Origin of the sequence: Pseudaquabacterium terrae (assembly GCF_013266755.1) — a bacterium.
GTDB classification, from domain to species: Bacteria; Pseudomonadota; Gammaproteobacteria; order Burkholderiales; family Burkholderiaceae_C; genus Pseudaquabacterium; species Pseudaquabacterium terrae.
The window spans coordinates 57672-113272 of the sequence record NZ_JABRWJ010000012.1 but is presented as its reverse complement, the minus strand read 5'-3'; the positions used below and the strand labels follow the sequence as shown (position 1 = coordinate 113272).

The following is a 55601-nucleotide window of genomic DNA, read 5'->3' as shown; positions in this document are numbered from 1 at the left end:
TGCGGCCGGGTGATGCCTTCATCGCCTGGCCCGGTTATGCCACCGACGGCCGCAAGTTCGTGCGCGCGGCGCTCGACGCTGGTGCCGCGACCTGCCTGGTCGAGGACGAGGGCATCGCGGCCTTCGGCTTCGACACCGATGGCCACGAAGGCTTCATCCACGGCAATGCCCGCATCGGCACGCTGCCCAAGCTGAAGGCCGCGACCGGGCCGATCGCCGCCGCGTATTTCGGCCGGCCGACCGAAGCGCTGCAGGTGGTTGCCGTCACCGGCACCAACGGCAAGAGCTCCACCGCCTGGTGGACCGCGCAGGCGCTGTCGCTGCTGGGCCAGCGCTGCGGCGTGGTCGGCACGCTGGGCATCGGCCAGCCGCCGCTGCCGGCCGGCGGCGTGCTCGGCGGCGCGATGCCGGCGGCCGGCTCGGTCGGCAGCGTGCAGTTCACCGGGCTGACGACGCCCGACCCGGTGATGCTGCAGGCTGCGTTCCGGCGCATGGCCGACGAGGCTTACGCCGCCTGCGCGATCGAGGCCTCGTCGATCGGCATCGCCGAGCACCGCCTCGCCGGCACGCGCATCCGCGTCGCGCAGTTCACCAACTTCACGCGCGACCACCTCGACTACCACGGTGACATGGCGGCCTACTGGGCGACCAAGCGCGCGCTGTTCGCGTGGGCCGAGCTCGAAGCCGCGGTGGTCAACATCGACGACGCCCAGGGAGCGGCGCTGGCCGCCGAATTGCAAGGCGGCACGCTCGATCTGTGGACGCTGTCGACCACCGGCCCGGCGCGCCTGGCCGCACAGAACGTGCGTTATGTCGACGGCGGCCTGGCCTTCGAACTGACCGAAGCGGGCACCAGCGTGCCGGTGCGCAGCACGCTGATCGGCGACTACAACGCCCACAACCTGCTCGGCGTGATCGGCGCGCTGCGCTCGCGCGGCATCACGCTGCAAGACGCGGTGCGCATCGTGCCGGCGTTGACGCCGGTGCCCGGCCGCATGCAGCGTGTCGCGCTCGCTGCCGCCGGCGTGCCGGAGCTGGTCGTCGACTATGCCCACACGCCCGATGCACTGGAAAAGGCGATCGCTGCGCTGCGCCCGCTGGCCGAGGCGCGCGGCGGCCGGCTGTGGTGCGCGTTCGGCTGCGGCGGCAACCGCGATGCGACCAAGCGCCCGTTGATGGGCGGCATCGCGCGGCGCCTGGCGGACCGCGTCATCGTCACCAGCGACAACCCGCGCCATGAAGACCCGGCGCAGATCCTGGCGCAGATCGTTGCCGGCATTGCCGATCAGACCGGCATCGAGGTCATCGAGGACCGCCGCGCTGCCATCGACCATGCGGTCGCGGAGGCCGATGCGCGTGATGTCGTGCTGATTGCCGGCAAGGGCCACGAGGACTACCAGGAGATAGCCGGCATCAAGCATGCGTTCTCCGATGTCGAGGTCGCCGCGGCGGCGCTGCTCGCGAGGAGCGGTTCGTGAGCGCGGACATGCTGATGACCCTCGGCGACGCGCACGCGCTGTTGCCCGGCTCGACGCTGGTCGGCGACCCGGCGACGCCGATCGCGCGCGTGCACACCGATACGCGCACGCTGCAGCCCGGCGACCTGTTCGTCGCGCTGCGTGGCGAGCGCTTCGATGCGCATGACTTCCTGCCGCAGGCGAAAGCCGCCGGCGCGGCGGCCGTGCTGGCCGAGCGCGGACTGAACGAGGCCGGCCTCGCCGGGCTGTTGGTCACTGACGCGCTGGCTGCATTGCAGCAGCTGGCCACCGCCTGGCGCGCCCGCTTCACGCTGCCGCTGATCGTCGTCGCCGGCAGCAACGGCAAGACGACGGTGACGCAGATGATCGGCTCGATCCTGCGCCGCTGGCATCGCGACGCAGCGCTGATCACCGCCGGCAACCTGAACAACCACATCGGCGTGCCGCTGACGCTGCTGCGCTTGCGGCCGGAGCACCAGGTCGCGGTGGTCGAGCTCGGCATGAACCACCCGGGCGAGATCGCGCAGCTGGCGCGTTTCGCGCAGCCGACGGTGGCCATCGTCACCAACGCGCAGCGCGAGCACCAGGAATTCATGAGCTCGGTCGAAGCGGTGGCGCGCGAGAACGGCGCGGCGATCGAGGCGCTGCCGGCGCATGGCGTCGCCGTCTACCCGGCCGACGATGCGCAGGCCCCCGTGTGGCACGACCTGGCCGGCGCGCGCGGGCACCTGACCTTCGCGCTGCACGGCCAGGCCGATGTGGTCGACGAAGCGATCTGGGTCGACGACCACTGGGTGCTGCGGATCGCGACACCCGCGGGCCGCACCGAGTTCCTGCTCTACGCCGCCGGCGAGCACAACGTGCGTAACGCGCTCGCCGCCACCGCCGCGGCGCTGGCCGCCGGTGCGCCGCTGGAAGCGGTGATGCGCGGGCTCGAAGCCTTCCGGCCGGTGTCGGGGCGTTCGCAGGTCGGCCGCATTCAGCTCGGCGGCCAGAGCGTCACGCTGGTCAACGACAGCTACAACGCGAATCCCGATTCGGTGCGCGCGGCCATTGCCCTGCTGGCGTCGTTGCCGGCGCCGCACTGGCTGCTGCTCGGCGACATGGGCGAGGTCGGCGACCAGGGCCCGGCATTCCACGCCGAGGTCGGCGGATTTGCGCGCGAACGCGGCATCGCGAATTTCTGGTGCGCCGGTGCATTGATGGCGCATGCGGCGGCGGCCTATGGTGCCGGCGCGCGCCACCTGCCGAACACCGAGGCGCTGATCGCCGCGCTGCCGCTGGCGCCCGAATGCCGGTCGGTGCTGGTCAAAGGCTCGCGCTTCATGGCAATGGAACGCGTCGTCAAGGCCTTGCAAGGCACGAACCCGACGGGAGGCTCGCATGCTGCTTAGCCTGTCGCAATGGTTGCTCGGCCTCTATCCCGAGTGGGGTTTCCTGCGCGTCTTCCAGTACCTGACCTTCCGCGCGGTGATGTCGGCGATGACGGCGATGACCATCGGCCTGACCTTCGGCCCGTGGGTCATCCGCAAGCTGACCCAATTGAAGATCGGCCAGCCGGTGCGCGCCTATGGCGTCGAATCGCACCTGAAGAAACACGGCACGCCGACGATGGGCGGCGTCCTGATCCTGATCGGCATCGGCACCGCCACGCTGCTGTGGTTCGACTGGAGCAACCGCTTCGTCTGGGTCGTGATGCTGGTGACCTTTGGTTTCGGCGCAATCGGCTGGGTCGACGACTGGCGCAAGGTCGTGCACAAGAACCCCGAGGGCATGAGCTCGAAGGAAAAGTTCTTCTGGCAGTCGGTGATCGGCCTGGTGGCGGCGCTGTACCTCGCGTTCAGCGTGTCCGAGACGACGAACCTGCGCGTGCTGGAGCTCTTCATCCGCTGGGTGCAGAGCGGCTTCTCGAACGACCTGCCGCCGAAGGCCGACCTGATGCTGCCGTTCTTCAAGACGGTGAGTTATCCGCTCGGTGTCTTCGGCTTCATCGTGTCGACCTACTTCGTGATCGTCGGCGCGAGCAATGCCGTCAATTTCACCGACGGGCTCGACGGCCTGGCGATCATGCCGGTGGTGCTGGTCGGCTCGGCGCTGGGCATCTTCGCCTACATCGTCGGCAGCTCGGTGTATTCGAAATACCTGCTGTTCCCGTACATCCCGGGCGCCGGCGAATTGCTGATCTTCTGCGGCGCCTTGGCCGGTGCCGGCCTGGCGTTCCTGTGGTTCAACGCACATCCGGCGCATGTCTTCATGGGCGACGTCGGCGCGCTGTCATTGGGCGGCGCGCTCGGCACGATCGCGGTGATCACGCGCCAGGAAATCGTGCTCGGCATCATGGGCGGCGTGTTCGTCGCCGAGGTGCTGTCGGTGATGCTGCAGGTGGCCTGGTTCAAGTACACGAAGAAGAAGACCGGCGAGGGCCGGCGCATCTTCAAGATGGCGCCGCTGCACCACCACTTCGAGAAATCCGGCTGGACCGAAACGCAGGTCGTGATCCGCTTCTGGATCATCACGATGCTGCTGTGCCTGGTCGGCCTGGCGAGCCTGAAGCTGCGATGAAGTTCCTCAAAGGCCGCTCCGTCCTCGTGCTGGGCCTCGGTGAATCGGGGCTGGCGATGGCGCGCTGGTGCGCGCGCTGCGGCGCGGACGTGGCGGTGTGGGATTCGCGCGAAGCGCCGCCGCAATTGGCGGCATTGCAATCGCAATTGCCGGCAGTGCGTTTCTTCAGTGGTGAATTGCCGCCGGAGCAGTTGCGCGACGTGCACCTGGTCTTGAAGAGCCCCGGCCTCGCGCCGGGCGATGCACGCATCGCGCCACTGCTCGCTGCGGCGCGCGCGACCGGTGTGCGCATCGCCGGCGAGCTGGACTTGTTCGCCCACGCGCTCGCCGACCTGAAGGAAGAACGCGGCTATGCACCGAAGGTGCTGGCGATCACCGGCACCAATGGCAAGACGACGACGACGGCGATGACCGCGCTGCTGGTCGAGCGCGCCGGCAAGCGGGTCGGCATGGCCGGCAACATCGGGCCGACGATGCTCGATACGCTGGCCGGGGCGCTGGACCAGGAGCCGTTGCCCGCAACCGACGAGCCCGTTGCGCTGGTGGTCGAGCCCGAGCCGTCAATCGCCGCAGAGGACGCGCTTGCAGCCGAAGAGCCTGTCGACGGCGACGTGCCCAGCGAACCCATCCCGCTCGCCGACGACGACGCGCCGCTGCAGCTCGCGCCGCCGCCGCCGTCGGCACCTGTCTTCGAACACCTGCCGGACGTCTGGGTGCTGGAGCTGTCGAGCTTCCAGCTCGATGGCGTGCAGGGGTTCGAGCCCAGCGCCGCCGCGGTGCTGAACCTCACGCAGGACCACCTCGACTGGCATGGTTCGATGGCCGCCTATGGCGCGGCCAAGGCGCGCATCTTCGGCCCGGCACCGGACAGCAAGACGGTGATGGTCATCAACCGCGACGACGTCGCCGTCGAGGCGATGATCCCGCCGCCGTTGGTGATCAAGGGCGCACGCGGTCGCGCAGCGAAGCCCCAGCATCGCAAGGTACTGCGCTTCGGGCTCGACGCGCCGCAGCGCCCGGGAGACTTCGGCCTGGTGATCGAGAACGGCATGGCCTGGCTGGTGCGCGCGCTCGAGGCCGACGAAACCATCAAGCGCCGCAAGGACGAGGCCGAAGAGATCCATCTGCAGCGCCTGATGCCGGCCGATGCGCTGCGCGTGCGCGGCCGCCACAACGCCGCGAACGCGCTGGCCGCGCTGGCGCTGGCGACGGCGATCGGCTGCCCGCTGGCGCCGATGCTGCATGGCCTGCGCGAATACACCGGCGAGCCGCACCGCGTCGAGTTCATCGCCACGGTCGGCGGCATCGAGGCCTTCGACGACAGCAAGGGCACGAATGTCGGCGCGACCGTCGCCGCGCTCGATGGCCTGGGGGCCGACAAGGCGCCGGGCAAGCTGGTCGTGATCCTCGGCGGCGACGGCAAGGGCCAGGACTTCGCGCCGCTGGCCGCTCCGATCGTGCGTCATGCGCGGGCGGTGGCGCTGATCGGCCGCGATGCGGGCGTCATCGAAGCGGCGCTCGCCGCCGGCGGCGTGCCGATGCAGCGCCATCAGACGCTCGAAGGCGCGGTCGAGTGGTGCTTCGCCCAGGCGTTAGCCGGTGACGCGGTGCTGCTGAGCCCCGCCTGCGCGAGCCTGGACATGTTCCGCAACTACGCGCACCGCTCCGAGGTGTTCGTTCAGGCGGTGCAGGCGCGCGCGCATGAGCTGGGGGAGGCCCTGTGAGCGCGGTGTTCGCCCAGGTCTTCAGCCCGGATGCATGGCGCCAGCGTTTCGCCGCCTGGCGTGGCGGCGAGCCCGAAGGCAACGTGCCGATCCGCGACTGGACCGGCGCGATCGGCGGCCAGCCGACCCGCATCGCCGGATTCGACCAGACGCTGGTCTGGCTGGTGATCGGCCTGCTCGCACTCGGCCTGGTGATGGTCTATTCGGCCAGCGTCGCGCTGCCGGACAACCCGAAGTTCGCGCGCTATTCGGCAACGCACTTCCTGTCGCGCCATGCGATGTTCATCGGCATCTCGATGATCGCTGCACTCGCGGCAGTGCAGGTGCCGGTCAACGTCTGGGAGAAGTGCGCACCGTGGCTCTTCGTTGCCGCGCTGCTGCTGCTGGCGATCGTGCTGCTGCCGCAGGTCGGAAAGGGCGTCAACGGCGCGCGCCGCTGGCTGCCGCTGGGCGTCATGAACTTCCAGCCGAGCGAGTTCGCCAAGCTGGCGATGGCGATGTACGCCGCTAGCTACATGGTGCGCAAGATGGAGGTCAAGGAGCGCTTCTTCCAGGCGATGTGGCCGATGGCCGTGTCGCTGGCGGTGATCGGCCTGCTGCTGCTGGCCGAGCCCGACATGGGCGCCTTCATCGTCATCGCGGCGGTCGCGCTCGGCATCCTGTTCCTGGGCGGCGTCAACGGCCGCATGTTCTTCCTGAGCGTCGCGGTGCTGCTGGGCGCCTTCGGCCTGATGATCGCGTCCAGCCCGTGGCGGCGCGAGCGCATCTTCGCCTTCCTCAATCCCTGGGACCCGGTGTATTCGCAGGGCAAGGGCTATCAATTGACGCATTCGCTGATCGCCTTCGGCCGCGGCGAATGGACCGGGCAGGGCCTGGGCGGCAGCGTCGAGAAACTGCACTATTTGCCCGAGGCGCACACCGATTTCCTGATGGCGGTGATCGGCGAAGAGCTCGGCTTCATCGGCGTCGCGCTGGTGATCGTCGCCTTCTTCTGGCTGACGCGCCGCATCTTCGTGATCGGCCGCCAGGCGGTGATGCTCGACCGCGTGTTCGCCGGCCTGATGGTGCAAGGCATCGGCATCTGGATCGGCGGGCAGACGCTGATCAACCTGGGCGTCAACCTCGGGGCCTTGCCGACGAAGGGGCTGACCTTGCCGCTGCTCAGTTATGGCGGGTCGGCGATCCTGATGAACATGATTGCGCTGGCGATCGTCGTTCGCGTTGACGTGGAAAACAGGCAACTCATGCGCGGGGGGCGAACGTGATGCCGCACCTCGTGATCATGGCCGCCGGCACCGGCGGTCACATCATTCCCGGCCTGGCGGTGGCGCGCGAACTGCAGCGCCGTGGTTGGACTGTCAGCTGGCTCGGCACGCGCACCGGCATGGAGAACAAGCTGGTGCCGCCGACGCAGATCCCGCTCGATGCGATCGGCTTCTCGGGCCTGCGCGGCAAGGGCCTGCTGCACACGATGACCGGGGGGTTGAGGCTGCTGAAGGCGTTCTGGGACTGCATCGGTATCCTGCGCCGCCGCAGCGCGGATGCAGTGCTCGGCATGGGCGGTTATGTCTGCTTCCCCGGCGGCATGATGGCCTCGCTGCTGAACAAGCCGCTGATGCTGGTCAATGCCGACGCGGCGCTGCTGCTGTCGAACAAGGCGCTGCTGCCGGTGGCCGACCGCGTTGCCTTCGGCTTCGACGGGCCGGCGTCGGCCGTCAAGCGGGGCGTCGTCACCGGCAATCCGGTGCGTGCCGAGATCGAGGCGCTGGCCGCGCCCGTCGAGCGTTATGCCGGCCGCAGCGGGCCGCTGAAGCTGCTGGTGGTCGGCGGCAGCCTGGGTGCGCAGGTGCTGAACCAGACCGTGCCGGCAGCCATCGCGCTGATGCCGGCCGCCGCGCGCCCGCGCATCACGCACCAGACCGGCACCGCGCAGCTCGATGCCGTGAAGGCCGCTTATGCCGATGCCGGCATCGCGGCCGAGGTGCTGCCTTTCATCGACGACATGGCGCAGCGCCTGGCCGAATGCGACCTGATCGTCTGCCGCGCCGGCGCGGTGACGGTCAGCGAGCTGTGCGCCGGCGGCGTCGCCAGCATCCTCGTGCCGCTGGTCATCCGCACGACCTCTCACCAGCGCGACAACGCCGAGCACATGGCGCGGCATGGCGCCGCGCTGCACCTGCCGCAGACCGAATTGAGCGCGCAATCGCTGGCCGATCGGCTGCAGGCGCTGGACCGCGCGCAATTGCAGCGCATGGCGACGGCTGCCCGCGCGCTCGCCAGGCCGCAGGCGGCGGCCCGCGTCGCCGACGAGCTGGAAAGCCTGGTGAAGCGGCCATGAAGCACGCCATCCGCCACATCCATTTCGTCGGCGTCGGCGGCGCCGGCATGAGCGGCATCGCCGAGATCCTGCACAACCTCGGCTACATCGTCTCGGGCAGCGACATCGCCGACAGCGCCCCCTTGCGCCGGCTGTCAACGCTCGGCATCCGCACCTTCGTCGGCCACGACGCCGCGCACATCGAAGGCGCCGGCGCGGTCGTCACCAGCACCGCGGTCAAGCCCGACAACCCCGAGGTCGCCGCCGCCCGCGCGAAGCGCATTCCGGTGGTGCCACGCGCGGTGATGCTGGCCGAGCTGATGCGCATGAAGCAGGGCATCGCGATTGCCGGCACGCATGGCAAGACGACGACGACGTCGCTGGTCACCAGCGTGCTCGCCGAAGCGGGCGTCGACCCGACCTTCGTGATCGGCGGCAAGCTCAATGCGGCCGGCGCCAATTCGCGCCTCGGCTCGGGCGACTACATCGTCGTCGAGGCCGACGAGAGCGACGCGTCGTTCCTGAACCTGCTGCCGGTGATGAGCGTCGTGACCAACATCGACGCCGACCACATGGACACCTACGGCCACGACTTCGAGAAGCTGAAGGCCGCGTTCGTCGAATTCCTGCACCGCATGCCGTTCTACGGCGCCGCGATCGTCTGCACCGACGATCCCGGCGTGCAGTCCATCGTGTCGATGCTCGAGCGCCCGGTGATCGCCTATGGTTTCAACGACGACGCGCAGGTGCGCGCGCTGAACGTGCAGGCGCTGCCCGGCGGGCAGATGCGCTTCACCTGCCGGCGCCACAACCACGCGCCGATGCCGGACCTGGACGTCACGCTGAACCTGCCCGGCGAGCACAACGTGCGCAATGCGCTGGCGGCCATTGCCGTCGCGACCGAATTGCAATTGCCCGACGATGCGATCGTGCGCGCACTGGCAGCCTTCAGCGGCGTCGGCCGGCGCTTCCAGCGTTATGGGGACTGGCCGGTGAGTGCGGCCCATGGCGGCGGCACCTTCACGCTCATCGACGATTACGGCCACCACCCGGTCGAAATGGCGGCGGTGATCGCGGCCGCGCGCGGGGCTTTTCCGGGCCGACGCCTGGTGCTCGCTTTCCAGCCGCACCGCTACACGCGCACGCGCGACTGCTTCGAGGATTTCGTCAAGGTGATGGGCAGTGCCGACGCCGTGCTGCTGACCGAGGTGTATGCCGCCGGCGAAGCACCGGTCGTCGCGGCCGACGGCCGTGCGCTGGCGCGGGCGGTGCGCGTGGCCGGCAAGGTCGATCCGCTGTTCGTCGATCAGATCGACGCGCTGCCGGCGGCGATCGTCGAGCAGGCGCGTGGCGGCGACGTCGTGATCGCGATGGGCGCCGGCTCGATCGGTGCAGTGCCGGGCAAGGTGGTCGAGATGATGCAAGGAGCGGGCACATGAGCCCGCACGGCCGCCCGAAGGGCGAATTCCCCCTCGGGGGGAGGGCGCGTAGCGCCAAGGGGGTCAATTGAGCGCCGCGACGATTGATACGAAGGCCCTCGGCAAGACCGCGGTGCTGATGGGCGGTACCAGTGCCGAGCGCGAGGTCTCGCTGATGTCCGGCTCGGGCGTATTGCACGCGCTGAAGTCGCAGGGTGTCGACGCCTATGCGTTCGACCCGTCGACGCGCGACCTGGCTGATCTGAAGCGCGAGGGTTTCGCGCGCGTCTTCATCGCGCTGCATGGCCGCCATGGCGAAGACGGCTGCGTGCAGGGCGCGCTCGAACTGCTCGGCGTGCCCTACACCGGCTCCGGCGTGCTGTCGTCGGCGCTCTGCATGGACAAGACGATGAGCAAGCGGATCTTCGTCGCCGAGGGCCTGCCGACGCCGCGCTGGCTGTGGCTGGGCGCGACCGAGCAGTCGCGCGAGCGCATCCGCACGATTCCCGATGACCTGGGCCTGCCGCTGATCGTCAAGCCGCCGCGAGAAGGCTCGTCGATCGGCATCACCAAGGTCGCCGGCTATTCGGAAATGGCCGCAGCGGTGACGTTGGCGACGCAATACGACCCGGATCTCTTGTGCGAGGAATTCATCGAAGGCGAGGAAGTCACCTGCCCGGTGATTGGCACCGGTGACGGCGCGACCGCGCTGCCGGTGATCCGCATCGTGGCGCCGGAAGGCAATTACGACTACCAGCACAAGTACTTCACCGACGACACGCGTTATCTCTGCCCGAGCGGCCTGCCGGAAGACGAGGAGCGAGAGATCCAGCGCATCGTGGTCGCCGCGTATCGCGCGCTCGGCTGCCGCGGCTGGGGCCGGGCCGACCTGATGATCCGCGCCGCGGACCGCAAGCCCTTCCTGCTGGAGATGAACACCTCGCCCGGCATGACCGGCCATTCGCTGGTGCCGAAATCGGCGCAGGCGGTGGGCATCAGCTACGAGCAGCTGTGCGTGCAACTGCTGGCTGCGGCCACGCTCGATTCCGAAGCCCAGCAGGTGCAGGGAAGCTGAACCCCATGGCCCGCGCAAAAGCCTCCGCCACGATGATGCCGCCGCCCATGCCGGTGGACGTACGCCTGATGCAGACGGCCGCGCAGGCGCTGGCCGTGCTCGGCGCCATCGCGATCGGCGCCGCGCTGCTGCTGTGGTTCGTGCGGCTGCCGGTGTTCGCGCTGCGCAGCATCTCGGTCGACGGCGAGGTCGCGCGCAACAGCGCGAGCACGATCCGCGCGAACGCCGCGCCCAAGCTCGCCGGCAACTTCTTCACGATGGACCTGCAGCGCGCGCGCGCCGCCTTCGAGGCCGTGCCCTGGGTGCGCCACGCGGTGGTGCGCCGCATCTGGCCGAATCGCCTGGCCGTGACGCTGGAAGAGCACCGCGCTGCCGCGCTGTGGGCCGCCGACGACGGCAACGACAAGCTGGTGAATCACCACGGCGAGATCTTCGAAGCCAATATCGGCGACGTCGAGGACGACGCGCTGCCGCGCTTCACCGGCCCCGAGGACAGCGCACTGCAGATGCTGGCGCTGTACCGGCGCCTGCAGCCGGCGCTGCAGCCGCTGGACGAAGGCGACATCGAGCAGTTGAAGCTGTCGGGCCGCGGCTCCTGGCGCGCCGAGCTCGAAGGCGGCGCCGCGATCGAGCTCGGCCGCGGCAGCGACGACGAGGTGATCACGCGCGCCGAGCGCTTCGTGCGCACGCTGCGCCAGGTCACCGATCACTACCAGCGCCCGCTGCAATACGCCGACCTGCGGCATCCGGACGGTTATGCGGTGCGCCTCAAAGGCGTCACCACCGTGATTCCCAAAGAACCGACCCGCAAGAGATAACACACGATCACCATGGCCAAGGAATACAAGGATCTCGTCGTCGGGTTGGACATCGGCACCGCCAAGGTGATGGTGGTCGCTGCCGAAGTCATGCCGGGCGGCGAATTGCGCCTGGCGGGCCTGGGCGTCGCACCGACGCATGGCCTGAAGCGCGGCGTCGTCGTCAACATCGATGCCACCGTGCAAAGCATCCAGCAGGCGCTGAAGGAGGCCGAGATGATGGCCGCCTGCAAGATCGAGCGCGTCTACACCGGCATCACCGGCAGCCACATCCGTGGCCAGAACTCGACCGGCATGGTGATCGTGCGCGACAACCGCGAGGTCAGCACGACCGACGTCAACCGCGTCGTCGAGACCGCCAAGGCGATCAACATTCCGAACGACCAGCGGCTGCTGCTGGTCGAGCCGCAGGAATTCATCATCGACGGCCACGAGGTCAAGGAGCCGATCGGCATGAGCGGTAGCCGGCTCGAGGTCAAGGTGCACATCGTCACCGGCGCGCAGAGCGCGGCCGAGAACATCCTGAAGTGCGTGCGCCGCTGCGGTCTCGAAGTCGAGCGCCTGGTGCTGAACCCGAGCGCGTCCGCGGCAGCAGTGTTGACCGAGGACGAGAAGGACCTCGGCGTCGCGGTGGTCGACATCGGCGCCGGCACCACCGACGTCTCGATCTACACCGACGGCTCGGTGCGCCACACCGCCGTCATTCCGATCGCCGGCGACCTGATCACCAGCGACATCGCGATGGCGCTGCGCACGCCGACCAAGGATGCCGAGGAGATCAAGGTCGAATACGGCGTCGCCAAGCAATTGCTGGCCGACCCGAGCGAGAACCTCGAAGTGCCGGGCCTGGGTGACCGGGCACCCCGCATGCTCAGCCGCCAGGCGCTCTCGGGCGTGATCGAGCCGCGCGTCGAGGAGATCTATTCGCTGGTGCACCAGGTGATCCGCGAATCGGGCTACGAGGAATTGTTGTCCTCGGGCATCGTGATCACCGGCGGCTCGGCGGTGATGCCGGGCATGGTGGAGCTCGGCGAAGACATTTTCCTGAAGCCCGTGCGCAAAGGTCTGCCGACCTACAACGGGCCGCTGTTCGACATGGTGGCGAACCCGCGTTCGGCCACCGTGATGGGCTTGCTGGAGGAAGCCCGCATGGCGCGTGCACGAGGGATCAAGGCTGCTGCGCAAGCCGGCTCGGTGCAAACCTTCTTCGGCCGCGCGAAGGACTGGTTTCTTGGGAATTTCTAACAGGGACGGTCAACGTCCTGTGCTCTTTAGACGTGGTACTCATTCATTGGCAACTGCTTGACGAAGACTAGGAGGTTCAAATGCCTATCGAGATGATCGAAGAATTCGACCAGGGCACCCGCATCAAGGTGGTCGGCGTCGGCGGCGGTGGTGGCAATGCCGTCGAACACATGATCACGCAAGGCGTGCAGGGCGTTGAGTTTGTCTGCGCGAATACCGACGCGCAGGCGCTGAACCGCTCGAGCGCGCACACGCTGATCCAGCTCGGCGACAACGGCCTCGGCGCCGGCGGCAAGCCCGAGAAGGGCAAGGCCGCGGCCGAGGAAGCCGAAGGCCGCGTGCGCCAGGCGCTGGAAGGCGCGCACATGGTCTTCATCACCGCCGGCATGGGCGGCGGCACCGGCACCGGCGCGGCGCCGATCGTCGCGCGCACCGCGAAGGAGATGGGCATCCTGACCGTCGGCGTGGTCACCAAGCCGTTCGAGTTCGAAGGCCCGCGCCGCATGAAGCAGGCCGACATCGGCACCACCGAGCTCGAATGCAACGTCGACAGCCTGATCGTCGTGTTGAACGAGAAGCTGCTGGAAGTGCTGGGCGACGACGTCACGCAGGACCAGGCTTTCGCGCATGCGAACGACGTGCTGAAGAACGCCGTCGGCGGCATCAGCGACATCATCCACATGCACGGCCTCGTCAACGTCGACTTCGAAGACGTCAAGACGGTGATGAGCGAGCCGGGCAAGGCGATGATGGGCACGGCGATCGCCGGCGGCCCGGACCGCGCGCACAAGGCGGCCGAAGCGGCGGTGGCTTGCCCGCTGCTCGAGGGCATCGACCTCTCGGGCGCGCGCGGCGTGCTGGTGCTGATCGCGGCGAACAAGAACAACTTCAAGTTGAACGAGAGCAAGGCGGCGATGAACACCATCCGCCGCTACGCCGCCGAGGACGCGCACATCATCTACGGCGCCGCCTACGACGACACGCTGGGCGACCAGCTGCGCGTCACGGTGATCGCCACCGGGCTGTCGCGCTCGAGCTCCAAGCCGCAAGCCGCGCCGCTGACGGTGGTGCAGCCGACCACCGCGCATGCGCTGCGCACGGGAACGGACAACCTGCCGATCCTGAACAACGTGGCGCAGCCGGGGCCGGGGCAGCAGGTGCAGCAACACGACTACTCGGGCCTGTCGACGCCGAGCGTGTGGCGCAGCGCGCGCACCCAGGCCGCGGCCAAGGTCGAGGCACTGAGCTCGAACGGCATGGACGAGATCGAGATTCCCGCATTCCTGCGCAAGCAGGCGGATTGAGGGGCGCGGGGCGGTCCAAGCGGTCCGCCCTGGTCGTCTCACCGGTGGAGTTCGAGGGGCCGGCGAGGCGCAGCGCGTCACGGGGAGAGTGGATATGGACACCTCGACGCATGTGTGCGCCGAATGCCGGTTCGAGCTGCGCTTTGCCGCGGCCTGCCCCGGCGGGCATGACTACGCGTTTCCGTGCGACCAGCACGGGCGCGTGGATCTGGATGCGCTGCCGGAGCGGGAGCGCACGGAGTACTTCTTTGCGCGCGCGCTGATCGGGCGCGATGTGGCGCGGCCGGTGGTGGTGATGCTGGAGGTGCTGGCGGCGAATGGGGGGAAGCGGGCGGCGTAGCGCGCGTTCCTAACTCACAAGTGGCCCGTGCACGGGATCACGGGCACCAGCGCAACCTCAGGGCACCGCGCGATGGTCGAGGCTTAGCACACGTGCAAGCCGCCAACGCCCGTCCTGGAAACGCCACAAACTAACGAACTTTGCCAACGTACTGGTAGTCGCGCCGCGCTCATCGAAGCGATGGAACCCGACCTGCACGGCTCCATAGCCCGCGATCGGGTACACCCGCAAGCTGCCTGGAACGATGGTCCGTTTGATGCCGCGGTCGCGCGGACACGACGCGGTGAGCCGGCGGGTGTTCTCGCGCACTTGCTCGCCCGCGGCGAAGCCAGTTTGGTCGTGGTAGAACTCAACGTCGTCGGTAAAGATCGCGTTGGCTTTGGTGGAATCGCACGACACGAACGATGCATCGAACAGGATGCTGTCCATCTCCGCCAGCGCATCGAACAGCGCGCCCGAGCGCAAGCCGTCGGTGCTGTCCGAGGAGGGCGGCGCCTCTGTAGGGCGATCCGGCTGAGTGGAGCAGCCCATTGACGTGATCACCGTGATCACCGCAATGACGAAGATTCTCACCACTACCTCCCTTGACGCACTGGCCCAACATTTGAGCATGCGACCAGACTGTCCGCTGGGTCGTCGAAGCAGCTGGAAGCGGACGCTGACCAACGGAAGTTCTGGACGAAATCGGAGGGTGGAACTTCGGCTGCAGGCTTCATTGGCCTCATCAAGTTTGTTGATGGTGTCTTCCCGAGTCTAGCCAACCGGCACGAAGGCAGAGAACTCGTGCAGCCGCATTGCAGCGGTTGGAGCCGATCGCTGGCGGCGGGTGTACTTGCGCTGACCGGCACCAAGCAGTCGTTCGACTGGGCAGCAGCGCCGCGCGGCGCCAAACCTTCGCGAGGCGCACGCCCGATCAGTGCACTCCAACGGTCGATTCAACGCTTGGTCCAACGGACCAGGGCGACAGTGACACCCGCCCGGCCCTCACCCGAGATCCCCTCCGGCGAGCCGGTGCGACCTTCATCAGGAGCTCGTCATGCGCGCCGGAGACGCGGTCGAAAGCGTCGCCGCGCGCGGCGGTCCGCACGAGTACCGACCGTTCGTCTGTCGTGCGATGCGTGCCGTGACCTGCATTCCCGACTCGCGCGGCGATCGCTTCGTCTTCTCGATCCGCTTCGATCCCGAAGCCTCCCGAAGCGCCTCAGCGCGTCGCGCGTCTGGTCGGGCGGTGACCAACGCCGAGCGCCGCACGGAGCGCGTCTTCGCGCGCATGACGGTGGCTTCGGCCGACATGCGCGTGCTCCTTACTTCGAAGGGCACTGTAAGCATCGCGCCCTGCCGAGGCAACCCGTGATGCACACAGCGATGTAGCGTGACCTGACACGGCGCGCAGGCGATGGGCATGCGCGTGAGCGCGTGCAGTCCGTCACCGATTCGGCGCATCCACGCCTTTCTGCACCATCGATCACCGCCTCCGGCTCGTAGGTGCCGCCGACCGCCCACCTTTCCGGCGGATCCGAGCGAACCCCAACAACCTGGAGCCGATCGATGAACACCGTGCACCCGAAGTCGCCGACCGCTGTCGCGCTGGCCGCCGCCACGCTGCTGACTCTGACGCTCGCGGCGCCCGCCGCGAGCGCCGTGCCCGTCAGCATGACGCTGAAGGAGCTGCCGCCGGGACTGGCCATCACGGCGATGGTGTTCCGCTCGACCTGCCCGAATGGCGGCCAGCATGCGCGGCAGTTCGCTGCAAGCTTCCCGCTCACCGAGTCGTCGAGCGTGGTGTTCGAGACGGTGACCGGGCTCGACGGGCGGCCGACCTTGCGGTCGCGCGTCGTGACGATCTACAGCGGCCAGCTCGCGGAAGTGTCGGCTGCGGTGCCGCCGCAGAATCGCTGCTCGTTCGGCCAGGCGCTGACCTTCGACGCCGGCGTGATGGGCGCCGGCGCCAACGGCCAGCCCGCGCAGCGCGTGCTCGAGCGGCTGGGCAGTGCCGCCAATCCGACGACCGCGCAGAACGTCGTGCGCAGCATCAACGGCAGCTCTTCCGGCCTGCCGGCGGCGCGCGACCTGTCGCGCAACCAGCTGGTGAGCTTCACGATCAGCCACGAGAACCCGTTCGGCGATGCCTTCACGCAGGCGCCGGTGATGGAGTTCTCGCGACCCGGGCCGATCATCGGCGGCGGCCTGCGGCTGGCGCAGGTGACTCGCCTGTTCATCGACGCGTCGGGCGCGCGCTGCATCCGCGCCGCGGGCGTCACGCGCTGCAGCAACACCACGCCGCTGCAGAACGGCCGCCTGATCCACGGCGGCGTCGAGCTGGTGGTCGCCACTACGCGGCACCAGAACTTCCAGAGCACGTTCCAGTTCGAGCTGAACAACGACTTCGTCGCCGGCAGCTACAGCGTGCGCGCATTCGCCGACGACAACGACACGATCGACTACCTGGTCGACGGCGTGCCGACCGAGCTGGACCTGATCAAGTGGGCGCCCAGCACGTCGGCGATGACGGTGCTGTGATGGCTTGGGCAGCGGCCCGACTGACGACGCGCCGCCCGCCCGCATTCACACCGGCTGCTTCGTGATCCGCAGATACGGCTTCGGCGCCTTCCACCCATTCGGAAACAGCTTCTTCGCGTCCTCATCCGACACCGAGCCGGCGATGATCACGTCCTCCCCTTGCTTCCAGTTCACCGGCGTCGCGACCTTGTGCTTGGCGGTGAGTTGCATCGAGTCCAGCACGCGCAGGATCTCGTCGAAATTGCGGCCGGTGGTCATCGGGTAGGTCAGCATCAGCTTGATGCGCTTGTCCGGGCCGATGATGAACACCGCGCGCACGGTGGCGTTGGTCGCCGCGGTGCGGCCTTCGGAGCTGCCTTCGGTGTCCGCGGGCAGCATGTTGTAGAGCTTGGCCACGGCCAGGTCGTGGTCGCCGATCATCGGGTACTTGGGCAGGTAGCCTTGGGTCTCCTCGATGTCGGCCGCCCACTTGTGGTGGTTGTCCACCGGGTCGACGCTCAGGCCGATCAACTTGGCGCCGCGCCTGGTGAACTCGGGCTCGATGCGCGCCATGTAGCCCAGCTCGGTGGTGCACACCGGCGTGAAGTCCTTCGGGTGCGAGAACAGGATGGCCCAGCTGTCGCCGATCCAGTCGTGGAACTGGATCGTTCCCTGGGTGGTCTGGGCGCTGAAGTCGGGGGCGATGTCGTTGATGCGCAGGGACATGGTGCTTCCTTCGGGGTTGGGGTGGTGGGGGTGGGTGAGGTTCAGGCGGCCATCGCGGCCGCGGTGTCGAGACTGGGCACTTCGGCGAGCACGGCGGCCCAGACCTGCGGCGGCGCCGCGCCGCGCGCGATCGGCAGGTAGTGCGCCCATTGCGCCGGAGTGCACACGGCATTCAGCGCATGCACGAACACGCGCGTGGCGCCGGCTGGCGAGTTCTTGGCGCTGCCGAACGTGGCCAGCGATTCGACGCCGTGCGCCACGAAGTGGTCGAAGCTGCCGTGGGCGATGCCGGCCGAGACGCACCATTCGGCGAACAGCGGCGCCCTCGGCGACGGCAGGCGCGCGACCAGCGGCATCATCACGTCCTCCTCGTGCACGAGGTGCGCTTCGGCACAGGCGCGGTAGGCCGTGAAGGCCCTGCGCACGGCGGCGGGGCCGTGGGCAATGGCATCGCTCACGGCGGCCTGCAGCGCGTGCTCATGCACGTGCTCGGCCTTGAACATCGCCGCGCCGGCGGCGCCGTCGAAGAAGAGGTCCAGCATCGCGGTGATGCCGCGGCCGGCGCCGGGCACGCCGTCTTCCATCGCCGCGTGCACCGCGATCGCTGCGGTGTAGGCCTGCCACGCGGCGTTGAAGGCGGGCACGTCGCCCGCGTCGGTCAGCGGGGCCAGCACCTTGGCCAGGTCGTTGCGCAGCACCTCGTGGTAGTTGCGCATCACGGCCGGAACGGAGGCTTCGGGTTCGGTCATGTCTCGCTCCTCTTGAATGCGTGCAGTGGGGATGGAAGCAGTGTGCGAATGCTGGCCGCAGAAGTCGTTCAGCGGGTGTTCAAGCTTGTTAAACATGCGGCTCACGCCGGCGCGCGGCTGCCGTAAGCTCCACGCCCGGAGCGGCCGCCGGGGCCGCTGGAGGAGCCGACTTGCCAGCCCATGAACGCAGCACCGACGCGCTGGCCCGGCCACTGCGCTTCGGCCCGGGTGGCCGCTTCGAGCTGCGGCCCGCCGAGTACCGGCTGCTGGTGGATGGCCAGCCCGCCACGCTGGGCGGCCGCGCGCTGGACCTGCTGATGGCGCTGGCCGCGCGGCCGTCGGAGCTGCACACCAAGAGCGCGCTGCTCGACAGCGTCTGGGCGGGCCTGGTGGTCGAGGAGGGGAACCTGCGCGTGCAGATCAATGCGCTGCGCCGGCTGCTGGGCGAAGACGCCATCGCCACCGTGCCCGGGCGCGGCTACCGCTTCAGTGCGCCCCTGCATCCCGATCCGCATCCCGATCCGCATGCTGTGCCCGATGCCACCGCGCCCACGTTGACCCCCGCGCTGGCCCCGGCCGCCACGCCGACTCACCCACCGCTGTTCGGCCGCGACGCCGACCTCGCCCACCTGCAGCACGCGCTGCGTGACGGCAGCGGCTGCGTCACGCTGGTCGGCACCCCCGGTGTCGGCAAGAGCAGCCTCGCGCGCGCGGCGATGGCGCGCTGGCCGGCCCGCAGCGCCTGGGTCGACCTGGCGCCGCTGACGCAGCCCGGCCAGGTGGCCGGTGCCATCGCCCGCGCGCTCGGCGGGCAGCTCGGCGCCGGCGACCCCGCGCCGCAGGTGCTGTGCCTGCTGCCCGAGGGCGAAGCGCTGCTGCTGGTGCTGGACAACGCCGAGCACCTCATCGCTCCCTGCGCCGAATGGGTCGTGCACCTGAGGGGCGCACCTTCGCTGCAGTTGCTGGTGACCAGCCAGCTGCCGCTGGCCGTGGACGGCGAACGCGTGCTGCGCCTGGAGCCCTTGCACGTGGCCGAGGGCGTGGAAGGGCCCGATGCCCACGAAGGCGCGCTGGCGCTGCTGATCCACCGCATTCGCGCGGCGGACAGCCGCTTCGACGTGACGCCGAAGTCGCTGCCGCTGCTGGCCGCGTTGTGCCGGCAGCTCGACGGCCTGCCGCTGGCGCTGGAGATGGCCGCCGCCCGCGTGCCGCTGATGGGGCTGCAGGCGGTGCACGACGCGCTGGCCGAGCGCTTCGCGCTGCTGTCGCGCGGCCGCCGCGATTCCGCGGCGCGCCACCGCAGCCTGCTGGCCGCGCTCGATTGGAGTTATCAGCTGCTGGAGGCACCGGAGCAGCGCCTCTTCCGCGCGCTGGGCGTGTTTGCCGGCGGCTTCACGCTCGACCTGGCGGTCACGCTGACCAGCGACGAACACGTCGGGCGCTGGGACATCGTCGACGGCCTGGCGACGCTGGTGGAGCGCTCGCTCGTCAGCGTCAACGGCGAGGACCCGCCGCGCTACCGGCTGCTGGAGACGATGCGCGCCTACGCGCTCGGCAAGCTGGCCTCACCCGACCCCGGCGCCGCGGACGGCGCGGATGAAGCGCGCTCTTTGCGCCGGCGCCATGCGGCCGCGGTGCTGGCGCTGATCGCCGGCAGCGACGCCCAGCCGCTGTGGCTGGCCGACATGGAAAACGTGCGCGAGGCCTTCCTGTGGGCCCGCGAGCACGACCTGGCGGCCGCCGCGCAGCTGGGTGCGCGCGCGGCCCGCGTGATGGTCTTCAGCGTCTGGCGCCAGGAGATCACCGACTGGATGGTCTCGCTACAGCCCGCGATGCAGCAGGCGGCCGGGCAGGCCCTGGCGGCGCCGACGCAGGCGCTGTGGTGGTCGATGCTGGGCTACCTGCTGGGCATCCGGCTGCACCCGCAGGCGCGACCCGCCGCGCGGCATGCCGTCGCGCTGTGGCGGCCGTTGGGCAACCCCACCGAGCTGCAGATCGCCATCGCGAACTGGATCCGCGCCTTCATCGAGCCGGTGGGCGAGCTGCGCGATGAGCTCGACGAAGCCTGCGCCGCGCTGCGCGAGGTGTCGGCGGGCGACGACACGCCGCTGACCCGCCTGCGCGTCAACGGTGCGCTGGCCGTGGCGGCCCGCCTGCGCTACGACACCCTCGCGCTGCTGGCCTGCAACGAGCAGGAGCTGCTGGCCGCGCGTGAGCTCGGCTTGCACGCCAAGGCGCAGGCCGCAGAGAACAACATCTGCGTGTCGCTGGTGCGCCTGGGCCGCCATGCCGAGGCCGCCGTGCGCGCCCAGGCGCTGCTGCAGCGTGTCGATGCCGACGGCGGCGACGGCAACGGCAACCTGCCGTGGGTGCTGAACGTGCTGGTCGAGGCGCTGGTCGGGCTCGGGCGGCTGCCCGAGGCGGCGGCGCTGGTGCCGCGCTCGCTCGCCACGGGCCGGCGCTTCGGCACCAGCGTGGCCTGGCTCGGCATCCTGCTGCTGGTGGCCGCTCAGCACCGCGCCGAAGCGGCCGGCCGGCTGGCGGGCCATGTGCGCCGGCAGTGGACCGCGAACGGCGCCACGCTGGACCCCGTGGAACTGCATTGCCTGGCGCAAGCGACCGCCGCCGCCGAAGCCCGGCTGGGCGCCGAGGCCACCGCTGCGCTGGCGGCGGAAGGCCATGCCTTGAGCGACGAAGCCGCCGCGGCGCTGGCGGTGGGTGACGCAGGCTGAGTCTTGCCCGGCGTCAGTCGGCCTAACGTGCAATGAGCACGTCTTCGCTCTCCGCGTCTCGGCTACCGGCCGCGGTGCACGAACGCCTCGCGCCACGGCAGCGTCACGCCGGGTACGGGATCACTGCAATGATGGGCCCGATGACTGCAACCTTGAAGCCGACGGCGCGCTTGGGCGACAGCGCTGCACACACGATGATGGCTGCGGTCGCTGCGATCATCGCCAGTGCCAGCGGCACGATGACTTCGGGGGCCACCCCCGCGAGCTTCAGCAGGTTCTCGACGGCACCCCTGCCCAGACCCAGCGCCACGATGAGCGCTGCCGTCTCGTTGGCGGTCAGCTCGATCGTCACGCCCGGCGGAAAGATCTGGCCGTTGACGACGGCCAGATACTCGGGGACGCTGCCACCGAGCGCGGCGGTTCGGATCGCCTCGCCGAACGGCCCCGGCACCAAGGCGTCGAGCGCCGCCTTCTGATTGGCGATTCGCGCCGAACTGAGGCCGGGCTTGATTTCGATGTCGCCGTTGCGAATCGCTCGGTTCACGGCCTCCATCCGGTCGCGCACGAGGCTGATCTCGCCCTGGGAAAGGGCACTCAGGCCGTCGTTGAGCGGCTCGATGCGCATCTGCGGCCCGGCGCTGCTGTCCACCAGCGAGACGTGGGGGCGGAGCACGTCGAGGATCGCCGTGACGCGGCGCGCCGCGTGCAGCAGCAGATCGTCCAACTGTGCCGGCGGCAGCGCGGGTGAAGCGCTGGGTGCGGGCTCACCGCTCGCGGCGGTGCATGCAAGTGTGTCCATCAAGGAATCTCCTGAGAATGAGTCGAAGACGAGTGCGGATCCATGCATCGGCGCCGCCCGTCGCACTCACGTCGAGCCTTGCCGCTGCATGAGGCCGGGATACGCCCGGGTACTCAGCGCAGATGCTGGTGCCGCTGCGGGCCATGACTTCAGTCATGCCGGAAGAAGCGCCGTGACGCGGGGCACCGGCGTCTAATTCGGTCACCGTGCAGCCGCGCAGCGCCCGGGGAATGCGACCGGGCGGCAGTCGCGGTCGCCCTCGGGGGAATCGCATGCAGCTACGCCGCCGTCTCCTGGTCTCGGCGGGCCTTCTGGCTGGGTCGCCGTGGTGCGCCGCCCAGGCTCGACGGCGCGTGCCGATCATTGGACTGCTCACGCCCGCGTCGATGCCGTCGCCGGAGCGATGGGCTGCCAGCCCGTACAAGCAGCGCCTGGCGGAACTGGGCTGGAACGAAGGCGCGAACGTCGTGATACGCCAGGCCCGTGCCGAGGGTCATGAAGAACGATTGCCGGCGCTGGCGGCCGAACTCGTTCGCGAGCAGGTCGACCTCATCCTGACGCAGGGGCCGGAGGCCGCGGTGGCTGCCGCCCGTGCGACGAAGACGATCCCGATCGTTTTCTGGGGCGTGACCTTGCCGGCCGAATTGGGCTTGGTCGCATCGCTTGCGCGGCCTGGCGGCAACGTGACCGGTGTCGCCTGGAACGCCGGCGGCGAAGTGCAGGCTGCCAAGACGCTCGAGCTCCTGCGCCAGATGGCGCCGGCGGCCCGGCGCGTGGCCACGATCTTTCACCGGGCCAGCACCACGACGGTGACGGGCCCGGCCTACACCTATCCGGCGTTCGGCAAGGCGGCCGAATCGCTGGGCCTGATCCTCGACCCCCACGGCGTGCGCGACGACAGCGAGCTCGACGCGGTGTTCGCGGCGATCACCGCCGCACACGCCGATGCGCTGGCCGTGATCACCTCGCCGCTCACAGCCCGCAACCGCCAGCGCATCGCCGAGTTCGCGAGCCGGCAGCGGCTGCCGAGCGCGTTCGACCACCGAGCGTTCGTCGAGGCCGGCGGCCTGGTGTCGTACGGTCCCGACGGGCTGGCGATCGTGCGCCGGTCGATCGACTACGTCGACCGTATCCTTCGCGGCGCACGGCCCCGCGACCTGCCGGTCGAGCTGCCGACGCGCTTCGAGCTCGTCGTGAATGCGAAGACCGCCAGGGCGCTCGGCCTGACCGTGCCGCGTGGGCTTCTGCTTCAGGCCGACGAGGTGATCGACTGACGAGGCGGCAGCCTGGACACGCCCGCGTCGCTGACGGCGCCATCGACATCACGAGTTATGGAGTCACGCAGGCAGCCGTCGCGCCAGAGCCATTGGGCCAGTTCCGTCGCATCCCGACCATCGGCCGCCGTGCATCCCACATTCGGATGACTCGCCGCGATCAATCGGGATTGACGGCTCGCGATCCGTCGGCTAACTTCTCGCCACTGCTCGCGCAATGCCGCGAGCGCAGCGGGGCCTCAGCCCTTTGTCCGAACTGCAACGCCAAGGAGGTACCGACATGAACTGCCGCATTACCGCCATCGGCGCACGCACTTCCAGCGTGATGTGCACGTTCGTCGACGATCACGCGCTGAGCCGCGTGGCGCTGCAGCACCGTCCGGGAGAGGGTTCCGGCGCACCGTCCTAGACGGTCGCTCCCCTCGAGCCAAGGCTCTACGAGGCCCGGACACCGAAAGGTTCCGGGCCTCGTTCATTTCCGGTGTGCTGCAGGCAAGTCCAACGGCGTCTGCTCGCAAAGACTGATTCGAAGCATGCAACCGCAACTCCTCGCACGGTGGAGTCGGCGGCGGCAGGGGTGTCGCTTTGACACTCGATTCCTCAATCACCGTGCGCACAACTCTTTCAGGAAATCATCATGCAATCGTCCAAGTTCTCTTTGCTCTCCTCGAGAGCCCGGCTGGCGGGTGCGGCCTTCGGCCTGGTCTCCGGCCTCTCGGTTTTCGCCGTGGTCGTCGGTGCCTTCGCATCGGCATCCGGTGAGCTCGAGCCGGCATTGGCCAAGCTGAAGGCGGCGCCGTCGGCCAGTGCGGCTGTCGCCAAGGCGGCCAGCCGACCCCGGCCCGGGTGACGGTGCGTCGTGAGCGCCTTCATCACGTGCCGCCACCGCTCCGGCGGTGGCGGCACGTTCCTCCAACCGACCCGTCCGCCCAGGTCGTGCAGTTCAGGTGCACCGCGCCAATGTCGTCACGCCGGCGTGTCGTCGGGCACGCGCTGCGTGAGCCGGCGCGCGGCGTCAATGGCCGACAGGGGTTTGCTCGCCAGGAAGCCCTGGTACTGGTCGCAACCCAGTGCGCGAAGGAATTCGAGCTGGTACGGTGTTTCAACGCCCTCGGCAATGACCTTCAGCTTCAGGCTGCGCGCCATCGAGATGACCGCGCCGACGATCGCCGCATCCTCGGCGTCGCTGCGAATGTCCATCACGAAGGAGCGATCGATCTTCAGCGTGTCGACCGGCAGGCGCTTCAGGTAGCTCAGGCTCGAGTAGCCGGTGCCGAAGTCGTCGATGGCCAGGCGCACACCCAGCCCGCAGAGCCGGCGCAGCGTCGAGACCACCTCGTCGGTCTTGTTCATCAGGCTGCCTTCGGTGATCTCGAACTCCAGCGCGCCGGCCCCCACCTCCATCTCGCGCAGGATGGCCGCGATGCGCTCGACCAGCGTCTTGTGATGCACCTGGATGGCCGAGAGGTTGATGGCCAGCGGGGGCACCTGCAACCCGGCCGCCCGCCAGGCGCGGATCTGCGCGCAGGCGGCCCGGATCACCCACTCGCCGATCGGCACGATCAAGCCCGAGGTCTCGGCCAGCGGGATGAACTGCATCGGCGGCACCAGCCCGCGCTGCGGGTGCTGCCAGCGCAGCAGCACCTCCATCGCTTCGATCCTGCCGCTGGCCATGCCGATGATGGGCTGGAAGTTGAGCAGGAACTCGTCGCGCTCCGCGGCGCCGCGCAGTTCCGAGACCATCGCGTAGCGGTCGGCCGCGAGCTGGTTCATGTGCGGCGCGAAATACGTGTAGTGATTGCGCCCGGCGTCCTTCACCTGGTACATCGCCGAGTCGCTGTTCTTCAGCAGGGTGTCCGCGTCCTGGCCGTCTTCGGGGAACAGCGCGATGCCGACGCTGGAGCCCACGATCATCTCGCGGCCATCGATCACGAACGGCAGGGACAGGCGGCTCTGGATCCGCTCGGCCATCACGCCCGCACCGTGTGCGTCCGGCAGGTGTGGCAGGAAGACGATGAACTCGTCGCCGCCTTGTCGCGCCACCGTGTCTTCGGCGCGCACGCAGGCCTGCAGGCGCCGGGCCACCTCGACCAGCACGCTGTCGCCGGTTTCATGGCCCAGCGAGTCGTTGATCGCCTTGAACTGATCCAGGTCGATGAACAACACGGCCGCCAGTGACTGGGTGCGCTTGTCGCACTCCAGGGCCTGGTGAATGCGGTCGCGCAGCAAGGCGCGGTTGACCAGGCCCGTCAGGCTGTCGTGCGTGGCCATGCGCAGCATGTCCTGCTCGGCGCGCTTGCGTTCGGTGATGTCGATGCAGATCGAGAGGTATCGATCGACGCTGCCCGATGCATCCTTCAACGGCACGATGGCCGAGTCCACCCAGTACAGCCCACCCGCCTTGGCGCGGTTGCAGATCGTGCCGCGCCAGGTTTCACCGCGCTCGAGCGTGTCCCACATCTGCGCGAAGAACTCGCGCCCGTGCGCCTTCGAGCCGAACAAGCGATGATCCTGGCCGATCAGCTCTTCGCGGCTGAAGCCGCTGATCTCGAGCAGCTTGTCGTTGACCTGCACGATGCGGCCACGCCGATCGGTCACCGAGACGATCGCATGCTGGTCGATTCCGCGCATGTACGTGGAAAGCTCCGCGAAGGCCCGCTCGACACCCTGCTTGGCCTGCAGCAGCGCGTTCGCCGAGCGCGTCTCGAGCTCCGAGCTCTTCAGCTGGTTCTCGGTCTCGCGCAGGCTGCGCTCCTGGCGCGACAACCGCCAGTTGAACCAGAACATCGCCGAGAAGCTGGCCACGAGGATGCCGAAGATGAAGACCGCCGTCTCGTTGACCTGGCCGCCGGCGAGCTGCTGCGCCTTGTCCAGCGGAATGCTGATCGCCACGGCGCCCAGCAGCTGATGCTGCTGCCACTGCTTGCCGGCGGGTACGCCATCGGACAGGCGCCGGGCCAGGATCTCCGGTTTCTTCTCGTAGGCGTTGTGGCACGCTGCACACGACTGCTGCGACGCGGCGTCGGCCGACAGGTAGCGCAGCACGCGCTGCCCCTGCACGGTCTCGATCCGCGAGACGGCTCTCCATTCGATGGGTGCTGCGGGCGCGGAGCGATCCTGGGCCTCGAGCTGCGGCCAGGCCCAGCGCAAGAAATCGTCGGTCAGGCCTTGTGTGGGTTCCAGGTTCCAGCGGCTGACCGGCCGGTATTCGTACAGCCGATGGGACTGTTCCGACGAGGCGCGCCCGACCATCTTCAGGAACTGCGCCGGAATCGGCACATGGCCGGGCAGGCGGGCTGAATCGACATTCGGCCCGAAACCATCCCGGGTCAGCTTGTCCGCGATTTCGCGCGCATACACCGAGCGTGCCGTGGTCGCCTGGCTGGCGACGATCTCGGCCACCGTCAGTGCCTGGCGCTCGATGGTGCTGTTGACCGCATGCCTGACCACCAGGTAGCCGCATCCGCAGGCAAGCGCGAACACACCGATCAGTACGGCGATCGTGTGCACTCCATAAAACCGGTTGGTCGCGCTCACAAGACATCCCAAGCATGCCAGCCCTCTCCGTTATCGGCGATGGCGGGCCGCACTTGAGCGTCGATCGACCCGGGATGGCCGGCCGGCTGGTGCGCCGGTGCTTCCTAGACGCCAGGGATCGAATCCCAGACTTTCAACTGCTCGACCTTCGGCACCGCACCGATCACTTCCGCAGCCGTGCCGCCTTCACCCCAGCGCACCGAGCTGGCGCCGCCCGGCTGGTACAGCGGCCAGGCCCGGCCGGACGCCAGGCGAGGCTCGGCATCCCTGGCGAACGAGACGATGCTGCCGATCACTTCATCTGATAGCATCGACTGCGTCGGCCCGGCGCCGACCTTGCCCTTGTAGTAGTCCAGCGCGTAGGTGCTGAAGACCAGCGGCAGCTCCGCGCAGTGCGGCACGCCGCGGCCGGGCGACATCACCGGGTGCATGAACGTGCCAAAGCGCACCGGGGCGCCGGCCTTGGCGATCGTCGCCGCGTAGCGCGTGCCGTGAACGCGCAGCAGGCGGTCGCCGAAGATGTCGATCCACACGTCGCCCGGGGCGGTCGAGCGGCCTTCGGCCAGCGCGGCCTGGGTGTAGGCGTCGATCACGGCAGCGGCGGCGCCCGGTGAGCCCACCTGCGGCAGCACCGCGCCGGTGAGTGCTGCCGTGCTGCCGGGCAGCGCCTGCGTCAGCAGCTTGCCCGAGAGCGGGTCGTACAGGTCGAGCCAGAACGCGCCTTCATCCAGCGTGTAGGTGATGGCCACGGGCAGGTCCGCCGGCCACGGCGTGCGGGTCCAGTCCGCCAGATAGGTCTTGCCGTCGATCACCGGCGCCAGCTTCCAGGCCTTGCCGGAGGTGAAGCCGGCCGGCAGCGGCTGCGCATTGAGCGCCAGCTCGGCCGCGTGCAGCGCCTGGGCCGGGATGTCGCGCAGGCCGCGCGGCGTGGTGCCCAGGCGGCTGGCCAGCAGCTCGGTGTAGGCGTTGGCATCGGCGAGCGTCATCGACACCGGCGGCTGCAGCGTCGGTGGGCTCAGCAGCACGGCGCGCTGGAAGCAGGCGCGATAGGCGGGCGTCTGCGCCAGCAGCGCGGTGTGCATCGCCCCGCCCGACTGACCCATCACCGTGACCTGGTTCGGGTCGCCCCCGAACTCGGCGATGTTCTGCCGCACCCATTGCAGCGCGGCGCCCATGTCCTGCAGTTGCCAGTTGGTGATGCTGCCGTTGCCGGGGTCGGTGAAATCGGGATGCGACAGCAGACCGAAAGCGCCCAGCCGGTAGTTCACCGTCACGACCACCACGCCGCGCTCTGCGAGCGCGCGGCCGTTCATCAGTGGCATGCGCGTGGCCCCGGTGCGAAAGCCGCCGCCGTGCAGCCAGACGATGACTGGCCGCTTGCCGGTGGTCTGCGCCGTCCACACGTTGAGCGTCAGGCAGTCTTCGCTCTGCTGGTCCTGGACCGGATAGATCCACGCCACGCCGCTGCCGATCGACTGGATGCTGGCGGGGCCGAAGCGGGTGGCATCGACGATGCCGCTCGCCGGCTGAACCGGTTGCGGTGAGCGAAACCGCAGGGCGCCGACCGGCGGCTGCGCATACGGCACGCCGCGCCAGGCGGTGACGCTGCCCTCCGCCTGTCCGCGGAAGCGGCCGGAGCTGGTGCTGACGACCGCCTCGTCATCGCCACTGCTGCCGCCGCCGCATCCCCACAGCGCGAGGGGGGCCAGCGCCGCGCCCCCCAGCAGCAGGCGGCGGCGCGTCAGGACCCCGTGCGCGGCGGGCTGGGTGTCGATTTTCATGCGGGGCTCCCCGTGGATGTGGAGCCGATGCTAGTAACGAGGCTTCGAACGCGGAAGCGCCAGCGGCGCAACGCAGCATCCCAGGAATGCAACGCACGCTAGCACCGTAGAGGAGCGTCCGTCGAGAGCCGGTGCGTGCTTGCAGGCGGGCGCCGGCCCGAGCGAACCGTCGCGCCAGGAGCTTCAAGACGTTCTTGCCTGACGGCCCCCACTACTTCGGCGCACCCAGGTACTTGTCCATCCACTCCAGGCTGGCGTTCATTGTGGCCAGAGACATCTTGGGCTCGACGGGGCCGTGCGGTTGGCGCGGCAGGACGAGCAGGCGCGTCGGCACGTTGAGCTGCTTGAGCGCGCGGTAGAACTCGACCCCCTGGCTCATCGGCACACGCACGTCGGCCTCGCCGTGAATCACCAGCACGGGTGTGGACACACTCTTCACGTGGGAGATGGGCGAGTGCTTCTGGTAGGTCGCGCGTCGTCCCAGTGCTGCGCGTCGAAGTAGCCCGGAATGAAGCCGCTGACGTCGCTGGTCGTCGTGAAGCTGACCAGGTTGGTGAGAGGAGCAATGGCCACGGCGGCCTTGAAGCGCTGCGTCTGGGTCACGATCCAACTGGTCATGTAGCCGCCGTAGCTCCAGCCGGTGACGCCCAGACGGTCGGGATCGGCGACACCGAGTCTGACAAGGTGATCGACGCCGCTCATCAGATCGTCATAGTCGCCCACCCCGAAGCCCTTGACGACGTCACGGCGGAAAGCCGTCCCGTAGCCCGTCGATCCGCGCGGGTTGGGGCGCAGCACCGCATAGCCGCGTGCGGCATAGGTCGCGATGGGAAGGAAGAAGCGGCCGGCGGTGTAGGTTTGTTGGAAAACGCCGGCGGGGCCGCCGTGGATCATCAGGATGGTCGGAACCCGGGTACCCGCGCGGTAGCCGACCGGGTAGGTGACGAGGCCCTCGATGTCGCGGCCGTCCTTGCTGCTCCAGCGGATCAGCTCGGTCCTGCCCAATGGGTGGCCCGGTTGTTCGACGTTGGCCTGGCTCAGCCTGACCGGCGCGAATGTCCCGGCGTCCGAGGCGTACACCTCGGGTGCCCCGTCGCTGGTCTGCATCACGAAGACGAGCCTCGTTCCATCTGCGCTCACGTCCAGTGCGTTGATCACCGCGGGCAGCCGTTGCAGCGACACCACCTCGTTGGCGATCAGGTCGAAGTAGTTCGTGTCGGTGCGGGTGCCGTTCGCTTCCGTGAAGTAGATGCGGCGGCCATCCGCGGACCAGCGGACGATGTCAGGCAGTGAATCGTTCGTGGCCGCCAGCCGCGTGACGCGCTTGTCCGCCAGCGTGATGACGTTGATGACGGCTGTCTGCGCCCAGCGCGGCGGCGCATCGCTGACCCGCACTGCGATCGACTTGCCATCGGGCGAAAAGATCGGTGCGGACTCGGCCGCAGCGCTTTCGAGGAATGGAGCGACCACACCGGTTGCCACGTCGACCAGTGAGACGTCCGTATTCGGCCACTCGTTGGCCGAGGGGGAGGGTCGGTGGGCAAACGCGATCAGCCGGCCGTCCGGCGAAAAGTCGAATTCGCCAGTGACGTGGAAGTTGTTCGCAGTCAATCGCTTCGGCGCGGCGCGCGGCGCGCCCGCTGCAGCCACATCGACGATGTACAGGCGCGCCATCTTCCAGTCTTCATCGAGCCAGCGCGCATCGTTTCTGCCCTTGGCATTCCGTTCGTCCTCGTCGCTCCTCGGGTCGGCCATGACGAACGCAATCGACTTGCCGTCGGGCGACCACCGGAACTCACCCAGCGGCGCCTTCATGTCGGTCAACGGCTCTGCCTCGCCGCCGGCGAGGCTGAGCAGATAGAGGGCATTGCGGTTGTCCTTGCGGGCGGAAAGGAAGGCGATGTGCCTGCCATCCGGAGACCAGCGCGGGCTTGACGACGACTTGTCGCCCCACGTGAGTTGCAGCTTGTCTTTGCCGTCCACACCAACCAGGTGCAGGTGCGTCAGGAACTCGCTCTTGTCGGCAGTCATGACGTCGCGCGACACGACGTAGACGACCCGTTTGCCGTCCGGAGAAAGCCGCGGTGTGCCCACGCCCTTGGTGGCGATCTGAAGCTCGGCCGTCCAGGCCGCAGGTGCGGGCCCATCCGGTGCGGCAACAACACCGGCGGCGCAGGCCGACCCCAGCGTCAGCGCCAGCGCAAGGTGGCGCCGCGACCGGTACCCCGCGGTGAAGCGATCGGTCATGGCGAGCCCTCCTGCGCCGGGCGGCGCCGGCGTCCAGGCACGCTAGGGGGCTCCTCCATCGCAGTCTATGCGCCAGCGCACAGACCGGGCTGGACACAGGGCCCGTCAGCGCGTCGCGCCGCTCCCGCGCTCAGCGCCCCCGGACTTCCTTCTGAATCGCCCGCACGATGCGCCCCCGCGCCATCGCATGCGCGGCCAGCGGCTCGTCCTGGCTCGACCGGTCCAGCCAATCGAACAAGCGCTGAACCGCATAACGCGTCGTCGCCTGGTCGCGGCAATTGGCCAGCATCACCAATTGGATGCGCTGCACCGGGTCGACCAGGTAGATGCCGAAACCGGTCGAGACGACGGTGGCGTCGGGAAAGCCGAGCAGGTCGGTGGCCTGCTTCTCGGTGGCGCCGCGGTGGCAGGCGATCACGTGCACCGGCCCGTGGGCCTTCGGCGCCGTGCCGAGGTGGTGGTGGTCCGCCAGGAACGGCCTGCCGACCATTTCACGTGCGGCCGCGAGCGAGGTGGCCGCGGGAATGCCATGCACGCAGAACAGCACCTCGGTGCCGGCGATCGGCAGCGTGGTGGCACCGCCGGTGATGCGCGCCGGCGTGCCCGGCGCGTGGTCGGCCAGCGCGGCGATGCAGGCGTCTTCCATCGTCTTCTTGCGCTCGGCGTAGGCGAGGCGGCTCCAGTCGAGCGCTTCGCCGAGCGAGTAGCTTTCCTTGCGCAGTTGCGTGGCCCCGCCGCGCACGAGGTTCGCGGTGGCCTCGGCCAGGGTCTGCAGCACGAGGGCCTCGGCATCGGCGACGGTGGCGGTCGGCGAGCCGGTGAAGTGCAGCTCGCGCTCGAAGCGCGCGCGGAAGCGCTTGTCACGCGCCGTGGGTGTCTTGGTGGTGAGCGGCAGCTGCACGATGAACGTGCGGCTGCGGCCCGAATAGAGGGCCTCGTTGAGCTCGGCGTGGCAGATGCCGTCATCGGCCTCTTCGCCCGACCAGCCGGCGTCGCCGTTGTACAGCGCGATGACGATGTGCGAGCGGCGGATCTCCTGCAGGCACTCATCCCACAGGTCGCGCGAGGCGGCCTTGGCCGGTTCGTGCTCGTTGGTGAAGCACTGGAAGGGCGTCTGGCCGAAGAGCGCCTCCGACTCGATGCGCGCCTTCAGCTGCTTGCGCAGGCTGGCCAGTGCGAACGGGCCGCCGGCCTGCGCCGCATAGTCCTTGCAGCGGCTGGAGATCATCACCCGGACCTTTTCAATCGGCATGCGGCCCCCCTGATCCACGCCCGGTCAGGGTGCCGATTGAATCACGCTCGGTCGCTCCGAGCGATGGTCACGTGGCTCAGGTGGCGCCGACGACCACTGCGCCCATCTGCTTGGCCATCGCCAGGAAGTGGTTGAGCAGCGCGCCCGACGGCAAGGGTTTCGGGAAATCGCTCATGACGAAGGTCTCGTTGCCCTTGCGTGCTTCGAAGCTGTAGCCGTTGGCGCCGGAAGCGCGACCGGTGATCACGACGTCGGTGGTGTCGGAGATCAGCACGCGATTGCCGACCTGCGAATCCGGCTCATAGTGCCGGCTGCCTTTGACGACGGATACGAGAAACCACATGACAGTCTTTCGGGAGTGTGGACCAGCATACGCCGCTGCCTCGGCAGCGCGGTGCCGTTCGGTGGCACTAATCGTCGCTTTCCTTGGTGTACCGCAGCAGGCGGCCGCGATAGCCGTCCGTTCCCGTCGCGCCGGTCCCCAGCCGCGTCTCCTGCAGCACGAAGCCGGCCTGCCGCATGCGCCGGTTGAACGCCACCCGATTGCCGCGGTTGGGGTCGACGATCAGCACTTCCGCGCTGGCCGACGCGTGGCGATCGATGAAGTCCGGCAGGTGGCCGGCCTCGTCGCGCTCGTACAGCACGTCGCTGCCGATGATCAGGTCGAAGCGGCCCTGCACGGCCGGCGCAGCGCCGTGCGGCAGCGCACCTGCCTGCGCCTGCCAGTCGCCATGGCGGTAGCGCAAGGGCAGCAGGCCGTTGAGCCCGACATTGCGGCTCAGGAAGAACGATGCCAGCGGATGGCAATCGGAGGCGGTCACGTCGGCGCCGCGCCGGTGCGACACCAGGCTCGCCAGCGCCAGGCCGCAGCCGACTTCGAGGATGCGTTCGCTCGCCACCATCGGCCGCCGCGCCATGCGCGCGGCCAGTTCAAACGCGGAGGGCCACAGCACGCCGAACAGCGGCCACGCCGCGCTCGAGATGCCGAGCGCGGCCGCCTCGCCGCGCGGGTCCGCGTACTGCTGCCGATCGAGCAGCGAGCAGATCAGCAAGCTCTCCGCGCCGTCGATCGGGACCTGCGCTTGGGTGGTCTGGTAGCCCGGCATCCGGCGGCCCGTGTGGGCTGCCCGTGCCGTGAAAAGTCGGGCAGGGCAGCGTGAAGTGGCGCAATGCGCCGGGGCCGACAAGGGCACTCCACGCGGGGCACGACGGGGAAGGTCGACGAGGGCCGGGCCTTCGTCGACCGCGCAGGCAGTGTAGCCGCCGTGCGCTCGTCCTACACCTCGTCGACCCAGTAATCCACACCGGCGTCCGAGCGCGTCATGTGCCGCAATTCACCGCCATAGGCGCCGATCTTCTTCGAGTCCGGGTACTCGCAGATCTCGACCGGCATCATCGTGCTGATCGACAGGTAGGCCAGCTCGTCGTCCGAGTCATTGATGATCTGGTGCGCCGTTTCCGCACCGCCCGTCGGGCAGCAGATGACGTCGCCGGCGCGGATCGGGCGTGTCTCGCTGCCATAGCGCAGCGTGCCGCGGCCGCGGACGATGAAGAACATCTCCTCTTCGGCGCGATGGCTGTGGAAGGGGCACGAGCGCTTGCCCGGCGGCACGATGTCGAAGGAATAACCCAGCTCCTTGGCGCCCAGCAGCGGGCCGATGCGGGCGCTGCGGCTTTCGAATTGCGCGCCCTTGCTGGAGGGCTCGAGCTTCAGGTCCTCGATGTTCACGACTCGGGAATGAATCACGCTCACGTTGTGTCTCCGCTCAGGAAGGGGGTGGAGGTTCAGCCAGCCAGGCCGCGGTAGCGCGCCGCGGCCTGGCCGCGCGACTCGACGCCCAGCTTGCCGAGGATGTTGGCGACGTGCCGCTTCACGGTGTGCGGGCTCAAGTCCAGGCGACGCGCGATCAGCTTGTTGCTGTCGCCGGCGGTGATCAGCGCCAGCACTTCCAGCTCGCGCGGGCTCATCGGCTCGATGCCGCCGAGGTCGACCGGCGATGCGCTCGGCGCCGCCGGCGCCACCGGTCGCGCGGCCACGGGTGCCGCGGCCACGCGCGCCGGCACGATCGAGTGAAGCGTCGCCTGCTGCGCTGCATCGAGCGCAGCGGTCGCGGAACTGTCGGCCAGCCGCCGCAGCAAGTCCGCGCCGGCGAAGCGCGCCGACATTGCGTAGCCGCGCAGCCGGATGCCGTCGAGCGCCGCTTGCAGTGCACGCGTCGATGCTGCGTTATCACCCAGCTCCGCGCAGAGCGCCGCGCGCTGCAGGTTCAGCGTCGTGACGATGCCGACCGCGTCGTGCTGGCCGTAGTGCGCCTGGGCCTCGTGCATGCGCCGCTGCGCGTCGGCCAAGTCGCCGGCCAGCCAGGCCGCGTAGGCGTCGATGACGCGCACGACGCCAGTGTGCGTCGACGTCACGCTGGCCGGCATCGTGCGCCGCAGCGTGTCGAGCGCGCTGCGTGCCCGGTCGGCGCTTTCGGCCATCAGCGCGCAGCGCAGCTCGAACCAGTGGAAGTACCAGCCCGGCCCGCGGCCGTCATCGCCGAACAGGTCGGTCACGCGCGGCAGCTCGTCGTGGTAAGCCTCAAGCGCCGGCTCGAACTCGCCCTGCACGGTGCGGCACACCAGGCGGCCGGTCAGCGCGTAGAGGCTCAGGCCCTGCGGATGGTTGACCCAGGCGCACAGCGAAGCCGCTTCGTCGAGCTGCGCGCGCGCGTCGGCAATCTCGCCGCGCCACAGCGCCGCGCAGCCGCGCACGGCCAGTGCGATCGCACGCAGCGCGGGATAGTCCTCGCCTGCGGCGCGCAGCGCGCCGGCGCCATAGCGCAGCAGCAGCGGCTCCAGCGCGCGCACGCCGAAGTACGCGACGCCCGGCGTGACCTGATACCACAAGGCCACGTCGCGGTCCTTCGCCAGGTGGTCGAGCAGCTCGGCATAGTGCCGGTTCGTGCCCTCGAAGTCGGCCAGGTCGAAGGCATGCCAGGCGCGGTGCAGCGCCGCGATCACGCGCGTGCGCGGTGGCGTCCGCTCGGTGATCGTGACCTCGTTGGCCGGGTCGAGCCGCGGGTCGCCGATGGGGCTCAGGCCGTTGATCGCCAGCGCCGCGTAGGCGCGTGCCAGGTCGTTGCCGGCGCTGTCGTTGCGCGCGGCGAACTCGCGCGCGGCGTGCTGCATGTGGTCGAGCATCGCCTGCAGGTCCATGCTGACCTCCCAGGCGATCATGCCGCGCAGCAGTCCGACCTCGGGCGAGTGCGCGAGCAGCTCGGGCGGCAGCTTGGCCAGCATGTCCTGCGCGGCACCGAACATGCCGGCCGCGCCGAGTGCCGGCGCAGCCTGCGCCAGCGCCTGGATCGCCGCCTCGTGCTCGCGCGCCTGCAGCAGGTAGGCGAAGCGGCGCGTCAGGTCGGGCTCGCTGTCGGCGGCGCGGCGCCACAGCGCGTCCTGCTCGGCCTGCGGCAGGCGCTGGCGCTCGACCTCGAGCGCGTCGCGGAACAGGTCGTGCAGGCGCAGCGTGCGCTCGGCGCTGTCGACCTCCTGGTAGAAGAGCCCGCGGCGCTCGATCTGGTCGAGGCAGGCCGCGGCATCCGCGCGACCGCTGACGGCCGCCGCGCGCGCCGCGGTGAGCTCCGGCAGCACCGAGCTTTGAACGAGGAAAACGCGCAGCTCGGCCGGCAGGTGATCGAGCACCTCGCTGCGCAGGTAGTCGATCGCATGGCGCGCGCTGCGCACCGGCGACGCCGCGCGCGGGCTGGCGATCGCCAGCGTCACGCCGACCGGCCAGCCCTCGGTGCGTGCCAGCAGCGACTGCGCTTCGTCCATCACCTGGCCGGCCTGGCGGGCCAGCGATTGGATCTCGTCGACCTTGAAGCGCAGCTCGTCCTGGCGGATCTCGCTCAGCTCGCCCGCGGCGCGCAGGCGCGCCAGCGGCCAGGGCGGGTCCAAACGCGTCACCAGCGCCAGGCCCCAGTGCTCGGGCAGCGCCTGCGGCAGCGTGCCGAGGAGCTCGACCAGGCGCGCATCGGCCAGGCGATGGAAGTCGTCGAGCACGATCACCGCGCGCGGGCCTTCGGTGGCGGCCAGCGCATTGATCAGCGCATCGCGAAAGGCCCGCGTGCCGTCGGGCCGCTCGAGCGCGGTGATCAGCGCCTCCGGCGCCAGCCGCCACGGCAGGTCGAAGGGCTCCAGCGCGGCGACCAGCGCGGTGCACAGCCGCGCCAGCGTGTCGCCCTCGTCGCAGGCGATCCATGCGCAGCGCAGTGGCGGCGCGCCGAACTGCAGCGCCTGCGCCATCGCGCAGCTCTTGCCGAAGCCGCCGGGCGCGCAGAGCAGCGTCAGGCGGGCATGCTGAAGCCCATCGGCGATCGCGGCGGCGAGCGCTTCGCGCGCCAGCAGGCCGCTGCGCAGGCGCGGCGGCTGGATCTTGGTGCGTGCGAAGCTGAGCGCGTCCGGTCCCATCAGCGTCTCTCGGCGGGCGAGGCATCGTAGCGCAGCGCCTCCCACGGCGCGCCCGGCGCGTGATGGCCGCGCGCGGACAATGCCCACCGGCGCCGACGCGCCGCGGAGACCCGAGATGAAGACCCTGTTCCTCGTTCGCCATGCCCATGCCGCGCCGGGCGGAACCGCGCGCTCGGACCGCGAGCGCGCCCTGGACGACCGCGGCCTCGGCGAAGCGGCGCAGGCCGGCCGCCGGCTCGCAGCGCGCGGCGTGAAGCCGGCGCTGATGATCGCGAGCCCGGCGCTGCGGGCATTGACGACGGCGCAGCTCGTCGCCGACCAGCTCGGCATTGCGCGCGGGCGCATCGTCGTCGACGAGCGAATCTATGCCAGCAGCGTCGCCACGCTGCTGGAAATCGTGCATGCGCTCGACGGCGCGGCCGTGGACAGCGTGATGCTGTTCGGCCACAACCCCGAGTTCACCGAGCTCGCGCAACGGCTGTCGCCGGCGATCGGCGCGATGCCGACGTGCGCGGTGGCCGAGTTTCGCTACGACGGCGATGCGTGGGCGGAGGTCGGCGAGTGTGCGCCGGTGCAGGCGTCGCTCGACGTGTAAGCTCATGCGCACCCCCCGTGACCGGAGCGCTGCGATGACTTCGTCACCTGATCCCGACCCGCGCCGCCTGCCGGTCAAGCTCGACAGCACCTCCAACGGCGAATTCCAACCGGTGCCGCTCGATGCCGCCGCGCGCCACGCGCGAGGCTTGGCGCACGAAGCGTTGACCGATGCCGCGCGCCGCGTCGGCCAGTCGCGTCGCCACTACCTGGCCTCGCTGCTCGGTGCCGCGGCGACCTTGGGTGCCTTCGATCGCGCGTTCGCCGCCGCCGGCCGTCGCGGCGGTGGTTTCGAGCTGCCCGCGGAGGCGCCGTTCGAGCTGGCCGCGGCCGAGCAGGCGCTGGCCGGCGACGAGTTCATCTTCGACGTGCAACTGCACCACGTGAACCCGAAAGGCGCCTGGCGCCAGCGCGCCGGACCGAACGCCTTCCGCAGCATGCTCAACAGCAACTGCGGCCAGGCCGACCACATCGAATGCTTCTCCAGCGGTGCGCTGCTGAAGGACGTGTTCCTCGACAGCGATACCGCGATGGGCGTGCTGTCGCACGTGCCGGGCGGCGCCGACACCAACCCGCTGGACTTCGAGGCCGCCGGCGCGACGCGCGACACGGCGCGCGCGCTCGATGGCAGCGAGCGCCTGCTGCTGCACGGCCGCTGCATGCCGACCCTGCGCGGCGAGCTCGAAGGCATGGCCGCTCAGACTGAGCGCTATCGCATTCACGCCTTCAAGACCTACACGCAGTTCGGTCCCGCTGACGGCCCCGCCGGCTTCTTCCTCGACGACGAACGTTTCGGCACACCGTTCATCGAGCAGGCACGCAAGCTCGGCGTGCGCAACATTGCGGTCCACAAGGGCCTGCCGTTCGGTGCGCGTGGCCACGAGTTCTCGACCGCGCGCGACATCGGCGCGGCGGCGAAGCGCCATCCCGACATGCGCTTCCTCGTCTACCACGCCGGCTTCGATCCGGGCGTCAAGGAGGGCCCCTACGACCCGCAGGCGCGCGCCGGCGTCGACGTGCTGATCCGCTCGCTGCAGGAGGCCGGCTCGCCGCGCAATGTGTATGCCGAGCTCGGCAGCACCTGGCGCTACGTGATGCGCGATCCCGAGCAGGCGGCGCACCTGCTCGGCAAGCTGCTGAAGGCCTTCGGCGAGCAGCGCGTGCTGTGGGGCACCGACTCGATCTGGTACGGCAGCCCGCAGGACCAGATCCAGGCCTTTCGCGCCTTCCAGATCAGCGAGGAGTTCCAGCAGAAGTACGGCTACCCCGCGCTGACGCCGGCGCTCAAGCGCCGGATCTTCGGCCTCAATGCGGCCGAGGTCTACGGCCTGCAACCGGACGCCATGCGCATGAAGCTGCGCAAGGACGGCGTGGGCCAGCGCAAGGCCGAGTACCTGAACGATCCGCAGCCGAGCTTCGCGACCTACGGGCCGCGCACGCGGGGTGAGTTCCTTGCGCTGCGGCAGCTGCAGGGCGGGTTGCCCTGAGGCCTGTCAGTACCCCGCCTTCTTCGCCTGGTCGAGGAACTGCTGCAGCGCGCCGACGTCGGCCGGCGCCGGGATCGCCCCCGGCTTGAAGTAGTACACCTTGCCGTCCTTCACGCCGACGTATTCGTCGGTCGCACTGTAGTAGCGGTAGGTGTAGCCGGCGGCCGTGGCGGTGGCCGGGTTCTTCGGCAGGAAGTTGTCCGGGTAGATGCGCTCGGCCCAGTTGAACACCCGGTCCTCGTTGGGCAGCGTCAGGCCGGCCTTGTACAGCCGCAGCAGTCGCCGCAGGCCCTCGGGCGGGTTCTGCGGTTCGCCGCCGCCGGCCTGCGAGGCCTGGTTGACGCCATGGCACGACGCGCAGACGCGGATTTCGCCCTTCTGGAACGTGATCCAGTAGCGCTCGCGCACGACAGGCGTCTCGCCGTTGGTCAGCTGCCAGCTCATCGCCCGCTGCGCCGGCACCAGCGCGGCCACCGAGCCATCCGGCGCCAGCGCGACGGCGCCCTTGACACCCTGGAACGGGTTGGCGGCCTTGGGCTCGTGCATCACCTGCGCCAGCACGCGGCGGCCCGGGCTCGGGTTGGCCGTGCCGCCGATGCCGCGTACCTGGTCGCCCTGCACGAGCTGCAGGTGGCTGACGTCGTAGACCCTGCCGCTCGCGCCGGCGGCACTGGCACCGCCCCTGACGCGCAGGTTGAACGGCTGCTGCCGATCGGCCTTGTCGCGCAGCGTGACGTTGCGGCTGACCATCAGCGCCAAGTCGTTCTGGCGCAGGTAATCCTGGAACGCGGTGACGTTGACGCCTTCCTCCGCGAAGACCTGCTGCTCCGGCGCCGGCAGCGCGCTGCTGCGGCGCGGCGGCCGCGCACGGGCTTTCAGCTCGACGGCATTGAGCTCCCACAGCGGCCCGGTGTGGGTGATGAGGTTGTCGGGGTCGTACCAGCTGACGGTCTTGCTGATGCCGCCGGTCAGCGGCTCGCCGGCGCGATGGCTGCCTCCGGCGTCGGCGCTGACCAGCTTGAGCCGGAATTCATAACGCGAACGTGGCGCGTCATTGCTGCCCTCGTTGCGGTCGGTGCGCGTCTCGCTGGTGTGCGAGGCGATCAGCCGGCCGTCCGACAGCGGCAGCGGGTCGCGGTAGAGGCCGGAGTGGGCGGGGTCGGGCGTGCTGCCTTCCTCGGTCGCGAAGGCGGTGGCCTGCGCCGTCAGCCAGGTCAGCGCCATCTGGTCGGGGTTGACGCTGGGCGCGCCGTTGATGCTGACCAGCTGCCCCGCCGCATGCGTGCCGAACTCCTGCGGGCTGGTGCCGACGAAGCGGCCCGGCCGGCTCGGGTCTTCCTTCAGGTGCAGCAGGTTGTCGTTGTTCAGCCGGAAGCGGTTGAAGCGGGTGTCGATGTCGCAGCATTCGCGCAGGTTCGCATCGTCGAGAAAGCTCTGCGTGCCGTAGCCCGCCAGCTCCTGGCGGCCGACGTGGTTCAGCGTCTCCTCCTCGGTGCCGTCCTCGTTGATCTGCCACGGGAAGAACTGGTTGAAGCGGTGCTCGCTGACGTTGCCCACCGTCTGCCGCGGCTCGGGAAAGACCTCGCTGCGGTCGTTCAGGCGCGCGGCGCTTGCGCTTTCGCTGGCGTAGTTGAAGGTGCCGTAGTCGCTGTTGCCGGCGCGGTCGCCGTCGGCCTGCTGGTCGCGCTGCAGGTGGTCCCAGCGCGTGAAGATCACGCGGCCGAAGCTGTCGATGCTCGGCGTGAAGGCGCCCGAGGGCGAATGGTTCAGCAGCAGCAGGTGGCCGGTCTTCGCGTCCAGGCTCCACAGGCCGCTGACGGTCGGCGCTTCCTCGTATTCGTCGAGCTGCGGCCAGAGGTGGCGCTCGCCGTTGCGCGGGCGGTCGCTGGCGAAGATGATGCGGTCGTCGCTGCCGTAGATCGGGTTGACGTTGTTGTAGTTCGCCGGCTGGTTCGGCACCTTGGTGATCACCGGCGTCTGGTTCGCTGCGAGACCGCTGATCTCGTACAGCTGCCAGTAGGTCGCGGGCTCTTCGTAGCGCACCGTCGGCGCGCCGATCACCGCGCTGAAGAGTATCTTCTGGCCGTCCCAGTGCGGCGAGGGGTCGCGCACGGCGATCGCGTTGGCGCCGAGCAGGCCGCTCGCGCTGATGCCGGCCGCTGCCGTCAGGTTGCGCAGCGTGCCGTCGGTGTAGCGGATCCACAGGTCGCCGCCGCGCGGCACCGCCTGCTGGCGCGACAGGTGGTGGCCGAAGGTCGACCCGATGTTGGTGAAGTCGCCGGTCACCGGGACCTGCGTGACGAAGACGATCGGGTGCGGGGTCAGTACCGCGGCGTGCGCGGCGATGCCCGGTGCGGCGAGCAGGGCGCTCAGGATCGCGGCTGCGGTACGGCGTTGCATGGCGGGACCTCGGTAGGCGCGGGATGCGGCGAAGGCAGTCTTGCGCCGGCCGCCCCAGGCGCGCATGTGACCTTGGTCCGCGCCGCTGAAGCGAATGACGCGCCGGCGTGATGCAGTTCTCCGTTTTGGGTGCACCATGGCAACAATGACACCCCCCAGCTCACTTCGTTCGCGGCCCCCTGGGATCCGAAGGATCCCCTGCGGGATCCTTGGGGCGCTGTGCCCTTCGGGCGGCCGGGCGGGCACATGACCACCGTCCTCGAACTGATCGCCCGCATCGAGCGCCAGGTGCCCGAGGGTGCACCGTTCGGCACGCGTGAACGGGGGACGCTGACGGTGCGGGCCCCCGTCGGCCCGCTGGTGGTGGCAGTGGCGGCGCGCATCGACCACAAGGGCCGCCGGCGCCTGCAGTACTGGTGCAACGGCATCCGCGTCGAGCGGCACGTGCTGCTGCGGCTGACCTGCCCGGAAGGCGAGTGTCCGCAGGCGCGCGCGATCCGCATGCAGTGGCTCGAGTGGCGGCGCGAAACGCCGCTCAAGCCGGTGCATGAAGCGCCGGTGGCGCGGCCGCTGATCGAGGACGTGCCGATCAAGGCCGGCCGCTCGCAGTGCACCGCGCGCCCGGCGAGCTTCCGCTGCTTCACGCCGTGTCCGAACCGCGCGCATCCGCCGATGCTGATCGACAAGACCGGCTACGACCTGTTCGAGGACGGCGCCTGCGTCGGCGGCGGCCTGGTCGAGCGCGACGGTGTCAAGCGCCCGCGGCTGCCGACGCTGCAGGCGGCCGAGGCCTTCCTGTTTGCGCGGCAGCTCGAGGCGCTGGCGGCCGTGGCCGAGGCGCGCGGACCGGCGGAGTCGGGCGAGCTCTGATCTGGCTCAGCCAGGCCGATGGCGTGGCTTCAGCGCAGCTGGCCCTCGTCGCCACGCCGCACGCCGCTGCGTCGATTCTTCGTTAGGCCGCCAGTGTCGGACCGGCGCACCGAATGTCGGATTCCTTTACAGGCGCCCGTGACAAGCTACCTGGAACTCTCGTAGATCCTTGAATCCGCTTGCCCGCAGGCTACTGGCCTACTTGTTGCTAACTGTGTCGGTTTCAACTTCGACAAGTTCTCTCCCATGAATCTCAAAAAGTGGCTCACCGCGGCTGGCGTCGCGGCGCTTTCGATCTTCTGTTCCACCGGGGCGCACGCGTGGGCCGTCACGCAGAGTTGCGGCGGCTGCGGGCCCACGGCAACCGCCGAGTTCTTCATCACCGGCGACACCGGCGCGGGTCCTTTCGACGCCTTGGGCATCACGACGCTGCCTGCCGGCTGGACGGCGACACTCGTCAACCCCCACTACGTGATCGCCACCGGACCGTCGGTGAACCTGTCCGGCTGGACCGAAAACTTTGCCGGCGACATCGCCGACTCGGTCGAACTCGATCTCTTCTTCTGGTCGGGCGGCGCGCTTACCAGCACCATTTCGTTTGCAGCCGACTACACGCGCTCGCTGAACGGCGGCTTGTCGCTGCATTGCCAAAGCTTCGGTGCGGGTTGCTCGGCGATGAATGATCCGACCGGAGTCGACTACGACCGCTCCCCGGCCGGCGTTCCGGAGCCCGCGACGCTCGCCCTGGTGGGCTTCGCACTCGCCGGCCTGGCGGGTGCACGCCGCCGCCGCTGATCCGGATCTCCTCGCTGCAGGGCCCGCCGTGAGGCGGGTTTTCTTGTTTTACGCGGCGCCATCCCGGCGCCGCTGCCGGTCCCACGCCTGCAGCGTCGTGTGCCAGTCCCGCGCCGCCTCGGCCGGCGCCGCCGCGGCGGCCTCGGCCAGCTGCTCCAGCAAGGCCCGCTGGCGCGGGCTCGGTGCCTCGGCGAACACCGGCGCGATGGTCACCACATAGTCGCCGCGTTCGCCGTCGCCCCGCTCGAGCGGCAGGCCCTGGCCGCGCAGCCGGTAGACGTGGCGGCCGCGCCGCAGGCGGATCTGCTGCAGGCCTTCGAGCGTCGGCACGTCGACCCAGGTCTCGGCGATCCACGCGAAGCCGTCGACCGGCATCTCGCAGCGCAGCGTGCCGTCGTCGCCGACGACGAAGAAGGGATGCGCGCTGACCTCGACGTGCAGCTCCAGCGTGCCGTCGAAGCCGCCCTGCTGGCCGGCTGCACCTTCGGCGTTCAGCACGTCGCCCTGGCGCAGGCCGGCGGGAAAGCGCACCGTGCGGCGATAGCGGCTGGCGCGCCGGCCCGCGCCGGCGCAGGCCGGGCAGGGCGGGTTCAGGTGGCCGCTGCCGTCGCAGGCACTGCACCGGGCCTGCGCCGACAGCCAGCCGAACCACAGGCTCTCGCGCACCTGGCCGGAGCCCGCACAGGTGGTGCAGGGCATGCGTTGGACTAACGTGCCAAGGCCGCGGCAGTCGCTGCAGTCATCGACCAGCCGGCCGCGCAGCACGCGCGTGCAGCCGAGTGCCGCGTCCTCCAGCGACAAGCGCACGCGCTGGCGCACCGTGCGGCCGGAGCCTGCCGCGCCGGTGTCCGCCGGTGCATCGATGCCGACAGCGAGCCGGATGCGTTCATAAGCGCCGTTGACGCGCTGCATGCGTGCCGCCGCATCGGGTGAGCGATTGCGGTCGGGATGCCAGCGCGACACCAGGCGGCGCCACGCAGCCTTGACTTCGCTCTCGCTGGCGCCCGGCGCCAGGCCGAGCTCGACGTACGCGTCATCGGTGCTCAATTCAATCCTCCGCTGCAAGCCTTGGCGCCGCATGCTACCGGGCATGGATGTCGGTGCGTGTAAGGACTCGGCCTGCCGGACGACAGACGGGGGCAGGTCGATCAACGGCCAGCGTCACAGGCAGCCGCGCGAGCGGCGTCGTTTTGCAACCTCCGATCCTTACAGAAAGCATTCACATGACCCTCAAGACCCAAGCCGGTTCGCTGGCCGCCGCCGCCGCCCTGTTCGCCCTCGGCGCCGCCGCCTTCGCCGCCCAGCCGCCGGCCGGCAGCTCGGGTGCCGCCATTGCCGCCAGCGACAAGGTGCATTGCTACGGCGTGCACGAGTGCAAGGGCAACAGCGACTGCAAGACCGCCGAGAACAGCTGCAAGGGCCAGAACGGCTGCAAGGGCCACGGCTTCAAGGCGCTCGGCGCGAAGGTCTGCCTGGACCAGGGCGGCACCATCGGCGACATCGTCGCGAAGAAGTAAGTCGACCTCTCTCACCGCTCCCACGGCTGCGTACGAAAGGGGTTATCGATGCTCGGCTTCGGTCTCGGTGCACGCACCGCGCACTACACCGCATTGCTCGATTCGGCGCAGCCGCTGGACTGGCTGGAGGTCATCAGCGAGAACTACATGGTGCCCGGCGGCAAGCCGCTGCAGATGCTCGACCGGCTGCGCGAACGTTATCCGCTGGTGATGCACGGCGTGTCGCTGTCGCTCGGCGCGGTGGCCGGGCCGGACCCGCAGTACTTGAAGTCGCTGCAGGCGCTGGAGCGCCGCGTGCGGCCGCTGTGGCTGTCGGACCACCTCTGCTGGACAGGCGTGCACGACCGCCAGATGCACGACCTGCTGCCGCTGCCGTACACCGACGAGGCCTTGCGCGTCGTCGTGAACAACATCCGAAAGGTGCAGGACGTGCTCGGCCGCCAACTGTTGATCGAGAACGTCTCCAGCTACCTCGAATTCACGAGCTCGGCGATGAGCGAATGGGAATTCGTCGCCCGCGTCTGCGACGAGGCCGATTGCCTGCTGCTGCTCGACCTGAACAACATCCACGTCAGCAGCGTCAACCACGGCTTCGATGCGCAGGCCTACCTGGACGCGATGCCGGCGCAGCGCGTGCGGCAGATCCACCTGGCCGGCCACACCGACCATGGCGACCACCTGGTCGATACGCACGACCATCCGGTGGCCGACCCGGTGTGGGCGCTGTACCGGCGCGCGCTCGAACGCTTCGGCCCGGTGGCGACGATGATCGAGCGCGACGACCGCATCCCGCCGCTGCCCGAGCTGATTGCCGAGCTTCACATCGCGCGCGGCATCGCTGCCGAGGTGCTCGACAGCCGCTGCGAGCTCGCGTGATGCAGACGCTGGAAACATTGCAGGCCGCGTTCCAGTCGCACCTGCTCGACGCGCCGAGCGATATCGCCGCTGCGGTGCGTCCCGGCGGACGCATCGGCGTCGAGCGGCGGTTGGGCGTCTACCACCACGCCTACCGCGCGCGCCTGGTCGAGGCGCTGAAGGACAGTTTCGGCCACACCGCGTTGTACCTGGGGGACGAGCAGTTCGATGCCGCCGCTCGCGTCTTCCTCGCCGCCCATCCGTCGATGCATCCGAACCTGCGCTGGTTCGGCGGCGCGTTCGCCGGCTGGCTCGCCGAGGCCTGGCCCGGCGATCCGGAAGTGGCCGAGCTGGCGCAGCTCGACGCTGCGCTGCGGCGCGCCTTCGATGGCCAGGACGAGGCGCCGCTCGGCCTGGAGGCCTTGGCCGCGTTGCCGCCCGACGCCTGGGACAGTGCGGTGCTGCGCTGGCACCCCAGCTGCGAGCGGCTGCACCTGCACTGCAATACGCTGTCGATCTGGCATGCGCTGGATTGCGACGAGGCACCGCCCGCGCCACTGCGCCTGGACGTGCCGACGGAAGTGCTGGTCTGGCGCTTCGGCTTCCAGCCGCACTTCCGCAGCCTCGGCGCCTTCGAGGCGCAGGCGATCGGCCTGATGTGGAACGGCCGGCCGTTTGCCGCGGCCTGCGCGGCGTTGGCGGCGAAGTTTCCGGATGCCGAGGTGATTGCCGAGGTCGGGGTGCTGCTGCGGCGCTGGATCGACGAAGGGCTGCTGGTGGCGATCGACGCGTGAAAACCCGGCGCCGGGCCGCCGTCCGTGAAGCAGCGGACAATCACGCCCATGCTGAAGCAACGCACCCTGAAGTCGCTGACCCGCGCGGTCGGCGTCGGCATGCACAGCGGGCAGAAGGTCGAGCTGACGCTGCGGCCGGCGGCGGTCGATACCGGCATCGTGTTCCGCCGCGTCGATCTGACGCATCCGGTCGACATTCCCGTGCGCCCCGACTCGGTCAGCGATACGCGCATGGCCTCGACGATCTCGGCCGGTGGCGACCCGGGCGCGCCGAAGGTGCAGACGATCGAGCACCTGATGTCGGCCTGCTGCGGGTTGGGGCTGGACAACCTGATCGTCGACATCAATGCCGACGAGGTGCCGATCCTCGACGGCTCGGCCGCCAGCTTCGTCTTCCTGCTGCAAAGCGCCGGCATCGCGCTGCAGGATGCGCCCAAGCGTTTCCTGCGCGTGCTGAAGACCGTCGAGGTGCGCCAGGGCGACGGGCCGAAGCTGATGTGGGCGCGGCTGGAGCCCTACCACGGCTTCAAGCTGAGCTTCGAGATCGACTTCGGCCATCCGGCGGTCGACGCCACCGGCCAGCGCACGACCTTCGACATGGGCTCCGGGCGCTACAAGCGCGACATCGCGCGCGCCCGCACCTTCGGCTTCACCAAGGACTTCGATGCGATGCGCGCGCGCGGGCTGACGCTCGGCGGCAGCATGGACAACGCCATCGTCGTCGACGATTCGCGCGTGCTCAATGCCGAAGGCCTGCGCTACGACGATGAGTTCGCGAAGCACAAGATCCTCGATGCGATCGGCGACCTGTACAACGCCGGCCGGCCGATGCTCGCCGCCTACACGGCGTTCAAGAGCGGCCACGCGCTGAACAACCTGCTGCTGCGCAAGCTGCTCGACGACCGCAGCGCCTGGGACATCGTCGCCTTCGACGACGAGTCGCAGGCGCCGGCGGGCTTCGCCGAGCTCGCGCCGGCCTGGTGATGCTGCTCTTCCGGCTCGTCTTCGGCCTGCTGCTCGTCGCCAGCGTGCTGTGCTTCGCGATGTTCGTCGGCACCAACGAGCCGGTGTGGAAGCGCCGCGGCGTCGTGGTGCTGAAGTGGACGCTGATCGCGGCGGCCTGCTTCTTCGCGGTGCTGATCCTCGAACGGCTCGCGCCGCTGCTGTAGCGCCGGTGCGGTAGAGTCCCGCCCCAGATGACTGTCCTCTACTGGCTCTGCGGCATCGTGTTCACGCTGACGGCGGGGTCAGCGATCGTGTTCTTCGGCCTGCACATCGCCACCGGCGAGCACGTGCCGCGCGAGCGGGCAGTGGCGCTGTACCGCTGGGCCGTCGTCACGGGGCTGGGAACCTTCAACCTCTGGATCTTCAAGCGCGTTTTCGACGGCATCCGCGTGCTGATCCACTGACCTGCATCAGAACAGCGCCTGCGCCAGGAACTGCAGGCTGCGCCCGTGCGCCAGCGCCGCGCTCGGCGCGTGGTAGGAGGCGCGCGCCCAGCAGTTGAAGCCGTGCATCGCGCCGGCGTACACATGCAGCTCGTGCGGCTTGCCGGCCATCGCCGCGCGCACCTTGTCGATCGCCGCCGGCGGAATGTGGTCGTCGCGCTCGGCGTAGTGGAACTGCACCGGGCAGCCGATCCGCTCGGCGAGCTCCAGCTGGTTGTGGATGCCGCCGCCGTAGTAGGCCACCGCCGCATCGACGCCCGCCAGCGCCGCCGCGGTGTAGGCCAGCCGCCCGCCCATGCAGTAGCCGATCGCGCCGATCTTCTGGCCGGCGATCTCGGCGCGGCCGCGCAGCGCGGTCGCCGCGGCCTGCAGGTCGGCCACCAGCTCCGCCGGCTGCAGCTTGGCCGCGAGCTCGATGCCGCGCTGGCGATCGGCGCCCTCGTAGCCGAGCTCGACGCGCGGCGCCTGGCGCCAGAACACGTCCGGCGCCAGCACGACGAAGCCATCCATCGCGTACTGCCGCGCGACCGCGCGGATGTGGTCGTTGACGCCGAAGATCTCCTGCAGCACCAGCAGCCCGGGGCCGCTGCCCGAAGGCGGCAGCGTCAGGTGCGCGGCGAAGCCGCCAGAGATTTCGATCCATTCGCTGTGTACCGGCAGGCTCATCGAAGTCATCTCCTTCACGACGTGGTCGTGTCTGTCCCAGCGAACACCGCGGATCCGGCTCTGCCGGGCCGCTGGTGTTGCCCCCTCGAGGGGGAGGCGGCCGAAGGCCGCTCCGGGGGTGGGCACATCAATAGGTCCGACCGCGTTTGTACTGCGCATGGGCACGCGGCGCGAGCGAAGCGCCCTTGGCCAGCGCGGCGAAGCTGCGCGCCGCATGGGCATGGGTGATCGCCAGGCCGAGCGCATCGGCGGCATCCTTGCCCGGCAGGCCGGGCAGCTTCAACAGGCGCATCACCATCTCCTGCACCTGGCTCTTGGTCGCCAGGCCGTGGCCGACGATCGCCTTCTTCATCTGCAGCGCGGTGTACTCGGCCACCGGCAGGTCGCCGTGCACCAGCGCGGCCAGCGCCGCGCCGCGCGCCTGGCCGAGCAGCAGCGTGCTCTGCGGGTTGACGTTGACGAAGACGATCTCGACCGAGGCCGCCTCGGGCTGGTAGCGCTGCATCACCTCGGCGACGCCGGAGAAGATCAGCTTCAGCCGGCCCGGCAGGTTGCCCTTCGCGGCCTCGCCGGTCGAGATCGTGCCGCTGGCCACATAGGCCAGCTGCGCGCCCTGCACGTCGACGACGCCGAAGCCGGTGCGCTGCAGGCCGGGGTCGATGCCGAGGATCCTCATCGGCACGCCATCACGGCCCGCCCGGCCGCCCGAAGGGCCGTGTGGGCCCCTCGGGGGCCGCGAACGCAGTGAGCTGGGGGCACCATCTATGGCCGGTACTGGAAATACCAGCGCACCGAGTGGAAGAAGACCGGCGCCGCGAAGCAGATCGGCGCCACGCGGTCGAGCAGTCCGACCGCGCCGGTCACCGATACCGCGTTGCCCCAGTGGCTGACGCCGGCGTCCTTCTTCAGCGCCCGCATCACGAATTCGCCCAGCGTGCCCGAGGCCGCGGCGATCGCCGCCATCACCAGCGCCTGGCCGGCCTTGAACGGCGTGATCCAGTACAGCGCGGTGCCGACGACCGCCGCCGCCAGCACGCCGATGCCGAACGCACGGTACGAGAACGAGCGGTCGATCTGCCGCGCCACCGGCCGCCGCCGCAGCTGGCGGCTGGCGAGCTCCTGCGCGATCTGCGCGGTCGTCGCGACGATCACCAGGAAGAACACCAGGAACGCGCCGCGCCCCTGCAGCCGCGGAAAGTCCAGCAGCAGCAGCGCCGGCGCATGCGACAGGCCGTAGACACAGACCATGATGCCCCACTGGATCTTCGCGTTGCGTTCGAGGAAACGCTCCGGATCGCCGGCCAGCGCGCTGACGACCGGGATCGCGAGGAACACGTAGACCGGGATGAAAACCGAGAACAGGTCGAAGTTGCGGTTGCCGACCAGCGCGAACTGCAGCGGCAGCACGATGAAGAAGGCGAGGATCAGGCTGCGGTGGTCGCTCGGCCGCGTCTTCAGCAGCGTCACGTACTCGCGGAAGGCGAGGAACGAGACGATGACGAACAGCAGCGTCGCGCCCGGCGCACCGGAGACCCACGCCAGCCAGAACAGCACCGCGCTGACCCACAGCGCCCGCAGCTCGCGGCGAAAGCGCTGGTAGCGCACCTGCGCCTGGCCTTCCAGCTCGCGCAGCGTGCGCAGCGCGGCGATGCCGGTGACGATCAGCAGCAGGCCGAACAGGATCACGAACAGCAGGGCGACCTGCTGGTTGGCGTCGAGGTCGCGTAGCGCGCTCATCAGTTCACCTGCGGGCGCAGCGCGATCACGGCCTCGCGGGCGCGTTCGAGGAAGCCGCGCTTTTCTTCTCCGGCCTGCAGCTGCAGCGGCGCGCCGAAGGTCACTGTGCACAGGATCGGCACCGGCACGACCTCGCCCTTGGGCATCACGCGCTGCACGTTGTCGATCCACGCCGGGATCAGCTGCACGCCGGGAAACTGTTCGGCCAGGTGATACAGCCCGCTCTTGAAGGCCTGCGGCAGCCCCTTGTTGCTGCGCGTGCCCTCGGGAAAGATCACCAGCGAGTCACCGTTCTTCAGCGCTTCGGCCAGCGGCTCCAGCGGGTCCTGGTCATCGGTGCGCTGGCGCGCGACGTACACGGCATTGAAGACCTCGCGCGTCAGCCAGTGTTTGAATTTCCCCGTGGTCCAGTAGTCCTTCGCGGCGATCGGGCGTGTCACCGCGCGCAGGTCGTGCGGCAACGAGGCCCAGATCAGCACCCAGTCGAGGTGGCTCTGGTGATTGGCGAAGTAGATGCGCTGCTCGGCCATCGGCGGGCAGCCCTTCCAGTGACCTTGCGCGCCGGTGATCAGCCGGGCGACGGTCGACAGCAACAGGCCCATGGCCTCGGCACGCGTCATGGGCGGCGATCTTAGTTCGGCAATTCGTACAGCCAGCGCACCGCGCGTTCGAATTCCTGGCGCCATGCCGCTTCGTTGTGCTCGGCCTTGGGAACGATGCGCAGGGTCAGTGCCGGCGCGTAGGGTCGCGACGCCAGCTGCGCATGCATGCGCTGCACGTCGTCGACCATGCCGCGGCCCTCGCGGCCACCCATGTACAGGTACAGCCGCGCGGTCGGCGGCGGGGTGTGGCGCTCGGCGTGCGCGAACACCAGCGGCGCGGTCCAGTAGGCGGGCGAGAAGATGCCCGCCTTGCCGAAGACCTGCGGATGACGCTGGATCGCGTAGTGCGAGATCAGCCCGCCCATCGAGCTGCCGAGGATCGCCGTGTGCCGTGCTTCGGGCAGCGTGCGCAAGCGTCGGTCGATCATCGGCTTGACCACCTCGACGATGAAGTTGAGATAGGCGTCTCCTTCGCCGGCGCCGTGCTCGGGATGCGGCCAGGGGTTCAGCTCGTTCATCCGCTTGTCGAGTCCGTTGTCGATGCCGACGACGATGGCCTCGAAGCCGCTCGTGCGCGCCAGCTGGTTCAAAGTCTCGTCGACGCCCCATTCGCCGGCGTACGAGGTCGCGTCGTCGAACAGGTTCTGGCCATCGTGCATGTAGATGACGGGGTAGCGCCGCTCACTTTGAGCGTAAGACGGCGGCAGGTACAGGCGCAGCGTGCGCTGGCGCTCGAGGCCGGGGATCACGAGCGGTGGATTCAGCACCTGCACGTTCGGCAGGGCCGACGGCGGGCGCGGCGCGGGGGCAGGGGTAGGCGCGCAGGCGGCGAGCAGCCAGGCCAGCGCAAGGACAAGCATCGGGGACGGGGACATTTTGCCGATGCTAGCTGCCCCGGATGCAGAATCGCCCGATGGGTCAGACCGCGCCGCTCAGCGTGCTGGTGACCGGTGCCAGCGGGCGCATCGGTCGGGCGATCGTCGTCCGGCTGGCGCTGACGCACCGCGTGAGCGGCCTCGACCGCACGCCGTCGTCGACGGCGGAATTCGTCGGCGACGTCTGCGACCGGCGCCTGCTCGAACGTGCGCTCGACGGCATCGATGCGGTCGTGCACGTGGCCGCGCTGCATGCACCGCATGTCGGCTTGGTCGGCGATGCCGAGTTCCAGCGCATCAATGTCGACGGCACGCGCACGCTGCTGCTGGCCGCGCGCCGCGCGGGCGTGCGGCACCTCGTCTTCACCAGCACGACCGCGCTGTACGGCGCGGCCGCCGATCCGCAGCACCGCCACGCCGCCTGGATCGACGAAGAGACGCCGCCTGCGCCGCGCACCGTCTACCACCGCAGCAAGCTCGCCGCCGAGGCGCTGCTGGCCGACGCGGCGCTCGCCGACGGGCCGGCGGTGACGCTGCTGCGCATGTCGCGTTGCTTTCCGGAGCCGGCACCGCTGATGGCCGCCTATCGGTTGCACCGCGGCATCGATGCGCGTGACGTGGCCGAGGCGCATGCGCTGGCCTTGCTGCATCCGCCGTCGACGTCGCGCTGCCTGGTCGTGTCGGGCGCGACGCCGTTCGAGCCCGATGATGCGGCGCAGCTGCTGAACGACGCGCCCGCGGTGATCCGCCGCCGCGCGCCGGCGCTGGCCGAGGCGTTCGAGCGCCGCGGCTGGCCGCTGCCGACGTCGATCGACCGGGTTTACTCGTCGCAGCTTGCGCAACAGGTGCTGGGCTGGCAACCCCGCTTCGGTTTCGACGAGGTGCTGCGCGAGTTCGATGCCTGCTCGCCCGAGGTGCTGCCGCCGCGCACCGACTGGAACGCCGTCGAATGACGCCAGCCGCGCCGGCCTTGAAGATCCAGCGGCTGACGCCGAAGCGCTTCGCCGACCTCGAGACGCTGTTCGCCGCGCGCGGCTGCTCGGTGGCGCGCAACTGCTGGTGCATGTACTACCGCTGGAGCGGCGCGCCGCCGAAGCGGCCGGCAGGGGTCTCCTATGCCACGGTGAGCCGGGCTGCGTTCAAGGACTTGCTCGACGACGGCCGCTTCATGGGCCTGATCGCCTACGCCGGCAAGGAGCCCGTCGGCTGGCTCTCGGTCGGCCCGCGCGAGGACTACGCCAAGCTGCAGCGCTCGCCGGTGATGAAGCCGGTGGACGCGCAGAAGGTCTGGTCGGTGATCTGCTTCGTCGTCGCCGGGCCGTGGCGCGGGCAGGGCGTTGCGAAGGCCTTGCTCGATGCAGCGGTGGAAGTCGCGCGCAAGCGTGGCGTGACGCTGGAGGCCTATCCGGTCGACAAGCCCGGCCACACGGCGGACGACAACCTGTGGTTCGGGCCGAAGTCGATGTTCGATGCCTGCGGCTTCGACGAGGTCGCGCGGCGCAAGCCGACGCGGCCGGTGGTGCGATTGACGCCGGTTTGACTCACGCCAGCGGATCGAGGCTCGGCCGCGGCAACGCCGGCACCGGCTCGCGCGGCGCCGCGCGGCCGGCGTCGATCGCCGCGGCGAACGGCGGCACCTGCTGCGCCGGATCGTCGCCGAGGCCGCGCACGATGCAGACGCCCGAAGCGCCGCAGCGCGCGGCGGCGGCGGCCTGCGCGGGTTCGAGGATGCCGCCGATCGCCACCACCGGCGCGGGGGCCACGGCGCACCACCAGGCCAGGTTGTGCAGGCTTTGCGGGCGCCACGGCATGCGCTTGGTGGTCGTCGCCCACACGGGGCCGCAGGCGACGTAGGCCGGCTGCCACGCCGCCGCGCGGGCCAGCTCCCACAGGCTGTGCGAGCTCAGGCCGAGCGCGAGGCCGGCCTGCTGCGCGGCGCGCAGCTCGGCGCGCTCGCTGGCATCGAGTGCCAGCAGGTCTTCCTGGCCGAGGTGCACGCCGGCGGCGCCGAGCTCGAGCGCCAGCGCCCAGTGGTCGTTGATGAAGAGCTGGGCACCGGCTTGCCGCGTCGCGGCGATCGCATGGGTCAGTGCGGCGTGCAGCGCGGAATCAGCCCGCGGCGCCTTGATGCGCAGCTGCACCGTGCGCACGCCCGCGGCCAGCACCGCGTCGATGCGTTCGGCGCGGTCGACGATCGCATAGAGGCCGATCGGCGCGCCGCTGCCCGCGGAGCGCGCAACGGGGGCGTTCGGCAGGTCGTCGTCGACGAGCCGGGGCAACAGCTGCGGGTCCGTTGCGAAGCCCGGCCGCAAGCGGACCGGCCCCGGCCCGGCGCCCGGCGTCGGCAGCGCCGCATCGGCGCGCAACGCGAAGGCCACCGCCATCTTCGCCAGCACGGCGGCATCGGCCGCGACGAAGCCCAGCGCCAGCGCCGCGGCCAGCGCGCTGGCGAAGCTGCAGCCGGTGCCGTGCGTGTGCGGGGTGTCGACACGCGGCAGGCTGAGCCAGCCGGTGGCCTGCGGGCTGAGCAGCCAGTCGTGCGCGCCGTGGTTGTCGGCGTCGTCGCCGCCGGTGATGCAGACGGTCGCCGGTCCTAGCGACTGAAGAGCGCGTGCAGCGGACGGCAGCTCGTGGCGTGCGAAACGCGGCTCACCCAGCAGCAGAGCCACCTCGCGCCGGTTCGGCGTGATCACGTTGGCGCGTGGCAAAAGCTCGCCGCGGAGCGCTGCCCACAGTTCACGATCGGCCAGCGCCGCGCCGCTGGACGCGCGCAGCACCGGATCGATCACCAGCGCCAGCGGGCCGCGTCGACGCAGCCGGTCGATGCGCCGCGCCAGCCGCTCGACGTTCTGCCGGCTGCCGAGCACCCCTGTCTTGATGACCCGCGGCGGCAGGTCGTCGGCCAGCGCGTCGAGCTGCGCGTCGAGCAGTGCGGGATCGACGGCGTCGACCCGCAGCACCGCCTGCGAGTGCTGCGCGGTGACCGCGGCGACCACCGGGCACGTGTGCACGCCGAAGGCATCGGCCGCACGCTGGTCGGCCGCGAGCCCGGCGCCGCCGCCGCTGTCGGTGCCGGCGATGCTCCAGAGGATAGGTGGACCGCTCATGGAAGGACGAAGGGCCGGCCGTCGACCGGTGTGCTGGCGCTGGCCAGGTCCTGCGTCGCGATCAAGCCCGCTTCCCAGCCGAGCCGCCCCGCCGCCACCGCCTGCGCCATCGCCGCCGCCATGCGCACCGGATCGCCGGCCTTCGCGACGGCCGAGTTCAACAGCACCGCGTCGAAGCCCAGCTCCAGCGCCTGCACCGCATGCGACGGCGCGCCGATGCCGGCATCGACGATCAAGGGCACGTCCGGCAGCCTGGCACGCAAAGTACGCAGCGCCCACGGATTGATCAGCCCCTGGCCCGAGCCGATCGGCGCGCCCCAGGGCATCAGCACCCGGCAGCCGACGTCGAGCAGGCGGCGGCAGCTGACCAGGTCCTCGGTGCAGTACGGGAACACTTCGAAGCCGTCGCGCACCAGCGCTTCGGCGGCGGTGAGCGTCTCCCACGGGTCGGGTTGCAGCGTGAGCTCGTCGCCGATCACCTCGAGCTTGATCCAGCGCGTGTCGTAGAGCTCGCGCGCCAGCTGCGCCAGCGTGATCGCTTCGCGCGCGCTGCGGCAGCCGGCGGTGTTGGGCAGCAGCCGCGCGCCGTGGTCTCGAACGGCGGCGCGCACGCCGGCGATGAAGCCGTTGTCGGCAGCGCCGGCGCCGAGGCTGCGCTTCAGCCCGACGGTGACCACCTGCGTGCCGGAGGCGGCGATGGCCTGACCGAGTACTTCTGGTGATGGGTAACCTGCCGTGCCGAGCAGCAGCCGGCTGCGCAGCGGGTGGTCGTAGGCCGACCAGGGGGTGGGAGTCATCGTGTCAGCCTCCGACGATGGCTTGGAAGACGGTGAGTTGATCGCCGGGTTGCAGCGGCGTGTGATCGCGCGCGCTGCGGGCGACGAATTCGCCGTTCAGGGCGGTCGCGGCGGCGTCGGGCGCGACGCCGCGCTCGTGCAGCAGCGCGGCGACGGTCAAGTTGGGCGACCAATCGCGCGGCGTGCCGTTGACGGTGATGGTGGGTGTGTTCTCAGGCATGCGTGACCTCCTCGGCCGGTGCCACGATCCGCAACGCCGCCAGCGCGTCCTCGACCAGCGCCGGCGCGACCAGCCAGCCGTGGCGGTACAGCCCGTTGATGCGCAGCAGGCCGGGTTCGTGATGGGTCAGCGGCAGGTTGTCGGGCAGGGCAGGGCGCAGGTTCGTTTCCAGGTGCACGATGCGGGCTTCGGCCAGCTCCGGCAGCACGCTGTGCGCCGCGGCCATCAACTCGACGGCGCTGCGCAGGCTGACGGGCGAGCGGTCCTCGCTCTCGATCTCGGTGGCGCCGAGCACGACGATGTCGCCGGGCCGCGGCACCAGGTACACCGGGTGGCGCGGGTGCACGAGCCGTTGCGGGCGCTGCAGCGCAAGCCCCGGCGCATGCAGCCAGATCAGCTCGCCACGCACGCCACGCAGCGGCAGCGGCGGCCGCGCGCCGAGGCCGCGCACGTCGATCGCCAGATCGCAGGCCAGCAGGTCGCCGTCGTCGAGCACCAGGCGGCCGGG

54 protein-coding genes (2 of these 54 cut by a window edge) are annotated in these 55601 nt (G+C 69.8%); 30 read left to right on the top strand and 24 right to left on the bottom strand.

The annotated features are described in order from the left end of the window. The 12 genes from HLB44_RS31495 to HLB44_RS31440 all read left to right on the top strand — a co-directional run. A protein-coding gene (locus HLB44_RS31495) for a Mur ligase family protein (RefSeq protein ID WP_173132866.1) crosses the window boundary here: on the top strand, positions 1-1478 show its 3' portion. It extends 88 nt beyond the left edge of the window; the window shows 1478 of its 1566 coding nt (coding positions 89-1566); its start codon lies beyond the left edge, outside the window; the stop codon is at positions 1476-1478. 8 nt (positions 1479-1486) lie between these two features. Continuing rightward, positions 1487-2872: a UDP-N-acetylmuramoyl-tripeptide--D-alanyl-D-alanine ligase gene (locus HLB44_RS31490; protein ID WP_246312584.1), complete on the top strand. Its 1386-nt coding sequence runs from the start codon at positions 1487-1489 to the stop codon at positions 2870-2872. Beyond that, on the top strand, positions 2862-4040 hold the full coding sequence (mraY, locus tag HLB44_RS31485; protein ID WP_173132864.1) for a phospho-N-acetylmuramoyl-pentapeptide-transferase: 1179 nt from the start codon (positions 2862-2864) through the stop codon (positions 4038-4040). The genes HLB44_RS31490 and mraY overlap by 11 nt, the downstream gene beginning before the upstream one ends. Beyond that, positions 4037-5764, top strand: a complete 1728-nt coding sequence (gene murD, locus HLB44_RS31480; RefSeq protein ID WP_173132862.1) for a UDP-N-acetylmuramoyl-L-alanine--D-glutamate ligase — start codon at positions 4037-4039, stop codon at positions 5762-5764. Before mraY ends, murD begins: the two co-directional genes overlap by 4 nt. Before the next feature lie 83 nt (positions 5765-5847). Next, entirely contained in the window at positions 5848-7029 is a 1182-nt protein-coding gene (gene ftsW, locus HLB44_RS31475) for a putative lipid II flippase FtsW (RefSeq protein WP_425500887.1), read from the top strand. Beyond that, complete coding sequence (gene murG, locus HLB44_RS31470; RefSeq protein ID WP_173132856.1) at positions 7029-8102, top strand: undecaprenyldiphospho-muramoylpentapeptide beta-N-acetylglucosaminyltransferase; 1074 nt, start codon at positions 7029-7031, stop codon at positions 8100-8102. The genes ftsW and murG overlap by 1 nt, the downstream gene beginning before the upstream one ends. Further along, a complete protein-coding gene (gene murC, locus HLB44_RS31465) occupies positions 8099-9520 on the top strand; it encodes a UDP-N-acetylmuramate--L-alanine ligase (protein WP_173132853.1) in 1422 nt (473 codons plus the stop codon). The genes murG and murC overlap by 4 nt, the downstream gene beginning before the upstream one ends. Before the next feature lie 67 nt (positions 9521-9587). Continuing rightward, entirely contained in the window at positions 9588-10574 is a 987-nt protein-coding gene (locus HLB44_RS31460) for a D-alanine--D-alanine ligase (protein WP_281375249.1), read from the top strand. Positions 10575-10579: 5 nt separating this feature from the next. Beyond that, positions 10580-11392, top strand: coding sequence for a cell division protein FtsQ/DivIB (locus tag HLB44_RS31455; protein WP_173132850.1), 813 nt, complete (start codon positions 10580-10582; stop codon positions 11390-11392). 12 nt (positions 11393-11404) lie between these two features. Further along, the gene (ftsA, locus tag HLB44_RS31450; RefSeq protein ID WP_173132847.1) at positions 11405-12637 is read left to right on the top strand and encodes a cell division protein FtsA; all 1233 of its coding nucleotides are present in this window, start codon (positions 11405-11407) and stop codon (positions 12635-12637) included. 80 nt (positions 12638-12717) lie between these two features. Then, the gene (ftsZ, locus tag HLB44_RS31445; protein ID WP_173132845.1) at positions 12718-13941 is read left to right on the top strand and encodes a cell division protein FtsZ; all 1224 of its coding nucleotides are present in this window, start codon (positions 12718-12720) and stop codon (positions 13939-13941) included. Between the two features lie 94 nt (positions 13942-14035). After that, positions 14036-14281 carry a hypothetical protein gene (locus HLB44_RS31440; RefSeq protein WP_173132842.1) on the top strand — a complete coding sequence of 82 codons (246 nt, stop codon included), beginning with the start codon at positions 14036-14038 and terminating at the stop codon, positions 14279-14281. 57 nt (positions 14282-14338) lie between these two features. Here the strand turns inward: HLB44_RS31440 and HLB44_RS31435 are convergent, their stop codons facing one another. Beyond that, on the bottom strand, positions 14339-14854 hold the full coding sequence (locus HLB44_RS31435; protein ID WP_217283876.1) for a nuclear transport factor 2 family protein: 516 nt from the start codon (positions 14852-14854) through the stop codon (positions 14339-14341). A 463-nt stretch (positions 14855-15317) separates the two neighbouring features. Here HLB44_RS31435 and HLB44_RS31430 point away from each other — a divergent pair, with 463 nt between their 5' ends. Both HLB44_RS31430 and HLB44_RS31425 read left to right on the top strand, forming a co-directional pair. Further along, a complete protein-coding gene (locus HLB44_RS31430; RefSeq protein ID WP_173132839.1) occupies positions 15318-15635 on the top strand; it encodes a hypothetical protein in 318 nt (105 codons plus the stop codon). Positions 15636-15829: 194 nt separating this feature from the next. Further along, complete coding sequence (locus tag HLB44_RS31425) at positions 15830-16801, top strand: hypothetical protein (RefSeq protein WP_173132836.1); 972 nt, start codon at positions 15830-15832, stop codon at positions 16799-16801. A 45-nt stretch (positions 16802-16846) separates the two neighbouring features. On the opposite strand, the gene HLB44_RS31420 is transcribed toward HLB44_RS31425, so the two are convergent. Both HLB44_RS31420 and HLB44_RS31415 read right to left on the bottom strand, forming a co-directional pair. After that, positions 16847-17506 carry a peroxiredoxin gene (locus HLB44_RS31420; RefSeq protein WP_173132833.1) on the bottom strand — a complete coding sequence of 220 codons (660 nt, stop codon included), beginning with the start codon at positions 17504-17506 and terminating at the stop codon, positions 16847-16849. A 41-nt stretch (positions 17507-17547) separates the two neighbouring features. Then, a complete protein-coding gene (locus tag HLB44_RS31415) occupies positions 17548-18255 on the bottom strand; it encodes a hemerythrin domain-containing protein (protein ID WP_173132830.1) in 708 nt (235 codons plus the stop codon). Positions 18256-18425: 170 nt separating this feature from the next. On the opposite strand from HLB44_RS31415, the gene HLB44_RS31410 reads away from it, so the two are divergent. Continuing rightward, the gene (locus HLB44_RS31410) at positions 18426-20987 is read left to right on the top strand and encodes an ATP-binding protein (RefSeq protein ID WP_173132827.1); all 2562 of its coding nucleotides are present in this window, start codon (positions 18426-18428) and stop codon (positions 20985-20987) included. A 103-nt stretch (positions 20988-21090) separates the two neighbouring features. Here the strand turns inward: HLB44_RS31410 and HLB44_RS31405 are convergent, their stop codons facing one another. After that, complete coding sequence (locus tag HLB44_RS31405) at positions 21091-21786, bottom strand: hypothetical protein (protein ID WP_173132824.1); 696 nt, start codon at positions 21784-21786, stop codon at positions 21091-21093. Positions 21787-21992: 206 nt separating this feature from the next. Here HLB44_RS31405 and HLB44_RS31400 point away from each other — a divergent pair, with 206 nt between their 5' ends. The 3 genes from HLB44_RS31400 (at position 21993) to HLB44_RS31395 (ending at position 23910) form a co-directional block, all read left to right on the top strand. Next, the gene (locus HLB44_RS31400; RefSeq protein ID WP_173132821.1) at positions 21993-23060 is read left to right on the top strand and encodes an ABC transporter substrate binding protein; all 1068 of its coding nucleotides are present in this window, start codon (positions 21993-21995) and stop codon (positions 23058-23060) included. A gap of 280 nt (positions 23061-23340) precedes the next feature. Next, positions 23341-23469, top strand: coding sequence for a hypothetical protein (locus HLB44_RS38050; protein ID WP_281375248.1), 129 nt, complete (start codon positions 23341-23343; stop codon positions 23467-23469). 228 nt (positions 23470-23697) lie between these two features. Next, positions 23698-23910, top strand: a complete 213-nt coding sequence (locus HLB44_RS31395) for a hypothetical protein (RefSeq protein WP_173132818.1) — start codon at positions 23698-23700, stop codon at positions 23908-23910. A gap of 116 nt (positions 23911-24026) precedes the next feature. Here HLB44_RS31395 and HLB44_RS31390 read toward each other — a convergent pair whose 3' ends face one another. From HLB44_RS31390 to HLB44_RS31350, 9 genes are all read right to left on the bottom strand, one after another. Then, positions 24027-26570, bottom strand: coding sequence for an EAL domain-containing protein (locus tag HLB44_RS31390; protein WP_173132815.1), 2544 nt, complete (start codon positions 26568-26570; stop codon positions 24027-24029). A gap of 131 nt (positions 26571-26701) precedes the next feature. Further along, positions 26702-28378 (bottom strand): carboxylesterase/lipase family protein, encoded by a 1677-nt coding sequence (locus tag HLB44_RS31385; protein ID WP_173132812.1) that lies wholly within the window; start codon positions 28376-28378, stop codon positions 26702-26704. 211 nt (positions 28379-28589) lie between these two features. After that, the gene (locus HLB44_RS38045) at positions 28590-28862 is read right to left on the bottom strand and encodes an alpha/beta hydrolase family protein (protein ID WP_343051685.1); all 273 of its coding nucleotides are present in this window, start codon (positions 28860-28862) and stop codon (positions 28590-28592) included. Continuing rightward, complete coding sequence (locus tag HLB44_RS38040) at positions 28814-30625, bottom strand: S9 family peptidase (RefSeq protein ID WP_173132806.1); 1812 nt, start codon at positions 30623-30625, stop codon at positions 28814-28816. The genes HLB44_RS38045 and HLB44_RS38040 overlap by 49 nt, the downstream gene beginning before the upstream one ends. A gap of 130 nt (positions 30626-30755) precedes the next feature. Continuing rightward, positions 30756-31877 (bottom strand): DUF4062 domain-containing protein, encoded by a 1122-nt coding sequence (locus HLB44_RS31370; protein ID WP_173132803.1) that lies wholly within the window; start codon positions 31875-31877, stop codon positions 30756-30758. 76 nt (positions 31878-31953) lie between these two features. Next, complete coding sequence (locus HLB44_RS31365) at positions 31954-32220, bottom strand: hypothetical protein (protein ID WP_173132800.1); 267 nt, start codon at positions 32218-32220, stop codon at positions 31954-31956. A 67-nt stretch (positions 32221-32287) separates the two neighbouring features. Then, positions 32288-32983, bottom strand: coding sequence for a class I SAM-dependent methyltransferase (locus HLB44_RS31360; RefSeq protein WP_173132797.1), 696 nt, complete (start codon positions 32981-32983; stop codon positions 32288-32290). 170 nt (positions 32984-33153) lie between these two features. Then, complete coding sequence (locus HLB44_RS31355; RefSeq protein ID WP_173132794.1) at positions 33154-33630, bottom strand: cupin domain-containing protein; 477 nt, start codon at positions 33628-33630, stop codon at positions 33154-33156. A 32-nt stretch (positions 33631-33662) separates the two neighbouring features. Next, positions 33663-36329, bottom strand: coding sequence for a winged helix-turn-helix domain-containing protein (locus HLB44_RS31350; RefSeq protein ID WP_173132791.1), 2667 nt, complete (start codon positions 36327-36329; stop codon positions 33663-33665). Between the two features lie 115 nt (positions 36330-36444). On the opposite strand from HLB44_RS31350, the gene HLB44_RS31345 reads away from it, so the two are divergent. Next, positions 36445-36924 (top strand): SixA phosphatase family protein, encoded by a 480-nt coding sequence (locus HLB44_RS31345; RefSeq protein WP_173132788.1) that lies wholly within the window; start codon positions 36445-36447, stop codon positions 36922-36924. 34 nt (positions 36925-36958) lie between these two features. Next, complete coding sequence (locus tag HLB44_RS31340) at positions 36959-38410, top strand: amidohydrolase family protein (RefSeq protein ID WP_173132785.1); 1452 nt, start codon at positions 36959-36961, stop codon at positions 38408-38410. Between the two features lie 6 nt (positions 38411-38416). Here the strand turns inward: HLB44_RS31340 and HLB44_RS31335 are convergent, their stop codons facing one another. Then, positions 38417-40810 carry an HzsA-related protein gene (locus tag HLB44_RS31335; protein ID WP_173132782.1) on the bottom strand — a complete coding sequence of 798 codons (2394 nt, stop codon included), beginning with the start codon at positions 40808-40810 and terminating at the stop codon, positions 38417-38419. A gap of 246 nt (positions 40811-41056) precedes the next feature. Here HLB44_RS31335 and HLB44_RS31330 point away from each other — a divergent pair, with 246 nt between their 5' ends. Together HLB44_RS31330 and HLB44_RS31325 are read left to right on the top strand one after the other, a co-directional pair. Continuing rightward, complete coding sequence (locus HLB44_RS31330) at positions 41057-41680, top strand: hypothetical protein (protein ID WP_173132779.1); 624 nt, start codon at positions 41057-41059, stop codon at positions 41678-41680. Between the two features lie 246 nt (positions 41681-41926). Then, a complete protein-coding gene (locus tag HLB44_RS31325) occupies positions 41927-42475 on the top strand; it encodes a PEP-CTERM sorting domain-containing protein (RefSeq protein WP_173132776.1) in 549 nt (182 codons plus the stop codon). 48 nt (positions 42476-42523) lie between these two features. Here HLB44_RS31325 and HLB44_RS31320 read toward each other — a convergent pair whose 3' ends face one another. Then, the gene (locus HLB44_RS31320; protein WP_217283875.1) at positions 42524-43522 is read right to left on the bottom strand and encodes a DnaJ C-terminal domain-containing protein; all 999 of its coding nucleotides are present in this window, start codon (positions 43520-43522) and stop codon (positions 42524-42526) included. Between the two features lie 176 nt (positions 43523-43698). On the opposite strand from HLB44_RS31320, the gene bufA2 reads away from it, so the two are divergent. From bufA2 to HLB44_RS31290, 6 genes are read left to right on the top strand one after another with little or no spacing between them, the layout of a single operon-like run. After that, positions 43699-43992: a BufA2 family periplasmic bufferin-type metallophore gene (bufA2, locus tag HLB44_RS31315; protein ID WP_173132759.1), complete on the top strand. Its 294-nt coding sequence runs from the start codon at positions 43699-43701 to the stop codon at positions 43990-43992. Between the two features lie 48 nt (positions 43993-44040). Continuing rightward, positions 44041-44868, top strand: a complete 828-nt coding sequence (gene bufB, locus HLB44_RS31310) for an MNIO family bufferin maturase (RefSeq protein WP_173132756.1) — start codon at positions 44041-44043, stop codon at positions 44866-44868. Further along, entirely contained in the window at positions 44868-45641 is a 774-nt protein-coding gene (locus HLB44_RS31305) for an HvfC/BufC family peptide modification chaperone (RefSeq protein ID WP_173132752.1), read from the top strand. The genes bufB and HLB44_RS31305 overlap by 1 nt, the downstream gene beginning before the upstream one ends. 48 nt (positions 45642-45689) lie before the next feature. Continuing rightward, complete coding sequence (lpxC, locus tag HLB44_RS31300) at positions 45690-46625, top strand: UDP-3-O-acyl-N-acetylglucosamine deacetylase (protein WP_173132749.1); 936 nt, start codon at positions 45690-45692, stop codon at positions 46623-46625. Next, positions 46625-46810, top strand: a complete 186-nt coding sequence (locus HLB44_RS31295; RefSeq protein WP_173133163.1) for a hypothetical protein — start codon at positions 46625-46627, stop codon at positions 46808-46810. Before lpxC ends, HLB44_RS31295 begins: the two co-directional genes overlap by 1 nt. Before the next feature lie 27 nt (positions 46811-46837). After that, on the top strand, positions 46838-47050 hold the full coding sequence (locus tag HLB44_RS31290; protein WP_173132746.1) for a hypothetical protein: 213 nt from the start codon (positions 46838-46840) through the stop codon (positions 47048-47050). A gap of 6 nt (positions 47051-47056) precedes the next feature. On the opposite strand, the gene HLB44_RS31285 is transcribed toward HLB44_RS31290, so the two are convergent. The 5 genes from HLB44_RS31285 to HLB44_RS31265 form a co-directional block, all read right to left on the bottom strand. Beyond that, a complete protein-coding gene (locus HLB44_RS31285; protein ID WP_173132743.1) occupies positions 47057-47755 on the bottom strand; it encodes a dienelactone hydrolase family protein in 699 nt (232 codons plus the stop codon). A 127-nt stretch (positions 47756-47882) separates the two neighbouring features. Continuing rightward, positions 47883-48431, bottom strand: a complete 549-nt coding sequence (ruvC, locus tag HLB44_RS31280) for a crossover junction endodeoxyribonuclease RuvC (protein WP_173132740.1) — start codon at positions 48429-48431, stop codon at positions 47883-47885. A gap of 86 nt (positions 48432-48517) precedes the next feature. Continuing rightward, the gene (locus tag HLB44_RS31275; RefSeq protein ID WP_173132737.1) at positions 48518-49492 is read right to left on the bottom strand and encodes a phosphatidate cytidylyltransferase; all 975 of its coding nucleotides are present in this window, start codon (positions 49490-49492) and stop codon (positions 48518-48520) included. Next, positions 49492-50112 (bottom strand): lysophospholipid acyltransferase family protein, encoded by a 621-nt coding sequence (locus HLB44_RS31270; RefSeq protein ID WP_173132734.1) that lies wholly within the window; start codon positions 50110-50112, stop codon positions 49492-49494. The genes HLB44_RS31275 and HLB44_RS31270 overlap by 1 nt, the downstream gene beginning before the upstream one ends. Before the next feature lie 11 nt (positions 50113-50123). After that, on the bottom strand, positions 50124-50969 hold the full coding sequence (locus HLB44_RS31265; RefSeq protein WP_173132731.1) for an alpha/beta hydrolase: 846 nt from the start codon (positions 50967-50969) through the stop codon (positions 50124-50126). Positions 50970-51007: 38 nt separating this feature from the next. On the opposite strand from HLB44_RS31265, the gene HLB44_RS31260 reads away from it, so the two are divergent. Both HLB44_RS31260 and HLB44_RS31255 read left to right on the top strand, forming a co-directional pair. Further along, positions 51008-51922 (top strand): NAD-dependent epimerase/dehydratase family protein, encoded by a 915-nt coding sequence (locus HLB44_RS31260; protein ID WP_173132728.1) that lies wholly within the window; start codon positions 51008-51010, stop codon positions 51920-51922. Further along, a complete protein-coding gene (locus tag HLB44_RS31255) occupies positions 51919-52509 on the top strand; it encodes a GNAT family N-acetyltransferase (protein WP_173132726.1) in 591 nt (196 codons plus the stop codon). Before HLB44_RS31260 ends, HLB44_RS31255 begins: the two co-directional genes overlap by 4 nt. Position 52510: 1 nt before the next feature. On the opposite strand, the gene thiD is transcribed toward HLB44_RS31255, so the two are convergent. The 4 genes in view from thiD to HLB44_RS31235 are tightly spaced (at most 4 nt apart) and all read right to left on the bottom strand, a layout consistent with a single transcriptional unit that may run on beyond the window. Further along, entirely contained in the window at positions 52511-54076 is a 1566-nt protein-coding gene (gene thiD / locus HLB44_RS31250) for a bifunctional hydroxymethylpyrimidine kinase/phosphomethylpyrimidine kinase (protein WP_173132724.1), read from the bottom strand. After that, positions 54073-54873, bottom strand: a complete 801-nt coding sequence (locus HLB44_RS31245) for a thiazole synthase (protein WP_173132722.1) — start codon at positions 54871-54873, stop codon at positions 54073-54075. The genes thiD and HLB44_RS31245 overlap by 4 nt, the downstream gene beginning before the upstream one ends. A 4-nt stretch (positions 54874-54877) precedes the next feature. Beyond that, positions 54878-55093 carry a sulfur carrier protein ThiS gene (gene thiS / locus HLB44_RS31240; RefSeq protein ID WP_173132720.1) on the bottom strand — a complete coding sequence of 72 codons (216 nt, stop codon included), beginning with the start codon at positions 55091-55093 and terminating at the stop codon, positions 54878-54880. After that, on the bottom strand, positions 55086-55601 hold the final stretch of the coding sequence (locus HLB44_RS31235; protein WP_173132719.1) for an FAD-dependent oxidoreductase. 549 nt of this gene lie beyond the right edge of the window; the window shows 516 of its 1065 coding nt (coding positions 550-1065); its start codon lies beyond the right edge, outside the window — the gene reads right to left on this strand; its stop codon occupies positions 55086-55088. The genes thiS and HLB44_RS31235 overlap by 8 nt, the downstream gene beginning before the upstream one ends.

Excerpts from the sequence above, each read along its gene's own strand:
- HLB44_RS31490 (WP_246312584.1), top strand. The coding sequence starts at position 1,487 with ATGCTGATGACCCTCGGCGACGCGCACGCGCTGTTGCCCGGCTCGACG.
- mraY (WP_173132864.1), top strand. The coding sequence starts at position 2,862 with ATGCTGCTTAGCCTGTCGCAATGGTTGCTCGGCCTCTATCCCGAGTGG.
- murD (WP_173132862.1), top strand. The coding sequence starts at position 4,037 with ATGAAGTTCCTCAAAGGCCGCTCCGTCCTCGTGCTGGGCCTCGGTGAA.
- murG (WP_173132856.1), top strand. The coding sequence starts at position 7,029 with ATGCCGCACCTCGTGATCATGGCCGCCGGCACCGGCGGTCACATCATT.
- murC (WP_173132853.1), top strand. The coding sequence starts at position 8,099 with ATGAAGCACGCCATCCGCCACATCCATTTCGTCGGCGTCGGCGGCGCC.
- HLB44_RS31455 (WP_173132850.1), top strand. The coding sequence starts at position 10,580 with ATGGCCCGCGCAAAAGCCTCCGCCACGATGATGCCGCCGCCCATGCCG.
- ftsA (WP_173132847.1), top strand. The coding sequence starts at position 11,405 with ATGGCCAAGGAATACAAGGATCTCGTCGTCGGGTTGGACATCGGCACC.
- ftsZ (WP_173132845.1), top strand. The coding sequence starts at position 12,718 with ATGCCTATCGAGATGATCGAAGAATTCGACCAGGGCACCCGCATCAAG.
- HLB44_RS31440 (WP_173132842.1), top strand. The coding sequence starts at position 14,036 with ATGGACACCTCGACGCATGTGTGCGCCGAATGCCGGTTCGAGCTGCGC.
- HLB44_RS31430 (WP_173132839.1), top strand. The coding sequence starts at position 15,318 with ATGCGCGCCGGAGACGCGGTCGAAAGCGTCGCCGCGCGCGGCGGTCCG.
- HLB44_RS31425 (WP_173132836.1), top strand. The coding sequence starts at position 15,830 with ATGAACACCGTGCACCCGAAGTCGCCGACCGCTGTCGCGCTGGCCGCC.
- HLB44_RS31420 (WP_173132833.1), bottom strand. The coding sequence starts at position 17,506 with ATGTCCCTGCGCATCAACGACATCGCCCCCGACTTCAGCGCCCAGACC.
- HLB44_RS31415 (WP_173132830.1), bottom strand. The coding sequence starts at position 18,255 with ATGACCGAACCCGAAGCCTCCGTTCCGGCCGTGATGCGCAACTACCAC.
- HLB44_RS31405 (WP_173132824.1), bottom strand. The coding sequence starts at position 21,786 with ATGGACACACTTGCATGCACCGCCGCGAGCGGTGAGCCCGCACCCAGC.
- HLB44_RS38050 (WP_281375248.1), top strand. The coding sequence starts at position 23,341 with ATGAACTGCCGCATTACCGCCATCGGCGCACGCACTTCCAGCGTGATG.
- HLB44_RS31395 (WP_173132818.1), top strand. The coding sequence starts at position 23,698 with ATGCAATCGTCCAAGTTCTCTTTGCTCTCCTCGAGAGCCCGGCTGGCG.
- HLB44_RS31385 (WP_173132812.1), bottom strand. The coding sequence starts at position 28,378 with ATGAAAATCGACACCCAGCCCGCCGCGCACGGGGTCCTGACGCGCCGC.
- HLB44_RS38040 (WP_173132806.1), bottom strand. The coding sequence starts at position 30,625 with ATGACCGATCGCTTCACCGCGGGGTACCGGTCGCGGCGCCACCTTGCG.
- HLB44_RS31370 (WP_173132803.1), bottom strand. The coding sequence starts at position 31,877 with ATGCCGATTGAAAAGGTCCGGGTGATGATCTCCAGCCGCTGCAAGGAC.
- HLB44_RS31365 (WP_173132800.1), bottom strand. The coding sequence starts at position 32,220 with ATGTGGTTTCTCGTATCCGTCGTCAAAGGCAGCCGGCACTATGAGCCG.
- HLB44_RS31360 (WP_173132797.1), bottom strand. The coding sequence starts at position 32,983 with ATGCCGGGCTACCAGACCACCCAAGCGCAGGTCCCGATCGACGGCGCG.
- HLB44_RS31350 (WP_173132791.1), bottom strand. The coding sequence starts at position 36,329 with ATGGGACCGGACGCGCTCAGCTTCGCACGCACCAAGATCCAGCCGCCG.
- HLB44_RS31345 (WP_173132788.1), top strand. The coding sequence starts at position 36,445 with ATGAAGACCCTGTTCCTCGTTCGCCATGCCCATGCCGCGCCGGGCGGA.
- HLB44_RS31340 (WP_173132785.1), top strand. The coding sequence starts at position 36,959 with ATGACTTCGTCACCTGATCCCGACCCGCGCCGCCTGCCGGTCAAGCTC.
- HLB44_RS31335 (WP_173132782.1), bottom strand. The coding sequence starts at position 40,810 with ATGCAACGCCGTACCGCAGCCGCGATCCTGAGCGCCCTGCTCGCCGCA.
- HLB44_RS31330 (WP_173132779.1), top strand. The coding sequence starts at position 41,057 with ATGACCACCGTCCTCGAACTGATCGCCCGCATCGAGCGCCAGGTGCCC.
- HLB44_RS31325 (WP_173132776.1), top strand. The coding sequence starts at position 41,927 with ATGAATCTCAAAAAGTGGCTCACCGCGGCTGGCGTCGCGGCGCTTTCG.
- bufA2 (WP_173132759.1), top strand. The coding sequence starts at position 43,699 with ATGACCCTCAAGACCCAAGCCGGTTCGCTGGCCGCCGCCGCCGCCCTG.
- bufB (WP_173132756.1), top strand. The coding sequence starts at position 44,041 with ATGCTCGGCTTCGGTCTCGGTGCACGCACCGCGCACTACACCGCATTG.
- HLB44_RS31305 (WP_173132752.1), top strand. The coding sequence starts at position 44,868 with ATGCAGACGCTGGAAACATTGCAGGCCGCGTTCCAGTCGCACCTGCTC.
- lpxC (WP_173132749.1), top strand. The coding sequence starts at position 45,690 with ATGCTGAAGCAACGCACCCTGAAGTCGCTGACCCGCGCGGTCGGCGTC.
- HLB44_RS31295 (WP_173133163.1), top strand. The coding sequence starts at position 46,625 with ATGCTGCTCTTCCGGCTCGTCTTCGGCCTGCTGCTCGTCGCCAGCGTG.
- HLB44_RS31290 (WP_173132746.1), top strand. The coding sequence starts at position 46,838 with ATGACTGTCCTCTACTGGCTCTGCGGCATCGTGTTCACGCTGACGGCG.
- HLB44_RS31285 (WP_173132743.1), bottom strand. The coding sequence starts at position 47,755 with ATGAGCCTGCCGGTACACAGCGAATGGATCGAAATCTCTGGCGGCTTC.
- ruvC (WP_173132740.1), bottom strand. The coding sequence starts at position 48,431 with ATGAGGATCCTCGGCATCGACCCCGGCCTGCAGCGCACCGGCTTCGGC.
- HLB44_RS31275 (WP_173132737.1), bottom strand. The coding sequence starts at position 49,492 with ATGAGCGCGCTACGCGACCTCGACGCCAACCAGCAGGTCGCCCTGCTG.
- HLB44_RS31270 (WP_173132734.1), bottom strand. The coding sequence starts at position 50,112 with ATGACGCGTGCCGAGGCCATGGGCCTGTTGCTGTCGACCGTCGCCCGG.
- HLB44_RS31265 (WP_173132731.1), bottom strand. The coding sequence starts at position 50,969 with ATGTCCCCGTCCCCGATGCTTGTCCTTGCGCTGGCCTGGCTGCTCGCC.
- HLB44_RS31260 (WP_173132728.1), top strand. The coding sequence starts at position 51,008 with ATGGGTCAGACCGCGCCGCTCAGCGTGCTGGTGACCGGTGCCAGCGGG.
- HLB44_RS31255 (WP_173132726.1), top strand. The coding sequence starts at position 51,919 with ATGACGCCAGCCGCGCCGGCCTTGAAGATCCAGCGGCTGACGCCGAAG.
- thiD (WP_173132724.1), bottom strand. The coding sequence starts at position 54,076 with ATGAGCGGTCCACCTATCCTCTGGAGCATCGCCGGCACCGACAGCGGC.
- HLB44_RS31245 (WP_173132722.1), bottom strand. The coding sequence starts at position 54,873 with ATGACTCCCACCCCCTGGTCGGCCTACGACCACCCGCTGCGCAGCCGG.
- thiS (WP_173132720.1), bottom strand. The coding sequence starts at position 55,093 with ATGCCTGAGAACACACCCACCATCACCGTCAACGGCACGCCGCGCGAT.